This is a genomic window from Allobosea sp. P1_A7, assembly GCF_056406775.1.
The window spans coordinates 1-56,023 of sequence record NZ_JBFTZN010000005.1; the positions used below are offsets into that span (position 1 = coordinate 1).

Annotated in this window: 56 protein-coding genes (1 of these 56 cut by a window edge); 30 read left to right on the forward strand and 26 right to left on the reverse strand. The window is 65.8% G+C overall.

The features are described from left to right. Window positions 1-94 precede the first annotated feature (94 nt). The 6 genes from hpf to AC1D34_RS01435 all read left to right on the forward strand — a co-directional run bounded on the left by hpf (window position 95) and on the right by AC1D34_RS01435 (window position 4,602). Complete coding sequence (hpf, locus tag AC1D34_RS01410; protein WP_113514942.1) at window positions 95-682, forward strand: ribosome hibernation-promoting factor, HPF/YfiA family; 588 nt, start codon at window positions 95-97, stop codon at window positions 680-682. An 85-nt stretch (window positions 683-767) separates the two neighbouring features. Continuing rightward, entirely contained in the window at window positions 768-1,172 is a 405-nt protein-coding gene (locus AC1D34_RS01415) for a PTS sugar transporter subunit IIA (protein ID WP_476823298.1), read from the forward strand. A gap of 63 nt (window positions 1,173-1,235) precedes the next feature. Further along, a complete protein-coding gene (locus AC1D34_RS01420; protein ID WP_476823299.1) occupies window positions 1,236-2,852 on the forward strand; it encodes a fumarate hydratase in 1,617 nt (538 codons plus the stop codon). Further along, window positions 2,849-3,187 (forward strand): hypothetical protein, encoded by a 339-nt coding sequence (locus AC1D34_RS01425; protein ID WP_441507272.1) that lies wholly within the window; start codon window positions 2,849-2,851, stop codon window positions 3,185-3,187. The genes AC1D34_RS01420 and AC1D34_RS01425 overlap by 4 nt, the downstream gene beginning before the upstream one ends. 36 nt (window positions 3,188-3,223) lie before the next feature. After that, window positions 3,224-3,880, forward strand: coding sequence for an MBL fold metallo-hydrolase (locus AC1D34_RS01430; protein WP_441507271.1), 657 nt, complete (start codon window positions 3,224-3,226; stop codon window positions 3,878-3,880). Between the two features lie 110 nt (window positions 3,881-3,990). Further along, entirely contained in the window at window positions 3,991-4,602 is a 612-nt protein-coding gene (locus tag AC1D34_RS01435; RefSeq protein ID WP_476823300.1) for a LysE family translocator, read from the forward strand. A 182-nt stretch (window positions 4,603-4,784) separates the two neighbouring features. On the opposite strand, the gene AC1D34_RS01440 is transcribed toward AC1D34_RS01435, so the two are convergent. From AC1D34_RS01440 to efp, 3 genes are all read right to left on the reverse strand, one after another. Continuing rightward, window positions 4,785-5,270 carry a GNAT family N-acetyltransferase gene (locus AC1D34_RS01440; protein ID WP_441490202.1) on the reverse strand — a complete coding sequence of 162 codons (486 nt, stop codon included), beginning with the start codon at window positions 5,268-5,270 and terminating at the stop codon, window positions 4,785-4,787. 7 nt (window positions 5,271-5,277) lie between these two features. Continuing rightward, entirely contained in the window at window positions 5,278-5,796 is a 519-nt protein-coding gene (locus tag AC1D34_RS01445; RefSeq protein WP_441490201.1) for a DUF1993 domain-containing protein, read from the reverse strand. Window positions 5,797-5,890: 94 nt separating this feature from the next. Beyond that, window positions 5,891-6,484: an elongation factor P gene (gene efp, locus AC1D34_RS01450; RefSeq protein ID WP_476823301.1), complete on the reverse strand. Its 594-nt coding sequence runs from the start codon at window positions 6,482-6,484 to the stop codon at window positions 5,891-5,893. Window positions 6,485-6,575: 91 nt separating this feature from the next. Here efp and epmA point away from each other — a divergent pair, with 91 nt between their 5' ends. The 8 genes from epmA to AC1D34_RS01490 all read left to right on the forward strand — a co-directional run bounded on the left by epmA (window position 6,576) and on the right by AC1D34_RS01490 (window position 12,150). Further along, on the forward strand, window positions 6,576-7,640 hold the full coding sequence (gene epmA, locus AC1D34_RS01455) for an EF-P lysine aminoacylase EpmA (protein WP_476823302.1): 1,065 nt from the start codon (window positions 6,576-6,578) through the stop codon (window positions 7,638-7,640). After that, window positions 7,637-8,689: a lysine-2,3-aminomutase-like protein gene (locus AC1D34_RS01460; RefSeq protein WP_441490198.1), complete on the forward strand. Its 1,053-nt coding sequence runs from the start codon at window positions 7,637-7,639 to the stop codon at window positions 8,687-8,689. The genes epmA and AC1D34_RS01460 overlap by 4 nt, the downstream gene beginning before the upstream one ends. Window positions 8,690-8,721: 32 nt before the next feature. Beyond that, entirely contained in the window at window positions 8,722-9,366 is a 645-nt protein-coding gene (locus tag AC1D34_RS01465) for a DsbA family oxidoreductase (protein WP_476823303.1), read from the forward strand. Window positions 9,367-9,436: 70 nt separating this feature from the next. Beyond that, a complete protein-coding gene (locus AC1D34_RS01470; protein WP_476823304.1) occupies window positions 9,437-10,195 on the forward strand; it encodes a hypothetical protein in 759 nt (252 codons plus the stop codon). 25 nt (window positions 10,196-10,220) lie between these two features. Next, window positions 10,221-10,805: a histidine phosphatase family protein gene (locus AC1D34_RS01475; protein WP_441490494.1), complete on the forward strand. Its 585-nt coding sequence runs from the start codon at window positions 10,221-10,223 to the stop codon at window positions 10,803-10,805. Then, on the forward strand, window positions 10,802-11,509 hold the full coding sequence (gene pyrF, locus AC1D34_RS01480) for an orotidine-5'-phosphate decarboxylase (protein WP_476823305.1): 708 nt from the start codon (window positions 10,802-10,804) through the stop codon (window positions 11,507-11,509). The genes AC1D34_RS01475 and pyrF overlap by 4 nt, the downstream gene beginning before the upstream one ends. A 41-nt stretch (window positions 11,510-11,550) precedes the next feature. After that, window positions 11,551-11,838 (forward strand): DUF1330 domain-containing protein, encoded by a 288-nt coding sequence (locus AC1D34_RS01485; protein WP_069877716.1) that lies wholly within the window; start codon window positions 11,551-11,553, stop codon window positions 11,836-11,838. Window positions 11,839-11,841: 3 nt separating this feature from the next. Further along, window positions 11,842-12,150 (forward strand): DUF1330 domain-containing protein, encoded by a 309-nt coding sequence (locus AC1D34_RS01490; RefSeq protein ID WP_441490194.1) that lies wholly within the window; start codon window positions 11,842-11,844, stop codon window positions 12,148-12,150. Here AC1D34_RS01490 and AC1D34_RS01495 read toward each other — a convergent pair. Genes AC1D34_RS01495 through AC1D34_RS01520 form a run of 6 tightly spaced genes read right to left on the reverse strand, consistent with a single transcriptional unit; the run spans window position 12,135 to window position 18,033 of the window. Then, on the reverse strand, window positions 12,135-13,016 hold the full coding sequence (locus AC1D34_RS01495) for a glucosamine kinase nucleotide-binding domain-containing protein (protein ID WP_476823306.1): 882 nt from the start codon (window positions 13,014-13,016) through the stop codon (window positions 12,135-12,137). The two genes, AC1D34_RS01490 and AC1D34_RS01495, sit on opposite strands and share 16 nt — an antisense overlap. Beyond that, entirely contained in the window at window positions 13,013-14,272 is a 1,260-nt protein-coding gene (gene murA / locus AC1D34_RS01500; protein ID WP_476823307.1) for a UDP-N-acetylglucosamine 1-carboxyvinyltransferase, read from the reverse strand. The genes AC1D34_RS01495 and murA overlap by 4 nt, the downstream gene beginning before the upstream one ends. Next, window positions 14,272-14,721: a GNAT family N-acetyltransferase gene (locus tag AC1D34_RS01505; protein ID WP_476823308.1), complete on the reverse strand. Its 450-nt coding sequence runs from the start codon at window positions 14,719-14,721 to the stop codon at window positions 14,272-14,274. The genes murA and AC1D34_RS01505 overlap by 1 nt, the downstream gene beginning before the upstream one ends. Then, entirely contained in the window at window positions 14,718-15,536 is an 819-nt protein-coding gene (locus tag AC1D34_RS01510) for an ABC transporter permease (protein ID WP_476823309.1), read from the reverse strand. Before AC1D34_RS01510 ends, AC1D34_RS01505 begins: the two co-directional genes overlap by 4 nt. After that, complete coding sequence (locus tag AC1D34_RS01515) at window positions 15,536-16,486, reverse strand: ABC transporter permease (protein ID WP_476823310.1); 951 nt, start codon at window positions 16,484-16,486, stop codon at window positions 15,536-15,538. Before AC1D34_RS01515 ends, AC1D34_RS01510 begins: the two co-directional genes overlap by 1 nt. A 17-nt stretch (window positions 16,487-16,503) precedes the next feature. Further along, a complete protein-coding gene (locus AC1D34_RS01520; protein WP_476823311.1) occupies window positions 16,504-18,033 on the reverse strand; it encodes an ABC transporter substrate-binding protein in 1,530 nt (509 codons plus the stop codon). Between the two features lie 153 nt (window positions 18,034-18,186). Here AC1D34_RS01520 and AC1D34_RS01525 point away from each other — a divergent pair, with 153 nt between their 5' ends. From AC1D34_RS01525 to nagA, 5 genes are all read left to right on the forward strand, one after another. Next, window positions 18,187-19,290 (forward strand): anhydro-N-acetylmuramic acid kinase, encoded by a 1,104-nt coding sequence (locus tag AC1D34_RS01525; RefSeq protein ID WP_441490187.1) that lies wholly within the window; start codon window positions 18,187-18,189, stop codon window positions 19,288-19,290. A 300-nt stretch (window positions 19,291-19,590) separates the two neighbouring features. Further along, window positions 19,591-20,517 carry an N-acetylmuramic acid 6-phosphate etherase gene (locus tag AC1D34_RS01530; RefSeq protein WP_441490186.1) on the forward strand — a complete coding sequence of 309 codons (927 nt, stop codon included), beginning with the start codon at window positions 19,591-19,593 and terminating at the stop codon, window positions 20,515-20,517. After that, on the forward strand, window positions 20,514-21,347 hold the full coding sequence (locus AC1D34_RS01535) for a GntR family transcriptional regulator (protein WP_441490185.1): 834 nt from the start codon (window positions 20,514-20,516) through the stop codon (window positions 21,345-21,347). Before AC1D34_RS01530 ends, AC1D34_RS01535 begins: the two co-directional genes overlap by 4 nt. After that, a complete protein-coding gene (locus AC1D34_RS01540) occupies window positions 21,344-22,375 on the forward strand; it encodes an SIS domain-containing protein (protein ID WP_476823312.1) in 1,032 nt (343 codons plus the stop codon). Before AC1D34_RS01535 ends, AC1D34_RS01540 begins: the two co-directional genes overlap by 4 nt. Then, complete coding sequence (nagA, locus tag AC1D34_RS01545) at window positions 22,375-23,487, forward strand: N-acetylglucosamine-6-phosphate deacetylase (protein WP_441490183.1); 1,113 nt, start codon at window positions 22,375-22,377, stop codon at window positions 23,485-23,487. The genes AC1D34_RS01540 and nagA overlap by 1 nt, the downstream gene beginning before the upstream one ends. 110 nt (window positions 23,488-23,597) lie before the next feature. Here the strand turns inward: nagA and AC1D34_RS01550 are convergent, their stop codons facing one another. Genes AC1D34_RS01550 through AC1D34_RS01565 form a run of 4 tightly spaced genes read right to left on the reverse strand, consistent with a single transcriptional unit; the run spans window position 23,598 to window position 28,670 of the window. After that, window positions 23,598-24,716: an ABC transporter permease gene (locus AC1D34_RS01550; protein WP_441490182.1), complete on the reverse strand. Its 1,119-nt coding sequence runs from the start codon at window positions 24,714-24,716 to the stop codon at window positions 23,598-23,600. An 8-nt stretch (window positions 24,717-24,724) separates the two neighbouring features. Next, a complete protein-coding gene (locus tag AC1D34_RS01555; RefSeq protein WP_441490181.1) occupies window positions 24,725-25,870 on the reverse strand; it encodes an ABC transporter permease in 1,146 nt (381 codons plus the stop codon). Next, window positions 25,867-27,639: an ATP-binding cassette domain-containing protein gene (locus AC1D34_RS01560; RefSeq protein ID WP_476823313.1), complete on the reverse strand. Its 1,773-nt coding sequence runs from the start codon at window positions 27,637-27,639 to the stop codon at window positions 25,867-25,869. Before AC1D34_RS01560 ends, AC1D34_RS01555 begins: the two co-directional genes overlap by 4 nt. Next, window positions 27,636-28,670 (reverse strand): HlyD family secretion protein, encoded by a 1,035-nt coding sequence (locus tag AC1D34_RS01565; protein ID WP_441490179.1) that lies wholly within the window; start codon window positions 28,668-28,670, stop codon window positions 27,636-27,638. Before AC1D34_RS01565 ends, AC1D34_RS01560 begins: the two co-directional genes overlap by 4 nt. A gap of 90 nt (window positions 28,671-28,760) precedes the next feature. Between AC1D34_RS01565 and AC1D34_RS01570 the strand changes: the two genes are divergently transcribed. Further along, complete coding sequence (locus AC1D34_RS01570; RefSeq protein ID WP_476823314.1) at window positions 28,761-29,456, forward strand: CerR family C-terminal domain-containing protein; 696 nt, start codon at window positions 28,761-28,763, stop codon at window positions 29,454-29,456. A gap of 238 nt (window positions 29,457-29,694) precedes the next feature. Continuing rightward, window positions 29,695-31,134, forward strand: coding sequence for an FAD-binding oxidoreductase (locus AC1D34_RS01575; RefSeq protein ID WP_476823315.1), 1,440 nt, complete (start codon window positions 29,695-29,697; stop codon window positions 31,132-31,134). Between the two features lie 153 nt (window positions 31,135-31,287). Here the strand turns inward: AC1D34_RS01575 and AC1D34_RS01580 are convergent, their stop codons facing one another. Further along, on the reverse strand, window positions 31,288-32,223 hold the full coding sequence (locus tag AC1D34_RS01580) for a LysR family transcriptional regulator (RefSeq protein ID WP_476823316.1): 936 nt from the start codon (window positions 32,221-32,223) through the stop codon (window positions 31,288-31,290). A gap of 131 nt (window positions 32,224-32,354) precedes the next feature. Here AC1D34_RS01580 and AC1D34_RS01585 point away from each other — a divergent pair, with 131 nt between their 5' ends. The 3 genes from AC1D34_RS01585 (at window position 32,355) to AC1D34_RS01595 (ending at window position 37,732) form a co-directional block, all read left to right on the forward strand. Beyond that, window positions 32,355-33,188 carry an alpha/beta hydrolase fold domain-containing protein gene (locus AC1D34_RS01585; protein WP_441490175.1) on the forward strand — a complete coding sequence of 278 codons (834 nt, stop codon included), beginning with the start codon at window positions 32,355-32,357 and terminating at the stop codon, window positions 33,186-33,188. Between the two features lie 53 nt (window positions 33,189-33,241). Then, entirely contained in the window at window positions 33,242-34,468 is a 1,227-nt protein-coding gene (locus AC1D34_RS01590) for an efflux RND transporter periplasmic adaptor subunit (RefSeq protein WP_476823317.1), read from the forward strand. A gap of 87 nt (window positions 34,469-34,555) precedes the next feature. After that, on the forward strand, window positions 34,556-37,732 hold the full coding sequence (locus tag AC1D34_RS01595; RefSeq protein ID WP_476823318.1) for an efflux RND transporter permease subunit: 3,177 nt from the start codon (window positions 34,556-34,558) through the stop codon (window positions 37,730-37,732). Between the two features lie 38 nt (window positions 37,733-37,770). On the opposite strand, the gene AC1D34_RS01600 is transcribed toward AC1D34_RS01595, so the two are convergent. Together AC1D34_RS01600 and AC1D34_RS01605 are read right to left on the reverse strand one after the other, a co-directional pair. Then, entirely contained in the window at window positions 37,771-39,459 is a 1,689-nt protein-coding gene (locus tag AC1D34_RS01600; protein WP_476823319.1) for an SDR family oxidoreductase, read from the reverse strand. Then, the gene (locus AC1D34_RS01605; RefSeq protein WP_476823320.1) at window positions 39,456-41,096 is read right to left on the reverse strand and encodes a DCC1-like thiol-disulfide oxidoreductase family protein; all 1,641 of its coding nucleotides are present in this window, start codon (window positions 41,094-41,096) and stop codon (window positions 39,456-39,458) included. Before AC1D34_RS01605 ends, AC1D34_RS01600 begins: the two co-directional genes overlap by 4 nt. A 170-nt stretch (window positions 41,097-41,266) precedes the next feature. Here AC1D34_RS01605 and AC1D34_RS01610 point away from each other — a divergent pair, with 170 nt between their 5' ends. Further along, complete coding sequence (locus AC1D34_RS01610; protein WP_441507248.1) at window positions 41,267-41,950, forward strand: lysophospholipid acyltransferase family protein; 684 nt, start codon at window positions 41,267-41,269, stop codon at window positions 41,948-41,950. Window positions 41,951-41,990: 40 nt separating this feature from the next. On the opposite strand, the gene AC1D34_RS01615 is transcribed toward AC1D34_RS01610, so the two are convergent. Further along, window positions 41,991-42,620, reverse strand: a complete 630-nt coding sequence (locus AC1D34_RS01615; protein WP_441490169.1) for an EipA family protein — start codon at window positions 42,618-42,620, stop codon at window positions 41,991-41,993. A 222-nt stretch (window positions 42,621-42,842) separates the two neighbouring features. Between AC1D34_RS01615 and AC1D34_RS01620 the strand changes: the two genes are divergently transcribed. After that, window positions 42,843-44,213 (forward strand): sensor histidine kinase, encoded by a 1,371-nt coding sequence (locus AC1D34_RS01620; protein ID WP_476823321.1) that lies wholly within the window; start codon window positions 42,843-42,845, stop codon window positions 44,211-44,213. Between the two features lie 142 nt (window positions 44,214-44,355). Here the strand turns inward: AC1D34_RS01620 and AC1D34_RS01625 are convergent, their stop codons facing one another. From AC1D34_RS01625 to AC1D34_RS01640, 4 genes are all read right to left on the reverse strand, one after another. Then, complete coding sequence (locus AC1D34_RS01625; RefSeq protein ID WP_441507245.1) at window positions 44,356-45,039, reverse strand: response regulator transcription factor; 684 nt, start codon at window positions 45,037-45,039, stop codon at window positions 44,356-44,358. 153 nt (window positions 45,040-45,192) lie between these two features. After that, a complete protein-coding gene (locus AC1D34_RS01630; RefSeq protein ID WP_476823322.1) occupies window positions 45,193-45,837 on the reverse strand; it encodes an outer membrane protein in 645 nt (214 codons plus the stop codon). Between the two features lie 159 nt (window positions 45,838-45,996). After that, window positions 45,997-46,626, reverse strand: a complete 630-nt coding sequence (locus AC1D34_RS01635) for a methyltransferase family protein (protein ID WP_441507243.1) — start codon at window positions 46,624-46,626, stop codon at window positions 45,997-45,999. Between the two features lie 22 nt (window positions 46,627-46,648). Then, window positions 46,649-49,093, reverse strand: a complete 2,445-nt coding sequence (locus AC1D34_RS01640) for a heavy metal translocating P-type ATPase (RefSeq protein WP_476823323.1) — start codon at window positions 49,091-49,093, stop codon at window positions 46,649-46,651. A gap of 103 nt (window positions 49,094-49,196) precedes the next feature. Between AC1D34_RS01640 and AC1D34_RS01645 the strand changes: the two genes are divergently transcribed. Beyond that, the gene (locus AC1D34_RS01645) at window positions 49,197-49,613 is read left to right on the forward strand and encodes a MerR family transcriptional regulator (RefSeq protein WP_441490493.1); all 417 of its coding nucleotides are present in this window, start codon (window positions 49,197-49,199) and stop codon (window positions 49,611-49,613) included. 97 nt (window positions 49,614-49,710) lie between these two features. Here the strand turns inward: AC1D34_RS01645 and AC1D34_RS01650 are convergent, their stop codons facing one another. After that, window positions 49,711-50,181: an Lrp/AsnC family transcriptional regulator gene (locus tag AC1D34_RS01650; protein WP_441490492.1), complete on the reverse strand. Its 471-nt coding sequence runs from the start codon at window positions 50,179-50,181 to the stop codon at window positions 49,711-49,713. 193 nt (window positions 50,182-50,374) lie between these two features. Here AC1D34_RS01650 and AC1D34_RS01655 point away from each other — a divergent pair, with 193 nt between their 5' ends. Then, a complete protein-coding gene (locus AC1D34_RS01655; protein ID WP_476823324.1) occupies window positions 50,375-50,896 on the forward strand; it encodes a cysteine dioxygenase in 522 nt (173 codons plus the stop codon). 39 nt (window positions 50,897-50,935) lie between these two features. Here the strand turns inward: AC1D34_RS01655 and AC1D34_RS01660 are convergent, their stop codons facing one another. Next, the gene (locus AC1D34_RS01660) at window positions 50,936-51,577 is read right to left on the reverse strand and encodes a Vgb family protein (protein WP_476823325.1); all 642 of its coding nucleotides are present in this window, start codon (window positions 51,575-51,577) and stop codon (window positions 50,936-50,938) included. Between the two features lie 10 nt (window positions 51,578-51,587). Further along, window positions 51,588-52,808 (reverse strand): helix-turn-helix domain-containing protein, encoded by a 1,221-nt coding sequence (locus AC1D34_RS01665; protein ID WP_476823326.1) that lies wholly within the window; start codon window positions 52,806-52,808, stop codon window positions 51,588-51,590. Window positions 52,809-52,938: 130 nt separating this feature from the next. Here AC1D34_RS01665 and AC1D34_RS01670 point away from each other — a divergent pair, with 130 nt between their 5' ends. Both AC1D34_RS01670 and AC1D34_RS01675 read left to right on the forward strand, forming a co-directional pair. Beyond that, complete coding sequence (locus tag AC1D34_RS01670) at window positions 52,939-53,706, forward strand: DUF899 domain-containing protein (protein ID WP_441507239.1); 768 nt, start codon at window positions 52,939-52,941, stop codon at window positions 53,704-53,706. A gap of 8 nt (window positions 53,707-53,714) precedes the next feature. Continuing rightward, window positions 53,715-53,990, forward strand: a complete 276-nt coding sequence (locus tag AC1D34_RS01675) for a hypothetical protein (protein WP_476823327.1) — start codon at window positions 53,715-53,717, stop codon at window positions 53,988-53,990. A gap of 147 nt (window positions 53,991-54,137) precedes the next feature. Here AC1D34_RS01675 and AC1D34_RS01680 read toward each other — a convergent pair whose 3' ends face one another. Continuing rightward, window positions 54,138-55,505, reverse strand: coding sequence for a sigma-54-dependent transcriptional regulator (locus tag AC1D34_RS01680; protein WP_476823328.1), 1,368 nt, complete (start codon window positions 55,503-55,505; stop codon window positions 54,138-54,140). Further along, on the reverse strand, window positions 55,502-56,023 hold the end of the coding sequence (locus AC1D34_RS01685) for a sensor histidine kinase (RefSeq protein WP_476823329.1). The gene runs 1,197 nt beyond the window's last position; 522 of the gene's 1,719 nt are visible here — the last part of the coding sequence; the start codon falls outside the window, past its right edge; the stop codon is at window positions 55,502-55,504. Before AC1D34_RS01685 ends, AC1D34_RS01680 begins: the two co-directional genes overlap by 4 nt.

Below are 56,023 nucleotides of genomic sequence, written 5' to 3' on the forward strand. Positions count from 1 at the left end.
ATTCCGCAGCGCTCATTGACAATGGCGACTCCCCGTCCTTACCTCAGTGAGATGATCGATCACTGATCATGGCGACAAGAAGGGGAAGCACTCCATGAGCTTGCGAATCTCCGGCAAGAACCTCGATGTCGGCGAGGCCCTGCGGGGCCAGGCCGAGGAGCGCGTGGCCGCCGCCCTCAGCAAGTATTACGAGGGCGGATATCAGGGCCATGTCACCGTCGACAAGGACGGTACCGCCTTCCGGACGGACGGGGTCTTGCATCTCTCCTCCGGCATCACACTCGAAGCTTCCGCTACGGCGCATGATCCGTATGCGAGTCTCGACAAGATGGCGGAGCGCATTGAGAAGCGGTTGCGTCGGTACAAGCGGCGGTTGAAGGATCGCTCATCCGCAATGAATGGTCGTGCCTCCGGGGTGGAAATCCCCAGCTATGTGATTGCGGCCCCTGACGATGAAATCGAGGAGGCTGAGGCCGTTTCTGGCGGTGACAACCCTGTTATCGTGGCGGAATCGACCAAATCCTTCCACGAATTGACCGTTAGTGATGCAGTCGCCGAGCTTGACCTCACTGGTGCGCCCGTCGTGATCTTCCGCCATGCTGGCAATGGGCGGATGAACGTCGTATACCGCCGCCGCGATGGCAACATCGGCTGGATTGACCCGCCGGCCTCGCTGTCTTGAGCCCCGGCAGGCGGTAGCCCCGGTTATCACTCCTGACCCGTGGCGCTGGGTGAGAACCCGGCACGGGACATGCATGGACTGGCGCATGACCCTCACTGATCTTCTGTCGCCCGCAGCCGTGGTCTCCCCGCTGCGGGCCAATGGCAAGAAGCAGGCGCTGCAGGAACTGTCCCAGCACGCCTCCGTGCTCACTGGGCTGCCTGAGCGCGAGCTTTTCGAGGCCCTGCTGCAACGAGAACGCCTTGGCTCGACCGGGATTGGCGACGGCATCGCGATCCCCCACGGGCGCATGCCGGGAATCGACCGGCTCGTCGGGCTGTTCGCCCGCGCCGAGAAGCCGATCGATTTCGAGGGGCCGTGCTGGAGCAGGTGCGGCGCGCCCATGACCCGGCCGCCATCTATGCGATCCTGGCGGAGACCGCCGCGAAGGCTGCCTGACACTGGAACCGTTCAAGCCTGGGCTTGGACTGGAGGGCGCAAGCCGCTATGACGCCGGCATGACCGGCGCCGCATGCTGTAGCCGCGGCGCATCCTGTTTCGGAGCCAGTTCCTCATGGCCTACACGCATGTCGATCTCTTCCCTCTCGGCGAGGACAAGACCCCCTATCGCAAGCTCGGCGACGCGGGCGTCACAGTCGAGACGATTGGTGACCGCGAGGTCCTGAGCGTTTCGCGCGAAGCGATTCGCCAGCTCAGCGAGCAGGCCTTCGTCGACATTAACCATCTGTTGCGGCCGGGCCATCTCGCCCAGCTCGCCAAGATCCTCGACGATCCCGAGGCGACCTCGAATGACAAGTTCGTTGCCTACGATCTCTTGAAGAACGCCAATATCGCGGCTGGCGGCGTGCTGCCGATGTGCCAGGACACCGGCACCGCGATCATCATGGGCAAGCGGGGTCGCAAGGTCTGGACCGATGGCGATGATGAGTCGGCGCTGGGCGAGGGCGTGGCCGATGCCTACTACAAGCGCAATCTGCGCTATTCGCAGGTCGCGCCCCTCTCCATGTTCGAAGAGAAGAACACGGCGACCAACCTGCCGGCGCAGATCGATATCTATGCCGAGGGAGAGGACGCCTACAAATTCCTCTTCGTGGCCAAGGGCGGCGGCTCGGCCAACAAGACCTTCCTGTTCCAGGCGACGCCCTCGCTCCTCACCAAGGACCGCATGATCGCGTTCCTGAAGGAGAAGATCCTGACGCTGGGCACTGCCGCCTGCCCGCCCTATCACCTTGCCATCGTCATTGGCGGCACCTCGGCCGAGCAGAATCTCAAGACCGTCAAGCTCGCCTCGACCAAATATCTCGACGAACTTCCGACAAAGGGGTCTCCCTCGGGGCACGCCTTCCGCGATCTCGAGATGGAGGAGGAGATTCACAGGCTGACGCAGTCGCTCGGCGTCGGTGCACAGTTCGGCGGCAAGTATTTCTGCCATGACGTGCGCGTCATCCGCCTGCCGCGTCACGGCGCCTCGCTGCCGATCGGCCTTGGCGTGTCCTGCTCGGCCGATCGCCAGGCCAAGGGCAAGATCACCCGGGACGGCATTTTCCTCGAGGTTCTCGAGACCAATCCGGCCAAGTACCTGCCTGAGGTCGAAGACGCGTCGCTCGGTGGCGATGTCGTCAAGGTCGATCTCAACCGGCCGATGAGCGAAGTCCTCGCGACGCTCAGCAAATACCCGGTCAAGACCCGGCTTTCGCTGACCGGCACCATCGTCGTCGCCCGCGATTCGGCCCATGCCAAGATTCGTGAGCGGCTCGAGAACGGGCAGGGCATGCCCGATTATTTCAAGAACCATCCGGTCTATTACGCTGGTCCGGCCAAGACGCCCGAGGGTTTGGCCTCCGGCTCCTTCGGTCCGACGACGGCGGGTCGCATGGATTCCTTCGTCGATCAGTTCCAGTCCTTCGGTGGCTCGATGGTCATGCTCGCCAAGGGCAACCGCTCCTCGGCGGTGCGCGAGGCTTGCGCCCGGCATGGCGGCTTCTATCTCGGCTCGATCGGCGGCCCGGCGGCGCGCCTCGCTCAGGACTGCATCCGTAAGGTCGAGATCCTGGAGTATCCGGAGCTCGGCATGGAGGCGGTCTGGCGCATCGAGGTCGAGGATTTCCCCGCCTTCATCGTCATCGACGACAAGGGCAACGACTTCTTCAAGGAACTGAACCTCGGATGATGCGGCTTTCGGCTGGCCTCGCCCTGATCCTTGTTCTCGCGGCGCCTCCCGTCCTGGCGCAGGGGAGGGCTGGCGCTCCGGCGGACTGCCAGCGGGATCTCTTCCAGAACGAGGCCGGCATGCGCCGTGAACTCACCCGCCTGCAATCTGCCGGCACAGCCGACCAGGCCACGCAATGCCGCGTCTGGCGCGAGCATGTCACCTATCTTCAGGGCGCGCGCTCCGTCTTCGCAACCTGCCAGGCTGGACGGCAGCGCGAGGAGAATGTCGCGCAGATGGACACCTCCATCTCCGAATACCGGGTGCTTCTCGCCAATCGCTGCAAGGCGCGCTGAGCAGGTGCCCACCCCTTACGGAAAGGCAAAGATCGCATGACCGAGCAGGCTGCCACCCCCCTGAATGTCGCCGTCGTGCCGGTGACGCCGTTCCAGCAGAATTGCTCGGTCATCTGGTGCACCCGCACCAAGGAAGCAGCGGTGGTTGATCCCGGTGGTGATGTCGACCGCATTCAGGACGCGCTGAAGGAACTCGGCGTCAAGCCGGTCGCGATCTGGCTGACCCATGGCCATATCGACCATGCCGGCGGTGCGGCCGATCTTGCCGATGCGCTCGCTGTGCCGGTCATTGGTCCGCATGAGGCCGACAAGTTCCTGCTCGACGACCTGCCGGCTTCGGGGCTGCGCTTCGAGATGCGCGGCATCCGTCCGGTCACGCCGACGCGCTGGCTTGCCGAGGGCGAAACGGTGTCGATCGGCGATGTCGCCTTTTCGGTGCAGCATGTGCCGGGCCATACGCCCGGCCATGTCACCTTCTTCCAGAAGGACGCGCATTTCCTGCTTGCGGGCGATACGGTGTTCGCAGGCTCGGTGGGCCGCACCGATTTTCCCTATGGCAGCCATGAGACGCTGATTGCCGGCATCAAGGCCAAGCTCCTGCCGCTGGGCGACGATGTCCAGTTCCTGCCGGGACACGGGCCGGCGAGTACGCTCGGTGAGGAGCGGCAGAACAACCCATTCCTGCAGGATTGACGGCACAGGCGCTCCGCGCCCGGTGCTCGTACAGGTTGTGGAGCGCGCCCCACAGCGATTGACGTAAGGGCGTAGCTCACTAGTTTGGCGGCACAGCACGGAGCGCCGCCATGAGCCTCGAATTCCTGATCACCTCCCTCAWCATCGTAGCCTCGCCGGGCACGGGCATGATCTACACCGTGGCAGCGGGCCTCTCGCGGGGCGCGCGCGCAAGCGTCGTCGCGGCCTTCGGGTGCACGCTCGGCATCGTGCCGCACATGCTCGCGGCGATCATGGGACTGGCGGCGCTGCTGCACACGAGCGCGCTCGCCTTCCAGATCTTCAAATATCTCGGCGTGGCCTACCTGCTCTACATGGCCTGGAACACGCTCCAGGAACGCGGGGCCCTGCAGGTCGAGCAGAAGGTCGACACGCGCTCTGCACTGCGCGTGACGATCGATGCGGTTCTGGTCAACCTGCTCAATCCGAAGCTCTCGATCTTCTTCTTCGCATTCCTCCCACAGTTCGTCAGCGCGGATGCGACCAATCCCATGCCGGAAATGCTCGCGCTGAGCGGCGTGTTCATGCTGCTGACCTTTGTGGTCTTCGTAGTCTATGGGTTGTTCGCAGCGTCTGTCCGCAACCACGTCATCTCCCGGCCGCAGGTGATGACCTGGATGCGGCGCATCTTTGCCGGCGCCTTCGTTGCACTCGGTGCGAAGCTTGCCGTGGCGGATCGCTGAAACCTGCGTCCCGGGGCCCTCGGGCCCCGGAAACGCCAACGGCCATGTCCAGAACGGGCGCGCGTACATCCGGCGTCACACGTTCGGCTCATGGCCGTCTTCAACGAGGATGGAGGACAGTGGAACGCCCTCGACATCGCCGTGAACATCAAATGGGGAGGGGCTCTCCCGATTTCAAGGGCTTATGACGCGCTCGGCCGCCATTCATAGAGAATGTCCGGCTCTCCTTCGACATTTCGGCAGCCATCGTTCATGTCGACGGTCTTGAAGCCGTGCTTCTCGTAGAAGGCGCGGGCGCGTGCGTTGCGCTGGAAGCAGAAGAGATGCAGCCGCTGTGGGCTGCGCTCCCTGGCTTTGGCGAGGAGCTGTGAGCCGAAGCCTTGCCGATAGTGACCGGGCTTCAGATAGAGTTGATCGAGATCGTCGCCGTCGAGCGCCATGAAGCCCACGACCTCGTCGCCCAACCGGGCAACCCAGTTCTCGCCGCGCGCCAGGCGATCATGGATGATCCAGTCACGCACTGCCTCATCGCTATGGACCCGGCGCAGCCAGGGCAGTGCATCAGCCCGGGCGGCGATATAGAGATCGGCGATGGCGGCGGCGTCCGAGGCCGTCGCGCGCCCGATCGTAGCCTGGTCGCCCGATTTCATCGAGACAGCCGCGGCCATACAGGCGTCACGCCTCGAAGACGTCGGCGAGGAAGTCGCGCTTGCCGATGTCAAAGCCGTTCTCGCGCAGGATCGCGTAGGCGGTGGTGGCATGGAAATAGAAATTGGGCACGGCAAAGCGGGTCAGATAGGCCTCGGCCGTCATCGTGACCGTCTGCTGCGGACCGCGCGGGAAGGTAACGTCCTTGCCGATGCCGCTTTCGAGGGCGGTATCGTCGATGCTCTGCACGAAGGCGAGCGTCTTGGCGATCCGCTCCTTCAGTTCCGGGAAGGTCTTCTCCTCATCCGGGAATTTCGGGTTCTCGCCGGCGCTCACGCGCGCCGCAGCATTCTTGGCGAAGTCGCAGGTGAGCTGGATCTGTCGGGTGAAGGGCAGCATGTCCAGCGCCAGGCGGCTGTTGAGCAGGACCTCGGGCTGGATCTTGCGGGCTTCCGCCTGCGCCACAGCCTTGTCGAGAATGGCGTCGAGCGCCTTCAGGGTCTGGATAATGCCCGCGAAGGCGGCGGCATGAACGGAAATCGGCATGATGCAGGATCCCTCAAAAACGAAACGGGCCCGGAAGGTCCCGTTCCACTATCGATAATACTGCTGGCCCGTCGATGACAGGGGCAGGGCTGCATCAGTCCTTGGCGCGCTCGACATAGGAGCCGTCAGCCGTCATCACGACGATGCGGGTGCCGGGTCCGATGTGGGGCGGCACGGCGGTGCGCACGCCGTTGGTCAGGATCGCGGGCTTGTAGGAGGACGAGGCAGTCTGACCCTTGGTCACCGGCTCGGTCTCGGCAACCTCGACCGTGACGCGCTGCGGCAGCTCGATTGCGACAGCCTTGTCCTCGAAGACCGAGAGAGAGACCTTCATGCCTTCMTGCAGATAGGGCGCCGTGTCGCCGACCACGGAGTTGTCGACATGGATCTGGTCGAAGGTCTCGGGGTTCATGAAGACGTATTGTTCGCCGTCCTGGTAGAGATAGGTGAAATCCCGGTCTTCGACATAGGCGCGCTCGACCTGCTCGGTCGTCTTGTAGCGCTGCGTCATCTTCACGCCGTCGGAGATGCGGCGCATGTCGATCTKCGTCGTCGGGGTGCCCTTGCCGGGAAAGAAGCTCTCAGCCGAGATGACGGAGCAGAGATGCCCGTCGAGTTCGAGAACGTTGCCCTTGCGAACGGAGCTGGCGATGACCTTGACCACGTGAGTTTCCTTGCTGGTGCGCATCGAGCGCGCGCRCTATGCGGATTTCGTCGCCGCGGAACTACCGCATTCGCGGGCGAAACGGAAGCTTGCAGAGATTCTTAACCGAGGTTCGATGGTCGAGGGACATCCGCCCTGGTGGCGGCGGGACATTCATGCCGACCGCCGGCCCGCATTGCTGGCGCGCGGACGCATCAAGGCAGCGCTGAGGCGCTGGTTCGAGGCGCGCGACTTCATCGAGGTCGAGGCGGCGATCCTGCAGGTCTCGCCGGGCAACGAGACACATCTGCACGGCTTCGCGACCGCGCTGATCGACGATGCCGAGGGCGTGCATCCCTATTACCTGCACACGTCCCCGGAATTCGCGGCCAAGAAGCTGCTGGCGGCCGGCGAAAGCCGTATCTTCGATTTCGCCCGGGTGTTCCGCAATCGCGAGCGCACGGCGCTGCACCATCCCGAATTCACCATGCTGGAATGGTACCGCGCCGGCGAGGATTACGACGCGCTGATGGCCGATGCCGCGGCTCTGCTGGCCGAGGCGGCCCGCACCGCTGGCGCAAGTCAGCTGCACTGGCGGGGGCTGGTCGCCGATCCTTTCGCCGAACCCGAGCGCCTGACCCTGCATGATGCCTTTGTCCGACATGCCGGCATCGACCTGCTCGCGACCATCGCGGAGAACGGGGCGACCGATCGAGAGGCTCTCGCCGCAGCTGCGCTGGCTGCCAATATCCGGCTTGCTGGGGACGACAGCTGGTCTGACATTTTCAGCCGGGTTCTCTCGGAGAAGATCGAGCCGCATCTTGGTCGCGGTTGCGCCACCATCCTTTGCGAATACCCGATCTCGGAGGCGGCCTTGGCGCGGCCGAAGCCGGGCGATCCGCGTGTCGCCGAGCGTTTCGAGCTCTATGCCTGTGGTGTCGAGCTTGCGAATGCCTTTGGCGAACTGACGGACCCGGCCGAACAGCGTCGGCGGTTCGAGGCGGACATGGACGAGAAGCAGCGCATCTATGGCGAACGCTACCCGCTCGATGAGGATTTCCTCACAGCGCTGGATGCGATGCCTCCGGCCTCCGGCATCGCGCTCGGCTTCGATCGGCTGGTGATGCTCTGCACCGGTGCGCGCCGGATCGAGGACGTGCTCTGGACGCCGGTAGCCGAACCGGGCAGGACACGCCGATGACCGCCCATACCCCTCTTCGCAGCATCGACGCGCTTGTGGCGCAGGGGCTTGTCGTGCCGGCGCGGCGTGAGGCGCTGGATGCGGTTGCCGAACGTTACGCCGTCTCCGTCACTCCCGCGATCGCGGCATTGATCGACCCGTCCGATGCGGCCGATCCGATCGCGCGTCAGTTTATCCCCGATGCGGCGGAACTGCTGACCTTGCCGCAGGAAATGGCGGACCCGATCGGGGACGACGTGCATTCGCCGGTCGAGGGGGTGGTTCATCGCTATCCCGACCGCGCGCTGCTGAAGCTCGTCCATGCTTGCCCGGTCTATTGCCGCTTCTGCTTCCGGCGCGAGATGGTCGGCCCCGGTGGCGCCTCGCTTGCCGGAGAGAAGCTCGACGCGGCGCTGGCCTATCTCGCCTCGCGGCCGGAGATCTGGGAAGTCATCATGACGGGGGGCGATCCGTTCATCCTGTCGGCGCGCCGCGTGCGCGAGGTTGCCAAGCGGCTGGCGGCGATCCCGCATATCAAGGTGACGCGCTGGCATACGCGCGTGCCGGTGGTCGATCCCGAGCGGATCACGGCCGATTACGCCCGCGCCCTGCGCGTGCCCGGCAAGGCGAGCTACATCGCCATTCATGCCAACCATCCGCGCGAATTCACGCCGGCGGCGCTTGCCGCGATCGCGCGCCTCGCCGATGCCGGCCATGTCCTGCTCAGCCAGAGCGTGCTGCTCAGGGGCGTCAATGCCGATATCGAGACCTTGGCTGCGCTCATGCGCGCCTTCGTCGAGAACCGGGTGAAGCCCTATTACCTGCACCATCCGGATCTCGCACCGGGCACCTCCCATTTCCGGCTGTCTCTGGCGGAGGGACAGGCGCTCGTCAAAAGCCTGCGAGGCCATCTTTCGGGCCTGTGCCAGCCAACCTATATCCTCGACATTCCCGGAGGGGCCGGCAAGATTCCGGTCGGTCCATCCTTCCTTTCGGGCTGCGAGATGCCGGGCGCCGAGGCGCAGGCTGAAGACCGTTTCGGTACGCAGCATTCCTACCCGCCAGCTTGAGTACCAGCGCGGCGCATCGCCAAGGAGCGATCATGCAAGAGAAAATGCCCATCGCCATCGTGTCGGATGTGGTCTGCCCGTGGTGCTTCATCGGCAAGGCGCGGCTCGAGACGGCGCTGGCCAATCACGGCCTGACCGACCGCGTCGCCATCACCTGGCTGCCCTATGAACTCAATCCGGACATGCCCGCGGAAGGTGCGGACCGGGCGAGCTATCTCGATGCCAAGTTCGGGCCCGGCAAGCGCAAGGAAATCGAGATCAGGCTCTCGGAAGCGGCACTCGAAAGCGGTGTGACATTCAACTGGTCGAAGGTCACACGTACGCCCAGTACCCGCATGGCCCATATGCTGATCGCGGCCGCGTCCACCGTGCAGCGCGGCAGCGAGATGAAGGCAGCCCTGTTCAAGGCCTATTTCCAGGATGGGCGAGATATCGGCGATCTGGAGACGCTGGTGGCGATCGCGACCGAACTCGGGTTCGAGGAGAATGCGGCTCGCGACGAACTCACCAATGATGAATTGCGTGAGACGATCATCGGCCTCGAGGCCCACGCCCAGAAAGTCGGGGTGACCGGGGTGCCTTTCTTCATTGTCGACGGCAAGCTCGCGGTTTCGGGCGCGCAGACGCCGGATGTCTGGACCAAGGTCTTTGCCCAGCTTGCGCGCGAGACGGCGTGAGCGAGAATATCTCCGGTTTTCGTTTGCCTCCGCGCTGGTCTAGAAGGGGCCGGCGGGGGGCAGAGTCGAGATGAGATCGGACGCGACGACACGGGCCGTTACGACTGCGGACGGCCGATTGACGATCGAGGGCGAGCGCAATGCGTTCGTGCAGAGCCCGGCCCGGCACCTCCTTCTTGAAACGGGGCCGCTCGATGTGATCTCAGGCTATGCCAGCCAGAACGGTTCGCTCGGTTCCGTTGCCAGGCTTCGCGGCTTTGGCTCCCTGGGGCGCGATTGGCTCGGGCGTGCCGGATTTGCGGACCGTGCTCAGCACGTCGCGCTGAGCATACGGGCCCTTCCTGAAACCGGCGAAGGCAAGATGCTGCTCAGGCTGGGTTTTGACGACGAAGCGGATGCTCCGCATGCCGGGGCCTTTTCGGCCGATCTTTTCGTCTCCGCACCGGTCTATGCCGAATTGAAGAGCGATCTGCAGGCGGGCCTGGTCGATGCCATCTCGATCTCGGCGGCGACCAATCTCTGGATCAGCGATGCCGATCGTGATCCGCCGGCCGGCGGCCCTGTGACCTGGTATCTCGGTATCGAGGCGGACGGTCGCACGAGTGGCAGTGCCAAGGGGCTGGTGCAGAGCCTGAGCTGGTCTCAGCGCGGGCGCAGGCAGGAAGAGCCGCATCCGGTGCTTGCTGTCCATCCCACTGGAGCTGCGGGTGAAGACCCGGAGGACGGTATCGAGTTCCGCAAGCTGCGCCAGATGACCGTGCTCAATCGCTGGATGATGAATCTGCTGATTGCGCTGATCGCCATCATGTTCGTGCTGGCTTTGAAGTGATGTTCATGTGCGAAGGTCCGATGTGATGGGTGTCGTCCGCTACCTCAGCCACCCCCAGGTCAAGATTGATCCAGCCGTGCCTGTGCCCGATTGGGGGCTGTCGGATATCGGCCGGGCACGGGCCCTGGCCTTCGCGGCTGCGCCTGGGCTCGTCGGAACCCGGCTCATCGTCTCGTCGGCCGAGCGCAAGGCGATCGAGACGGCGGAATGCGTCGCGGAGCAGCTCGGCCTCCCCGTCGAGATCCGCGAGGCCATGCACGAGAACGATCGGTCGGCCACGGGGTTCCTGCCGCCGTCGGAATTCGAGAAGGTGGCCGACGAGTTCTTCGCCAATCCCGAGCTGAGCGTTCGCGGCTGGGAGCGTGCGCTCGATGCGCAGTCGCGGATCGTTCGGGAAACAGAGGCCGTACTGGCCGCGGCGGGGGATGGCGACATTCTGCTCGTCGGCCATGGCGGGGTCGGCACCTTGCTGCTCTGCGCTACGTCTGGCTGGCCGATCAAGCGCCTGCGCGATCAGCCCGCAGGCGGTGGCAATCTCTTCGCATTCGACGTAACGACGCGAATCGTGCAGCACGGCTGGCAATCGATTGAGGAGTTCGCAGCGTCATGACCGCCAAGATCAACGATCTTCGTGACCGCATGATCGTGGCGCTCGACGTGCCGACGATCTGGGACGCCTACCGCATCGTGTCCGAGCTGGGCGATGGGGCGAGCTTCTACAAGATCGGCTACCGACTCGCCTTTGCCGGCGGGCTCGACCTGTCCCGTCAACTGATCTCGGAGGGCAAGAAGGTCTTTCTCGACCTCAAGCTGCACGACATCGGCAACACGGTCACCGAGGGAGTCGATTCCCTGACCAAGCTCGGCGTCACCTTCCTCACCGTCCACGCCTATCCGCAGACCATGCGCGGCGCGGTCGAGGGGCGGGCCGACTCCGATCTGAAGCTGCTCGCCGTCACCGCGCTCACCTCCTACGATGATGGCGATCTGCGCGATGCCGGCTACGGCCTCGCCGTGCGCGATCTCGTACGCCTGCGTGCCCAGCAGGCCCGCAGCGCGGGCATCGACGGCATCGTCTGCTCCGCCGCCGAGACCGAGATCGTGCGCGACATCATTGGTCCCGACATGGTCATCGTGACGCCCGGCATTCGCCCCGCGGGAAGTGCCGCCGGCGACCAGAAGCGGACCCTGACGCCCGGCGAGGCGATCCGCGTCGGCGCCGACTATCTCGTCATCGGGCGCCCAATTATCCGCGCGGCTSACCCGCGTGCGGCGGCTGCCGCGATCATGGACGAGATCGCCGCGGCTTCGTAGTCTGGCCGGATCAGGTTTCAACCCAAGAACGGAAGCTGGAAATGCCCAAGGGATATGTCATCGGTCGCGCCATGGTCTCCAACGCGACGCTCTGGGCGGTCTACGCCGCCAAGGCCTCCGAGGTGATCAAGCAGTATGGCGGTACGCCGATCGTGCGTGGCGGCCAGATGACGGTGGCCGAAGGCGAGGGCCGGGCCCGCAACGTCGTCATCGAATTCAAGGATTTCGAGACGGCCAAGGCCTATGCGAATTCGCCGGAATATGCTGCGGCCCGCAAGGAGCGCGAAGGCGCTGGCGAGATCGATCTCGTTGTCGTGGAAGGGCTCTGAGCCATGGCGAAGGGATATTGGGTCGCCCGCGTCGATGTCGAGGATCCGGAGGCATACGCCAGGTATCGCACCCTGAATGCCATCGCCTTCGCCAAATTCGGCGCGAAGTTCCTGGTGCGTGGCGGCGAGTACAAACTCGCGCGCGGCGAGGGGCGCAAGCACAACGTCGTCATCGAGTTCAAGGACGAGGCAACGGCGCGCGCATGCTACGAGTCGCCTGAATACCAGGAGGCGACCAAGCATCTGGCGCAGGCGGGTCAGTCCGACCTCGTCATCATCGGGGGCTATGACGGGCCTCAGCCCGGCGCGTGATGCCTCCGCACCAGCGATAGCGCGCCTGCAATCGCATCGCCTCTGACGGCGGAGAGCCTGCGCCTGACATCGGGCGCAAGCCAGGCCTCCATCGCGGAGGACAGGCCGCCGATCAGCGCAACGCGTGGCACCTCGCGCTCGAACAAGGTGCGCACCATGGCGTCGATCAGGGCCGCGCCATTCTGCATGATGGCCCGGGCATGCGAGTCGCCGAGGTCCGCATGGCGCAGCACCAGGGGCGCGAGCGTCGCGTAATCCGTGGCGTGGGCCTTGTCCATCCAGGCGATGACCTCGAACGGATCGCCCTGGAACCTGGCGAGGACGTCCGTCGTGAAGCGCGTTTGCGGCTCCCGGCCGTCATGGGCACGCAGCGAGACGCGAATGGCGGCAAGGCCGAGATCGGCGCCGCTGCCCTCGTCACCGACCGGGAAGCCGTAGCCGCCAATCCGAATCTCGCGTCCGTCGACGCGGGCGAGGCCGATCGAGCCAGTGCCGATGATGATGATCCCACCGTCCTCACCGGCATGGGCGCCAAGGCAGGCGCCGAGCCCATCGCTCTCGAAGACTGTGACGGCGAAGGGGCTTGTCCAGCCTGCAAGCTCCTCCTGCATGCCCTTGCGGCCGATGCCGGCAAGGCAGATTCCGGCGCGGACCCGACTGAACTGATCCTCGCTGAGGCCAGCCTCGCTCATCGCGCCGCGCGCTGCCTGCATCACCGCGGCAAGCGAGGCCTCCAGACCGAGACGGAGCGAGGCCGGCCCCGCGATGCCCGAGCCGAGCACCTCTCCCTGGGCGGTCTCGAGCCGGCMGCGGCAGCCAGTGCCGCCGCCATCGACACCAAGATACAGATCGGCCACAGCGCTCATGCGCCGACCCGTTCGATATCGGCGCCGCAGCGCCTGAGCTTGCGGTCGAGAGCCTCATATCCGCGGTCGAGATGGTAGATGCGGCTGACCACGGTCTCGCCCTGCGCAGCGAGCCCTGCGAGCACGAGGCTGACCGAGGCGCGCAGGTCGGTCGCCATGACCGGCGCCGCCTTGAGCGCTTCGACGCCGCGCACCGTGGCGCTGGTACCCTTCAGCGTGATGTCGGCGCCGAGCCGGACCAGCTCCGGGACATGCATGAAGCGGTTCTCGAACACCGTTTCGCGGATCAGCGAGGTACCGTCCGCCACGCTCATCAGCGCCATGAACTGCGCCTGCAGATCGGTCGAGAACCCGGGATAGGCCTGGGTCATGATGTCGATGCCGGTGAGACGGCCCGGCCGCGACACCATCAGCCCGCGATCGGTCGGCCAGAGTCTGACGCCGGCGGCTTCGAGCGCTTCGCCGACGGCTGCGAGCTGTTCGAGCCGTGCGCCGACCAGTTCGAGTTCTCCGCCGGTGATCGCGGCCGCAACCGCATAGGTGCCTGCCTCGATGCGGTCGGCGACGATCTCATATGTCGCTGGCCTGAAGCTCTGGGCGCCCTGGACCTGCAGGCGATGGCTGCCGATGCCCTCGATCCTTACGCCCATTGCGACGAGGCAGCGGGCGAGGTCGAGGACCTCCGGTTCCTTCGCCGCGTTGACGATCTCGGTTTCGCCGCTGGCAAGGCTCGCCGCCAGCAAGGCGGTTTCGGTGGCTCCGACCGAGGAGAAGGGAAAGACGATACGCGCGCCGCGCAGACCGGCGGGAGCATTTGCCTCGATATAGCCGCCGGCGACGCTGATTTCGGCGCCGAGGGCCTCGAGCGCCTTCAGGTGAAGGTCGACCGGGCGTGCACCGATCGCGCAGCCGCCGGGCAGGGAGACGCGGGCATGGCCGAAGCGGGCGATCAGCGGCCCCAGCACCAGAATGGTCGCGCGCATCTTGCGGACGATGTCATAGCTCGCATCCCGCGGCGCGGCTTCGCTGGCGTTGAGTGTCAGCGCATCGGCCGCGCGCCCGGAGAAGCTGACGCCATACCCTTCCAGCAGGGCCTGCATCGTCCCGATATCGACCACATCAGGCAGGTTGCGCAGGGTCAGCGGCTTGTCGGAGAGGAGCGCGGCTGCGAAGGCGGGCAAGGCGGCATTCTTGGCGCCGCGGATATCGACGGTTCCGGACAGCCGCTGGCCACCACGGATCAGGAGCTTGTCCATCAGKGGCCCTCTTGTGCACGTTCGGGGGACTTCTCATAGCGCAGGAAGCGGTGCTCCGCGCCGGCGAAATCGCGGCTGTACTCGCTGGCTCGATGCCAGCCGGCCCGCTCATAGAAGCGTCGCGCACCCATATTGGCCGCGAAGACCTCAAGCGAGCAGGCGCCATTCGCCTCGGCATGGGAGAGCAGGGCTGCTCCATGGCGGCGGCCGGTCTCGGCCACGAAGAGCATGATGACATGACCGTCGAGCAGCAGCAGGACGCCTTTGACGCCGCCATCGTCCAGGACTGTGAGATGCTTCAGGTCCCGTTCGAACCGGGCCTCGAAATGCGCAACGTCATAGGTCGACGCCGCATCGCCGATGATGGGACGGAAGCTGGTCTGATAGGCTTGCGCAAGGATGGCTGCCGCCGGAGCGATATCGGCAGGCTCTGCCTTGCGGATGATCACGACCGGCCCCGCAGACGGGGATCGAGTTCATCGCGGAGCGCGTCGCCGAGCAGGTTGAAGCCGAGCGAGAGGAAGAGGATGCCGAGCCCGGCGAAGATCGCGTTCCAGGGCGAGAGCAGCACGAAATTGCGCCCTTCCGCCAGCATCAGCCCGAGCGAGGGCGTCGGCGGCTGGGTACCGAGGCCGAGGAAGGAGAGCGAGGCCTCGACCAGGATGGCGGCCGACAGCAGCAACGAGGTCTGGACCAGGATCACGGAGGCCAGATTGGGCAGGATATGGCGCAGCATGATGCGCAGGTCCGAGGCGCCGATCGAGCGGATGCCGGCGACGAAGTCGCTCTCGACCAGAACGAGGGCCGGGCCACGGATCAGTCGTGCGAAGATCGGCACATAGACGACCGCAATCGCGATGGCGGCGCTTTCCGTTCGCGGCCCGAGCATGGCGATGATGCCGATGGCGAGCAGCATCACGGGAAAGGCGAAGAGAATGTCCATCAGCCGCATCACGATGCGCTCGCACCAGCCGCGATAGAAGGCTGCGAGGAGGCCGAGGCCGCCCCCGACGAGCAGCGCGAGGCCGACGGCGATGCCGCAGGCGATCAGGGCGGTGCGGTAGCCATAGAGGATGCGCGCCAGGATATCGCGGCCGAGATGATCGGTGCCAAGCCAATGCGCGAGGCTCGGCCCCTTCAGGCGGGCGACGATGTCCTGGGCGAGCGGGTCATAGGGCGCAATCAGGGGGGCGGCGAGCGCCAGCACGATCTGCAGCGTGACGATGATGCCCGCTGCGATGGCGATACGGCGGCTCTGGCTCATCACGTAGTCCTGAGCCTTGGGTCGATCAGCGCATAGGCGAGATCGACCAGGGCGTTCACCAGCACGAAGCCGATGGTGACGATGAGGATGGTGGCCTGGACCAGCGGGTAGTTCCGCTCGGCGATGCCGCCGAGGATCAGCCGCCCGAGGCCCGGAATCGAGAAGACCTGCTCGACCACGATCGCGCCCCCAAGCAGATAGCCCGTCATGATGCCGACGCTGGTGACGAAGGGAATGAGCGCGTTGCGGAGCGCATGCCGGTAGAGCACCGCGGTCTCCGAAAGCCCCTTGGCGCGGGCCGTGCGGATATAATCCTGGCTGAGTGCGTCGARCATCGCCGTGCGGACAAGGCGCGACAGATTGGCAAGGATCGGCAATGCCAGCGCGATCGCCGGCAGCAGCAGCCGCTGCAGATTGCCGAGCGGGTCCTCGCTGAACGGGACATAGCCGAGCGAGGCGAAGCTTGGGGCCAGGCTTGCCACGGTGATCAGCATGACGATGCCGAGCCAGAAGGACGGGATGGTGAGCCCGGCGATCGCGCCGATGCGCAGGACGAGATCAGCCCRTCCGCCGCGCCAATGCGCCATCAGGCACCCGAGGGGCACAGCGAGGCCGGCGCCGATGACGAGCGCCAGCACGGTGAGCTGCAGGGTCGGCCAGATCTGGGTCGTGATTTCCTGGAGCACCGGCCGGCCGGTCCAGATCGAGGTGCCGAAGTCACCGTGGAGCGCTCGCCCGAGCCAGCTCAGATATTGCTCGAGCAGCGGCCGGTCGAGCCCGAGTTCGCTGCGCATCGCCGCAACGCGTTCCGGCGTCACTTCGGTATTGGCGCCGAGCATGATCGCGACCGCATCGCCCGGGATCAGCCGGATCATCATGAAGACGATCACGGAGATTCCGAAGAGCACGATCGCGAGGTCGAGGCAGCGCTGGAGCAGATGGCGGAGCATGCCTCGACCGTGCCGGATCAGCGCAGGCTGGCGCGGCCGAGCGAGACCAGCGAGCGGTTGGCATAGATGTCATAGCCCTGCAGGTTGCCGCGCACGGCGCTGAACAGGGTGGGATAGGCGATATGGGCCGCCGGGCCCGAGCAACCGAGGATCTTTTGCGCGTCACGATACGCCGCCTGCCGTGCTGGCTTGTCGAGCGTCGCGCGGCCCTTGTCGAGCAGCGCATCGAGCTCGGGGTTGCTGTACTTGAAGACGTTGGTCGATCCTCCCGTGCGGAACGCGCGGTAGAAATAATCGTCGGGCTCGATGCTGCCGGCATTGGTCGAGGCGAAGAGGTCGAAATTCGAGTTGCGCCAGTCCTGTACGAACTGGCCCAGCTCGGGGTTCTTCAGCTCCACCTTGAAGCCGGCCTTGCCGAGCTGCTGCTGCACGACCTGGGCGATGTCGCGGATGTCCTGCCGCGGCAGGATTGTCATGCTGACCGAGATCGGCGTGGCGATGCCGGCTTCCTTGAGCAGTGCTTGGGCCTTGGCCGGATCATGCGTGTAGCAGGGCAGGTCCTTCACATCGACCGCCCAGTCCTTCAGCACGGGAGGCAGCGGGGCAGCCGGTGCGCCGCTGCCGAACAGCGCTGCGTCGATGATCTCCTTGCGGTTCAGGGCGTAGTTCAGCGCCTCGCGCACCTTCGGATTGTCGAAGGGCGGCTTGGAGACGTTCATGCCGATCAGCGTGTAGGCGAGCTCCATCGTCTCGCGGATCGCCACATTGGGCTTGCCCTTGAGCTGAAGCGCGGTGGCTGCAACGATATGCGGCAGCAGCGCGAACTGGCCATTGCCGATTCCGACCTGGCGCGTGGCCGCTTCGGGAACGAAGTTCAACTTGACGCCTGCAAGCTTCACCTCGGCCGCATTCCAGTAGCCGGCATGCTTGGCGAGTCGGATGAAGCCGTTCGGCTGCCATTCCTCGAACTTGAACGGGCCGGTGCCCATCGGCGCGCGCTGCAGCGCGTCCTTGTTGCCCTCGAGCCCGCGTGGGACGATCGCGATGCCGGTCAATGATGCGAGCAGCGGGGCCGACGGCTCCTTGAGCTTGAGCTCGAGCGTGGTCGCGTCGACGGCCGTTGCGCTTTCCAGCGCTCCGAGGCGGCTCGCGAGCGGCGAGCCGACATCCTTYGAGAGCACCCGCCGCAAGGACGAGGCGGCGTCTTCCGCTTCCATCGGCTTGCCGTCATGGAAGGTCACGCCGGAGCGGAGCTTGAACGTCACGGTCTTGCCGTCGGCGGATGCGGTCCAGGACTCGGCCAGGCCGGGAATGATGTTGAGGTCCTTGTCGAGCGCGGTCAGTCCTTCATAGATCGGGCCGAGCACGAGCTGCGACGAGGCGAAGGCTGTGACGATATGGGGATCGAGCCCTGCAGGTGAAGCCTCGACGGCGACCTCGAGCACCTGGGCGGACGCAGCACCGGCGATCAACGCGAAGGCGCTGGCAGCGATGCTGCTGCGCAACGCGCGGCATCGTCCCGAACCCTGCTTCATGGCGCGATACATGGCCCATCCCTCCCGGCAGACGGCGCATTCTAGGGCGCTCGTGCGATCAGTTTCGCATATGGACCACTTAGGGACCAATCTGGACAACGCTTAGCCGATCGCCTAGAGCCAGTGCAAGCCTTGAAGCTTGCCACGGGCATTAGGGAACGGAAGATGCGCGATCTGGCCAAGCAGACACTGACCGCGATCGGCGTGATCAGCGGCACGTCGATGGACGCGATCGACGTCTCCATCGTCGAGAGCGATGGCCGCGAGACGCTCCGCTTCGGCGCCGGCGCTTCCTACCCTTATCCAGCACAGACGCGGCGTGAACTTCAGGCTCTGATTGCCGAGGCCGAACGAGCGGTCAAGGAACCGCTGCTCGAGCTGGAGGCGGCTGTCACCGCCGCCCATCTCGATGCGGTCAGGCGCTTCATGGCCGAACAGGCGCTCGATCCGCAAAGCATCGACCTCGTCGGCCTGCATGGCCAGACCGTCTATCACCGGCCGGAAATCCGCTTCACCCGCCAGCTCATCGACGGGCCGGCGGTTGCAAGAGCGCTTGGCGTCCCGACCGTCGATCGCTTCCGCTACGCTGACGTTGCGGCGGGCGGCGAGGGGGCTCCCTTCGCGCCGCTCTATCACCGTGCGCTGGCGCAGGGGCTGGAGCAGCCCGTGATGGTGCTGAACCTCGGCGGCGTCGGCAATGTCACCTATATCGACGGCGACGACGTGATCGCTTTCGACACCGGTCCGGCCAGCGCGATCCTCGACGATTTCGTCTTGCGGCGGTTGGGTCGTGAATACGATGCCGGCGGGGCACTGGCGGCGAGCGGGCAGGTGCACGAGGATCTCGTGGCCGACTTCATGACGAATCCGTTCTTCGAACGCCCTGCGCCGAAATCTCTGGATCGCAATGATTTTCATCGCCGCGCCAAGGGCGTGGAAGCTCTCTCCGACGCCGATGGCGCCGCAACCCTCGCCGCCTTTACGGTGGAAAGCGTGGTCGCCGCGCTGCGCCATGTGCCGAAGGCGCCGAGACGCTGGCTGGTCACGGGCGGCGGTCGCCTGAACAGCCATTTCATGGCGAGGTTGCATGAGCGCCTCGGCGTACCGGTGGAGCCCGTCGAGGCTGCTGGCTGGGCTGGCGATGTCATCGAGGCGCAGACCTTCGGTTATCTCGCGATCCGCTCGGTCAAGAGCCTGCCGCTCAGCCTGCCCGGCACGACCGGGGTGCCGGAACCGCTGACCGGCGGGCGGCTCAACCTGCCGAGCTAGTCTTCGCGTCGGCGGCGCGCTTCGGGCAGCCAGCGCCGGGCCCCGCATCGCAGCATCCGCAATCCGACCTTTGGCGGCGCGGCCCAAAGATGAATTGGCCCGCCGCGGTGCGATCGGCTGGCTTGCCTTGCCGTTGTGAAGCGAGAATCGGGTCGGCGCGGTTGGTCCGACAACCCAGCAAAACGAGGGGTGCTGGTCGAGGCCGCGAGGCTTCCAGACGAAACAWCTCTTCCCTGTCGGTTCCTCGCTTGCTACTGGGCTAAAGTGGACTTATTTTGGTCTGGTCACGAGGGGCTATCCATGGCGACTGAAGACGTCAGCGCGCGCTTTCGAGAACTTGATGCCTGGGGCGACCTCGACATCCTCAAGGCGCTTTACGAAGGCCAGCTTGCAGCGGTCGCCACCATCGCGTCGTCCTTGCCGGCGATTGCGGAAGCCGTTGCCGCGGCCGTGCCGCGCCTCGAGGCCGGTGGCCGCCTGATCTATGCAGGTGCCGGCACCTCGGGCCGCATCGGCGTGCAGGACGGCGCGGAACTGACCCCGACCTTCGACTGGCCGGAAGAGCGGTTGGCCTTCGCCATCGCTGGCGGCGACGAGGCGATCCTCCACGCCGTCGAGAATGCCGAGGATTCGGTCGATGACGGCGCGGGCGCGATGCGCCGCACCGATGTCGGGCCGAACGACGTCGTGATCGGTCTCGCTGCCAGCGGCCGCACGCCTTACACGCTCGCTGCCATCGGGGAAGCCAAGGCGCGTGGCGCCCTGACCATCGGCGTCGCCAATAACCGCGGCTCGGCACTGCTGCGCACGGCGGATCTCGGCATCCTCACCGAAACCGGGGAAGAGGTCGTTGCCGGCTCGACCCGGATGAAGGCCGGAACCGCCCAGAAGATCGTGCTCAACCTGTTCTCGACGCTGCTGATGATTCGTCTCGGCCGGGTCTATCGCGGCCTGATGGTCCATATGCGCGCGACCAATGCCAAGCTCCGGCTGCGGGCGGCGCAGATGGTCGAGATGATCACCGGATGCGGCATGGAGGCCGCCGCCCGCCATCTCGACCGCGCCGGCGGCGATGTGAAGCGCGCCGTGCTGCTTGCAAGCGGCGCCGAGGCTGCCTTTGCCGAGACGTTGCTCGCTCGCCATCACGGCAATCTGCGCCTGGCCCTGTTCGATCTCGGCGTCGGGACGAACGACCTGGCCAAGGCGCCTCCCAGGGCGGCCCCGTGAGCGAAACCTCACCCGGGCGCGGTCCGCGGCGTCCGCGCGAGGGTGCGTCCGACGCTGCCCCCGAAGCGATGCCGGCCAAGCAGCAGGCGATCCTTCAGGCGCTCGCCGGAGACGACCCGACGCCACGCTATCTCAGGCTCGCCGGCGCTCTGTCCCGGCTGATCGAGACCGAGGTCTTCCTTCCCGGCGATGCCGTTCCGTCCGAGCGCGATCTCGCCCAGCTGACCGGTTATGCCCGGGTCACCGTGCGCAATGCCATCGACGAGCTCATTCGCAGCGGCGCGTTGTCGCGACGGCATGGCTCGGGCACCTTTGTCGCCTCGCGTATGGAGCAGCCGCTCTCGGTCCTGGCGAGTTTCTCGACCGATATCGAGAACCGCGGCGGCCGGCCGGGTTCGATCTGGCTGTCGAAGGAGCTGGCGCGGCCGAAGCCGCAGGAATCGATGGCGCTGGGTCTCGGGCCGAGCGACGCTGTCGTCCGGTTGATCCGGGTCAGAACGGCGGATGGAGAGCCGCTGGCGATCGAATGCGCCGTCGTGCCGGCCACCATCCTGCCGTCGCCGGATCTGATCGAAACCTCGCTCTACGCCGCGCTCGCCCAGAGGGGGGCAGCACCTGCCCATGGCGTGCAGCGCATCCATGCCGGCCTCGCGACGGCGGATGAGGCAAAGCATCTCGGCATTCCGGCAGGCAGCGCACTGCTCAGGATCGAGCGCCGTGCGTTTCTCGGCAATGGCAAGCCGGTCGAGTTCACGCTCTCCGCCTATCGCGGCGATCGCTATGATTTTGTCGCGACCTTGAAGGGCGAAGCGATGGGGCCGCAACCGTGACACTGCAGGATCGAAACCCCTCCCGCATGTCGGCCGAGATCACTGAAATCCCCCAGGCCGCGGCGCGGCTTCTGCAGGAGGGGCAAGGCGAGATTGCGCGCGTCGCCGATGCGCTGCAGATGTCGCGCACCAGCCATGTCGTCGTCAGCGGCCGGGGCAGTTCCGGCCATGCAGGCACGCATCTGCGCTATCTCATCGAGACCCGCCTGGGCTTGAGTTCTGCTGCTGCGGCCCCTTCGGTGGTGACGCGCTATGGCGCAAGCCCGCGTCTCAAGGAGGCGCTCTATATCCTGATCTCGCAGTCTGGCCGTAGCCCCGATCTGGTGGCGGCGGCCGAGCAGGCGACAGCGGCCGGGGCGCAAACGGTCGCGATCGTCAATGATCCCGATTCCCCTGCCGCTCGGGCCTGCCGCCATGTCATCCCGATCGCGGCGGGTCCCGAGCTCGCCGTGGCCGCAACCAAGACCGTTGTGAACACGATGCTGGTCGGCATGCTGCTGGTCGCGCGTCTGAGCAGGGACGCTGCACTCGCGACATCTGCGCAATCGGCTCCGGAACGTCTTGCCCAGGCGCTCACCCTCGACTGGTCGGCCTGGGCGCGCCGGCTCTCCGATGCGCCTGCCGGCTTCGTGATCGGGCGCGGTCTGACGCTGGGCCCGGCGCGCGAGGCCGCGCTCAAGGCGGCCGAGGTCCTGGGCGTGCCCGTGCTGGCGTTCAGCGCCGCGGAAGTCCTGCACGGACCCAAGGCCGCGATCCGGAGCGAGCATCCGATCCTCGGCCTCAATGCCGGTGGCGAGGTTTCGGAGAGCATCGAGGAGGCCCTGGCGACGCTTCGTCGCGAGGGGGCGTCGATCTTCTCGGGATGCGGACCGCGTCCGACACTCCCGGGACTGGCAGCCGGCGACCCGGTGCTCGACGCGATCGCGCTCTTGGTGCCTGTCTATCGCGCGCTGGAAGCCGAGGCGGTGCGGCTTGGCCGCGATGTCGATCGCCCACCGGGGCTGGTCAAGGTCACGGAGACGCTGTGATGGCAGCGCGGCGGCAGGGCTGGCGCGCGCGGCGCCTGTTCGATGGCGAGCGGATCTGGCCGGATCGCCTCGTCGTCGCCGAGGACGGGATCGTCACCGAGATGCTGCCGTCAAGCGCGCAGCCGCACTGCGTGATCGAGGAACTGCCGGATAACGGCGTGCTCGCGCCGGGCTTCATCGATGTTCAGGTCAATGGCGGTGGCGGCGTCATGCTGAACGATACACTGAGCTGCGACGGCATCGCTGCGATCAGCGCTGCCCATGCCCGCTTCGGCACGCGGTTCCTGCTGCCAACCCTCATCAGCGCMAGCAGGGCAGATATCGCGAAGGCCATCGCAGCTGCACGCGAAGCGATTGCGCGAGCTGTGCCGGGCGTTCTTGGCATCCACATCGAGGGCCCCTTCATCAATCCCGAGCGTCGTGGTGCGCATCTGGTCGCCAATCTCCTGCGGCCCGAGCCGGAGGATATCGATCTGTTGGCGTCGCTCGGCGCCGCTGGCGTGACACTGGTGACGCTCGCGCCCGAATGCGTGCCTTCCGGCTTCATCCGCGCGCTGGTCGCGCGTGGCGTCAAGGTCTGCGCGGGCCATTCCAACGCGAGCGCGGCTGAGATGGCGGCGGCCCATGCCGAGGGCCTGAGCGGTGCCACCCATTTGTTCAACGCCATGTCGCAGCTCGGCTCGCGCGAGCCGGGCGTGGTCGGTTCGGTGATGTCGGGCATGGGGTTGACCGCGGGCATCATCGCGGACGGGCACCATGTCGCCTGGCCGTCCTTTCAGGCTGCGTTTCGCGCGATCGGGCCGGACAGGATGATGCTTGTCACCGACGCGATGGCGACGATCGGCGCCGACAGGGATGCCTTCGAACTCTTCGGCGAGACGATTCATGTCAGCGGCGGCCGGCTCGTCAATGCCGAGGGCCGCCTCGCAGGCGCTCATCTCGACATGAATGCCGCGATTCTCAATGCCTATCGGCACGGCGGCGCGACGCTTGAGCAAGCCTTGGCGATGGCGAGCGCAACGCCTGCGGCCTATCTCGGCCTGTCCACCAGCCATGGCCGGATCGCGCCGGGGCGGCGGGCGGAATTCTCCGTGCTGCGCACCGGCGGTTAGTTCTGCAGAGCGGATATCGTATCCTGCCGGAGGGCTTGGCCTTCTGTGATCGCGTCGGCTTCCCCGACGATCGCAATCCACTTTTCGGGCCGATGGTTGGCGCCATCGGCTCAGGTGAGCCTGTTCCTGAACATCCAGGCGGCGAAGGGCAGGGTCACGGCGGCAATGGCAATGAGCGCCAGCATCTCCGGCAAGAGCTGCCTGATTCCGGCGCCCTCCAGATAGATCTGATGCGTGATGCTGATGGCGTAGCGCAGCGGGTTGATCAGGGTGAAGTACTGCAGGATCTCGGGCATGTTGCCGATCGGAGCCGTCAGGCCCGAGAGCAGCATGAAGGGCATCAGCAGCACGAATGAGCCGATCATTGCCTGCTGCATATTGCCCGCGATGGACGAGATGAAGAGGCCGATCCCGACCGATGCCGCGAGGAACAGGAAGAGGCCGAGATAGAGCATCGCAAAACTGCCGGAGAACGGGATCTGGAACCAGAGCTGCGCCACAAGCAGGATCAGCGTCGACTGGGTGAGCCCGATCAGCATGGCGGGGACCGCCTTGCCGACCATGATCTCCGAGGGCCGGAACGGCGTCACCAGCAACTGATCGAATGTGCCTTCCTCGCGCTCTCGCGCCACCGACATCGCAGTCAGCATCATCGTCATCATCATGGTGATGGTGCCGATCAGGGCCGGAACCATGTACCAGCGCGTTTCGAGGGTGGGGTTGTACCAGGCCCGTGTGGTCATGCGAACGGGTGGGCCGGGCTGGCCGTGCGAACTCTGCCAGTCGGCTCCAAAGCCGGTGACGATCTGGCTGACATAGGTTTGGGCGGTACCCGCGGTGTTTGAGTTGCGACCGTCGGCGATGACTTGCACGGCGGGCGCGGTCCCCGCCTGCAGACCGCGCTCGAAATCGTAGGGAATGGTGATCACCAGCAAGGCGCGCTGGTCGTTGATGATGTCGGCGATCTGGCGCTCGACGTCGAGCGTGGCGACCCGCGTGAAGGTGCCGGAACCGTCCAGGCGCGCGATCAGTGCGCGCGAGACGGCGCTTCGATCGTGGTCGAGCAGTGCATAGGACACGTTGTTGAGGTCATAGGTCGCGGCATAGCCGAAGATCAGGCACTGCAGGACCGGTGGGGCGATCAGGGATATGCGGCTCTTCGGATCCTTCAGGATCGCGAGTAGTTCCTTGCGGATCAGGGCGAGGATGCGCAGCAGCGTGTCGAGCATGGCCCACCTCACACGATGGTCTTGCGCGTCGCGCGGATCGCAAGCGCGATCAGCACCGCGGCCATGACGGCCAGCACCGCAGCATTCGGCAGGATCACCGGCCAGATGTCCCCGGCGAGGAACAGGGTCTGCAGAACGCTGACGAAATAGCGCGCCGGGAAGATATGCGTGATCACCTGGATCGCGACCGGCATGCTGCGGATGTCGAACATGAAGCCGGACAGCATCATCGCCGGGAGAAAGGTGGCGATGATCGTGATCTGGCTCGCGACGAACTGACTCTTGGTCAGCGAGGAGATCAACAGGCCGATGCCGAGCGCGACAATCAGATAGAGCATCGACACGGCAACCAGCAGCCCGAGCGAGCCTCTGATCGGCACGCCGAAGAGCAGCTTGGCACCAAGGATCGAGAGGGCGAGCCCGATCATGCCGAGGATGAAATAGGGCACGGTCTTGCCAAGCAGGATCTCGCCGGGACGCACGGGCGTGACGAACAGCGCCTCGAAGGTTCCGCGCTCCCATTCCCGCGCAACGACAAGCGCGGTCAGCAGCGCACCGATCAGCGTCATCACCAGCACGATCAGGCCGGGAACCAGGAAGTAGCTGCTGTTATTGGCATCGTTGAACCAGAGCCGGCTCTCGATCGAGACTGGCGGACCGGCGATGATGCGGCCCATCGCGGCCTCGCGCGCCATCCAGGTTGCAACGGCACCCTGAGCATAGCCGAGCGAGATGCGGGCGGTATTGGCGTCGGTGCCATGGACCAGCACCTGGATCTCGGCCGTGCCCTGCTCCATCCGGCGCGCGAAATCGGGCGGTATGCGGACAATGGCGTGGACGCGCTTGTCGAGCATCATCCGCTCGGCCTCGGCCATGGTCTTGACCTGCACCGCGTTGAAATAGTCGGAGAGTTCGAAACTCGACGCCGCGCCGCGCGCCTCGGCCGAGATGTCCTCCATGACGATCGCGACCGGGACGTTCTTGACGTCGAAGGAAAGCCCGTAGCCGAAGAGCACGAGCAGCAGCATCGGCATGATCACGCCGATCGCGATGCTGCTCGGGTCGCGCACGACCTGCCAGCCCTCCTTCCGGATCAGCGCCGCGATGCGGCGCAGCCTTGCCATTCCGCCGGTCTGTGAGGTCACGGCGGTCATGCTGCGGACCTCTGCTCGGCACGCCCGTCACGCGACGTCTCGACGATGGCGATGAAGGCATCTTCCATCGTCGGCTGGCGTCCGTCCTGGGCCGTGGCATGGGCCCTGATCTCGGCCGGCGTGCCTTCGGCCAGGCTGCGTCCGGCGTCGAGGATGATGATCCGGTCGCAATATTCCGCTTCCTCCATGAAATGCGTGGTCACGATCACGGTGACGCCCTGCTCGGAGAGCGCCGTGATCCGCCCCCAGAATTCGCGCCGCGCGATCGGATCGGCGCCGCTCGTCGCCTCATCGAGGAAGAGGATGTCCGGCTCGTGCAGCAGGGCGGTGCCCATCGCGAGGCGCTGCTTGAAGCCGCCCGGCAATTGCCCGCTCGGCAGCCGGGAGAAGGCATCGAGCTCGAATTGCTGCTTCGCCCAGGCGATCCGGTCCGCCTTGCGCCTCCCACGCAGCCCATAGGCACTGGCGAAGAAATCGAGATTCTCGTCGACGCTCAACTGGCCGTAGAGCGAGAATTTCTGGGCGACATAGCCGAGCCTGCGCCGCGCCTCGGCACGCGATGTCCGCAAATCCGCTCCAGCGACACGCAGCGTGCCGTGCGAGGCTGGCAGCAGCCCGCAGAGCATCCGGAACGTGGTGCTCTTGCCGGCGCCGTTGGGGCCGAGAAGCCCGTAGATCTCGCCGCTCCGAACCTCGAAGCTGACATGATCGACAGCGGTGAAATCGCCGAAGGTGCGGACGAGATCACGGACCTCGACCGCCATGGCGCCGGAACCCGGGGAGGTGGGCTGGTCGAGCGTCATGGCACTGCTGCGTGTGCGCTCGGCGACGGCGGCAAACAGCACCATGAACCCGTCCTCGAAACGTGGCGGCACGCGGCGATGCCGAAGCGTGCCGTCGCCGAGGGGCAGGGCGCCCGTTTCGCTCGGAGCTGCGAGCACGACGCGGACTTGCCCGGCTTCGGGCACGGCATCGATGACGCCGTCCTGCTGAAACAAGCGTGCCTGCAGCGAACGTGCCGGCATTCCCTTGGGCGTCTCGATGATGAAGGTGCGGCCTTCAGCTTTCGCCGTGATCTCGCTCGGCGTGCCCTGCGACAGCACCTTTCCGGCATGCATGACGACTGCATGGTCGCAGAGCTCGGCCTCGTCGAGATAGGAGGTGCTGACGATGACGGTGAGCCCATCCTCGCGCACCAGCTTGAGCACGATCGCCCAGAGCTCACGCCGCGACAGTGGGTCGACGCCGACGGTCGGCTCGTCCAGCAGCAGTAGTTCGGGAGCACGGACGAGGGTGCAGGCGAGCCCCAATTTCTGCTTCATGCCGCCGGACAGTTTCCCGGCCAGCCGCTCGCGAAAACGCCCGAGCTGGGTCATCTCGAAGAGGCGAGGGTAGATGTGCTCGCGTTGGTCCGCACCGACGCCGTGCAGATCGGCATAGAGATCGAGATTCTCCTGGACGCTCAGATCCTCATAGAGCCCGAATTTCTGCGGCATGTAGCCGATGCGGTCCTGTACGGCCTGGGGATCGTCAGCGACGACAATGCCGAGAACGTCGAGCATACCCTCATCGGGTTTCATCAACCCGGCGATCAGCCGTAGCAATGTGGTCTTGCCGGCACCGTCGGGGCCGACGAGGGCGGTCAGCGTGCCTTCCCTGGCTTCGAAGGAGACATCGTCGAGTGCCTTGACGGTTTCGCCGGTGGCCCGGCGGAACGTCTTGTGGAGGGTCCGCGCCGTGACGGGTGAGACGGGCGCGGCGGGGGTCATGGCTTGGTCTTCCCGGTCTCGGGTACAGCAGCGCTGTTTGCGACCGCAGCCTCGGCTCCCGGCAACATCTTGATGGTGGCTGGCATGCCGAGGCGCAGCCTGTCCTGCGGGTCCTCGACGAAGACACGCATCTCGTAGACGAGGCTCGTGCGCAGATCCTCGGTCTGCACCGTTTTCGGGGTGAACTCGGCGACGGGTGAGATGAAGCCGATCCAGCCTTCGAGCGGCTGGTTCGGAAAGCTGTCCGTGGTGACCTGCATCCGCATGCCAGAGCGGACCTGTCCGAGCTTCGGCTCAGCCACATAGGTCCGCACCCATTTCGTGCCGGTCATGGCCAGTGAAAGCACCGGGCGGCTGGGCGAGGCCATCTCGCCGGGTTCCATCAGCCGCGAGCGAACCACGCCGTCGAAGGGAGCAAGCAGCTGCGCATCGACCAATTGGCGCCGGGCGAGCGCAAGCTGCGCCTGGTTGCCGCGGAGCTGTGCCTCTGCCTGCGCGATGTCCTCCGAGCGCGGGCCGGCGAGAGAAAGGTCGAGGGCGCTCTTTGCGACATCGAGCTTTGCCTTGGAGGTCTCGGCAAGAGCCTTGGCGGCATCAAGGTCCTGCTGGCTGACGGCATTCGCGGACAGGGCGCGCCGCCGCTCATATTGCGCGGCGGCGTTGACCGAATCCGCCCTGGCCGATTCCAGGTTGGCGCGGGCCTGGGCGATCTCCTCGGGGCGAGAGCCGTTGCGCAATCGATCGAGTGCGGCCTTCTGGGCCCCGACAATCGCTTCCATCTGGTCGATCTGCGGTTGCAGGCGGCTCGTATCCAGCTTCGCAAGGACCTGGCCGCTGCGAACGACATTGCCCTCCTCGACAAGGATCGCGGCGATGCGTTCGCTGCCGTTGAAGGCCAGCGAGGCCTGCCTGAGATCGACATTGCCGTAGAGGACCAACTCGGATGTCGCGGCGGGGCGGTGGCTAAACCACCAGGCGCCTGCGGCCCCCAAGAGGGCGATGACAGCCAGTATGCGCGGTGCCTTGCTCATGCCTTCAAGGATAGGCGCGTGGTACAATATGTCAAATCTGAATTTAAATTCTATCTTTCAAATATTCTTGATCGGCGTTAAGCTCGGGTCATGAAACGAGCGATTCCTCAAAAACGACCCGGTCGCCGCGAGGACGGTGCGGCCACCAAGGCGCAGATTCTCGATGCGGCCGGAGAGGTCTTTGCGGAAAAGGGCTTTGATCGCGCCACCGGCAAGGAGATCGCCGAGCGGGCGGGCAGCAATTCTGCTGCCGTGAATTACTATTATGGCGGCATCGACGGGCTCTATGCCGAGGTGTTGGTCGAGGCGCATCGCCGCCTGCTGACCTATGATCGGCTGCTCAAGCTGGCAGAAGCCCCAGGGACTCCGGAGGACAAGCTTCGCACCCTCATTGGTCTCGTGGTCCGCACGATCATGGGGCCCGCCTCCTCGAGCTGGTCCTTGCGGGTCCTGAGCCGTGAGGTGCTGGCTCCAACACCCGCTTTCGCAGTGCTGCGGGATCGCGAGATTCTCCCGAAGAAGCGCATCGTCACCGGGATCGTCGGCGAAATCCTGGGAGTGYCGCATGATCACCCCGTCGTTGCCCGGTGCTGTCTCACTGTCATCGCCCCCTTCGTGGTGATGCTCGTCGGCAACCGCCAGGTCCTCGCGCAGGTCTTTCCCGACCTGGCGTCGGACCGGGGCGCTGTCGACGAGATGGTCGCCCATTTCCAGCGCTTCGCTTTCGGCGGCATCGCTGCCGTGGCAGCGGAACTCGATGCGCGGGAGGAAGCTCGTTCCGCCTGAGGTGATGTGCTGCCGATCAGGCTTGCATCCATCCGACCTCCAACCGTCGGATCCCGCGCCATTGCCTGTGGTCATCGCTAGACACCATCGTCGCATGACTGCCCGCTCCAAAGCTCCATCCGCTGAAGCGTGGAAATCCGAGCTTCTGTGATCTGCGTCATTGAGTGCGGCCCGGCGCAGGCGCAGAATTCTTGTGGCGGGGGGCTGAGAGTTCATGACCCATTCGGGAGGAACGATCATGCAAGCCCAGAGCCTCACGACACTGGCGGCCGGAACGAAATCCATCAGCGCCTCAGCCATCGAGGCGCTCGCCGCGCAGCTTCACGGAAGCGTGCTCGACGAGACTGATGCCGCATATGACGATGCACGCGCGATCTGGAATGGGATGGTCGATCGCAGACCTGGCCTGATCATACGCTGTGCGGTGGCTGCCGATGTCGTCAGCGCTGTGCGATTTGCGCGTGACAACGGACTATTGCTCTCTGTGCGTGGCGGCGGACACGGCATTGCCGGAAATGCCGTCTGCGATGGCGGCCTGATGATCGACCTGTCACCGATGAAATCGGTCCGAGTCGACGAAGCATCGCAGCGCGCCTGGGTCGAGCCGGGCGCTACCCTGGCCGATGTCGACAGGGAAACCCAGGAATTCGGATTGGCGGTGCCGACGGGCATCAATTCGACCACGGGCATTGCCGGCCTGACGCTGGGCGGCGGCTTCGGCTGGATCACGCGGAAGTTCGGGCTTACCCTGGACAACCTGCTGTCGGTCGAGGTGGTGACGGCTGACGGCGAGCTCAGGCGCGCTAGCCAGTCGGAAAATCCGGACCTGTTCTGGGCCCTGCGCGGCGGCGGCGGAAATTTCGGGGTGGCCACCGCGTTCGAATTTCGGCTTCACAAGCTTGGCCCCCAGGTTTTGGCTGGCCTTGTCGTGCATCCCTTCGATGATGCCGAGGCCGTCCTGAAGGAATATCGTCAGGCGCTCGAAGTGGCGCCCGACGAGTTGACCTGTTGGGTCGTGATGCGGCAGGCGCCGCCCCTGCCGTTCCTGCCGGCCGAGTGGCATGGCAAGGAAGTGCTGGTGCTCGCGATGTGCTATTGCGGCGACATCGCCGAAGGCGAAAAGGCAACCGCCAGGCTGCGTTCCATCGGAAAACCGATCGTCGACGTGGTGGGGCCGGCGCCTTTCGCGGCGTGGCAACAGGCTTTCGATCCTCTGCTCACAGCCGGGGCCCGCAACTACTGGAAGAGCCACGACTTCACCGAGCTCTCGGACGCGGCGATCAGGATCCTGATTGGCGCGGTGCGTCGGCTCCCGGGGCCGGAATGCGAGATCTTCATCGGCCATGTCGGTGGGGCGGCCGGCCGCGTTGCGGCGGATGCGACCGCCTTTCCGCAGCGCAGCTCCCATTTCGTCATGAATGTTCATGCGCGCTGGCGCGAACAGGGCATGGATCAGGCCTGCATCGCCTGGGCGCGCGCGCTCTTTGATGCCGCAAGGCCGTATTCAGCTGGAACGGCCTATATCAACTTCATGCCGGCAGACGAGATGGACCGCGTCCAGGCGGCTTACGGAGGCAGTTACCATCGCCTTGCCGAGCTGAAGCGGCGCTACGACCCGATGAACCTGTTTCGCATGAACCAGAATGTGAAGCCGACGGCGAGTTCGCAGGCCGCCTGAGCCCAGCTGCCTGAGCAGTTAGGACGAGGTTGGATGGCTGGCCCAGGCCGCAGGGATCGACGCGTATTGTGTCCCTGCGGGCTGGTGCGTCTCCATGGCTTAATGAGACTCTCCGCCGGCGCCGGGCCGGCTCTCCAAAGCGTGCCTTAGGTCCTAGGCGCAATGCGGCAAGCTGGAGCGCCGCTGGATCAGGTCGTCCTTGGCGAAGAGCTCGGCCAGCCAGTCGACGAAGACACGCACCTTGTTGCTGAGATGACGGTTCGGTGGGTAGACGATGTGCAGCGGCTTGGGGGTCGAGCACCAATTCGTCAGCAGCGGTACGAGCCGGCCGGCGGCGATATCCTCCTGCACCATGAAGGTTGGTGCCTGAACGATGCCGAGCCCCGCCAGCGCGGCAGCGACGTAACCAGCACCTTCGTTCAGCGATACGACGAAACGTCCCCTGATCTCGTGGCTTTCCTTACCGTCGGCATAGGTGAAGGGGGCTGTGCGACTGGTCCCGGCATAGCGGTAGCCGACGATGAAATGATCGCCCTCGAGGTCGGTCGGATGCTGGGGCTCGCCATGGCGCTGGACATAGGAGGGGGAGGCGCAGGTCACGAGATACATCTCGCCGATGCGCCGGGCGATCAGGCTCTGGTCCGTGAGCTCGCCGGCCCGGACGGCGCAATCGAGATTTTCCGCCAGCAGATCGGCAGGTCGGTCACTGAGGMCGAGGTCGAGCTGGATGTCGGGATAGCGCGCATGGAATTCAGGCAGGTTCGGGATGATGACGCGCATGGCCAGCGGCGCGCTGACGTCGACGCGCAGGCGCCCGCTCGGCCTGGCCTGTGACGAGGCCATGCTGCCGTCGAGCTCGTCGATTTCGTTCAGGACCCTGAGCGCGCGCTCGTAATAGGCCGCCCCGTCCATCGTCACCGTCACGCGCCGTGTGGTGCGGTTGAGGAGTTTGGCGTGGAGATGCGACTCAAGCTGCTGGATCTGCTTGGTCACCGTCGGCTTGGGGATGTCGAGCAGATCGGCAGCACGGGTGAAGGTGCCGGCTTCGACGACGCGGACAAAGGCGCGCATGGCGCTGAGCTGGTCCATGGCTTTCTCTAACAGGTCGCTTCTTCGATTGTTTCCATATGGAAATAATGAATGAGCTTTACGGGTATTTATTGCCGAAACACGATGGTCTAAATCAGGTTGCATTGCAACAGAAGCCGCCGGGACACGCCATGTCCGCTCAAACCGCCACCCTCGATCGCCCCATCTCCGTCACATGGCGGGACGAGGTGATCGCTGCCAAGCCAGTCTCGCTGGCAGCGCGTGTGTTCATCCCGGCAGAGCTCAACCGCAACACAGCGCTCGTCATGCACCTGCATGGCGGCACCTTCAACGAGGGCTCGCTGGCAAGCGGAGAGGCGGTCGCGACGATCCTGGCTCGCGCCGGTGCCGCTGTCGTTTCGGTCGATTATCCGCTCGCGCCAATGCACCGTTTCCCCGATGTGCTGGAGGCCGTATTTGGTGGCTTGCTGGCGCTCTACAAGGCGCGCAGCCGCTGGGTCGCGAAAAGCGCCCCATTCTACGTCGCTGGCGAAGAAGCCGGCGGCAACCTGGCCGCGGCTCTCGCCATGATGGCGCGGGACCGGCAGGGACCGCCGCTCGCCGGGCAGATCCTGCTCTCACCAATGCTGGATTCCTGCCTTGGGACCTATTCGCTGCGCGAGGCCGATGCCGGTCCGGTGGGATGTCGCTGGGCCGATGGCTGGCACGACTATCTGGGTTCGCCTGACAAGGCGGCTCATCCCTATGCCGCGCCGCTCAACGCCTCCCGGCTTGCCGGGCTGGCTCCTGCCCTGCTGATCACGGCTGAGGATGATCCGCTGCGTGACGAATGCGCGAGCTATGCCTGTCGGCTGCAGGAAGCGGGTGTCGCGGTCAGTCGCTACGTGCAGACTGCGCCAACCAATTGGCCCGGTGCCTATGCCGAGGCTCCCAAGGAAGGTTCCTGCCTCTGTCTGGCATGTGACCATGTAACCGAGTTCTTCAAATCCACCGCGCCGTCCTGATCGGGGCCAGCGCGACCAACTCGATCCTCTCTTCTCTCGCAAGGAATGAACCCATGATTCAGGGAACGATCCGTCATGGCCTGCTGGGCGGAAGCCTGGCCGCCACCATCTCTCTCGCCGCCGTCCTGCTTGTGATGAACGGCTCCGACAAGGCCCAGAGCGATACCGCTCCGGCGGCCGCGCAGGCGACCCCGGTTTCGGTCGCGCTCGTCGAGCAGCGTGAGCTGACCAACTGGGCCGAGTTCTCCGGCCGCCTGGAGGCGATCGAACGCGTCGATGTACGCTCGCGCGTCGCCGGCGTCGTCGAGGCCGTGCACTTCAAGCAGGGCAACCTCGTCAAGCAGGGCGACCTTCTGATCAGCATCGACCAGGCGCCCTATCTCGCCGAGTTCGAACGCGCGCAGGCCCAGGTCCTGGCTGCCGAAGCCCGGGTGGCGCTTGCCGCCAACGAGCATGAGCGCGGTCAGAAGCTGATGACGACTCAGAACGTCTCGCAGCGCGATCTCGACGCCCGTCTGAATGCTCTTCGTGAAGCGCAGGCCAATCACCGCGCCGCCCAGGCAGCCCTGCAGACAGCGCGGCTGAACCTCGACTACACCCAGATCAGGGCGCCGATCAATGGCCGGATCGGGCGGCTCGAGGTCACTGTCGGCAATCTCGTCGCAGCTGGGGCGGGGGCTTCGCTGATGACGACACTGGTCTCGGTAGATCCGATCTATGCCAGCTTCAATGCCGACGAGAACACGGTGCTGAGGGCTCTCGGCTCGCTGCCGGCCTCGGATGGTCCGCGTGCGCTGGAGCGCATCCCGGTCCAGATGGGCACGGCGACGCAGGACGGCACTCCGATCACCGGCAGGCTGCAATTCGTCGACAACAGCGTCGATGTCGGCAGCGGCACCGTTCGGGTGCGGGCGATCTTCGACAATCCCGATGGCACGCTGATGCCGGGCCAGTTCGTGCGCCTGCGCATGGGCCAGGCCCGGACCGAGCCTGCGCTGGTGATCAATGAGCGCGCGATCGGCACCGACCAGAACAAGAAGTTCGTCTTCGTCGTCGGCGAGGACCTCAAGGCGAGCTGGCGTGAAGTGACGCTTGGCTCGGCCAATGAGGGGCTGCGCATCGTCACCGCCGGGCTCAAGCCGGGCGAAAAAATCGTCGTCAACGGCCTGCAGCGCATTCGTCCGGGCGCAGCTGTCGCTCCCGAGCAGGTGCCGATGGCCGAGAAGTCAGAGCTGCGCCGGGTGGCCGGTGCAGGACCCACGGAAATCGCCCAGCGCTGAGCTGGGACGCCTATCAGAACTCGGGTGCTGACGACGTCGCGTGATGGCGCCCGTCGTCAGGCCTGAGGCGCCCGAAGGGGGCATCTCATGAATCTCTCCAAGTTCTTCATCGATCGCCCGATCTTCGCGGGCGTGCTGTCGGTTCTCATCCTGGTCGCCGGCCTGCTCTCGCTGAGTGTGCTGCCGATCTCGGAATATCCCGAAGTCGTGCCGCCGACCGTGGTGGTGCGCGCGCAATACCCAGGCGCCAATCCTCGCGTCATCGCCGAAACCGTGGCCACGCCGATCGAGGAGCAGATCAACGGCGTCGAGGGCATGCTCTACATGTCCAGCCAGGCGACGACCGACGGCGTGATGACGCTGAACGTCACCTTCAAGCTCGGCACCGATCCCGACAAGGCACAGCAGCTCGTGCAGAACCGCGTCTCGCAGGCGGAACCCCGCTTGCCGGAAGAGGTGCGGCGCCTCGGCGTCACCACGATCAAGAGCTCGCCGGATTTGACGATGGTGGTGCACATCACCTCGCCGAATGATCGCTACGACATGACCTATCTGCGCAATTACGCAGTCCTGAACGTCAAGGACAGGCTGGCGCGCATCGACGGCGTCGGCCAGGTCCAGCTCTTCGGCTCGGGCGACTATTCGCTCCGCGTCTGGCTCGATCCGCAGAAGGTCTCCGAGCACGGGCTCTCGCCGAGCGACGTCGTGCGCGAGATCCGCGCGCAGAACGTCCAGGCTGCTGCCGGCGTCATCGGCGCCTCCCCGAACGCCCCGGGCCTCGATCTGCAGCTCTCGGTCAATGCCCAGGGCCGCCTTCAGAATGAGGAGGAGTTCGGCGAGATCATCATCCGCACCAGCCCGACCGGGGCTGTGACACGGCTGAAGGATGTCGCGCGCATCGAACTCGGCGCGGCCGACTATGCCCTGCGCTCGCTGCTCGACAACAAGTCGGCGGTCGCGGTGCCGATCTTCCAGGCGCCGGGCTCGAATGCCATCGCGATCGCCGACAACGTCCAGGCGGTGATGCGCGAGATCAAGCAGAACATGCCGGAAGGCGTGGACTACGCGATCGTCTACGACACGACCCAGTTCGTGCGCGCCTCGATCAAGGCCGTCATCACCACGCTGCTCGAGGCCATCGCGCTGGTCGTGCTCGTCGTCATCGTCTTCCTGCAGACTTGGCGGGCCTCGATCATCCCGCTGGTCGCCGTGCCGGTCTCGGTCATCGGCACCTTCGCCGTGATGTATCTCTTCGGCTTCTCGATCAACGCGCTCAGCCTGTTCGGCCTCGTGCTCGCCATCGGCATCGTCGTCGACGACGCCATTGTCGTGGTCGAGAATGTCGAGCGCAATATCGAGCAGGGGCTGGAGCCCCGCCAGGCGACCTACAAGGCGATGCGCGAGGTCTCCGGCCCGATCATCGCGATCGCGCTGGTGCTGGTCGCGGTTTTCGTGCCGCTCGCCTTCATCAGTGGCTTGACCGGCCAGTTCTATCGCCAGTTCGCGCTGACCATCGCGATCTCGACGGTGATCTCGGCGATCAACTCGCTGACGCTGTCGCCGGCGCTGGCAGCCCTGTTGCTGCGTTCGCACCACGCCCCGAAGGATGCGCTGACCCGCGTCATGGACAAGCTGTTCGGCTGGTTCTTTCGTGGCTTCAACCGCTTCTTCAATCGCAGCTCTCAGGCCTATGGCGGCGGCGTGCGCCGCATCCTGACCCGCAAGACGGCGATGATGGCGGTCTATCTCGTGCTCGTCGGCCTGACGGTCGTGCTGTTCCGCACTGTCCCGGGCGGCTTCGTGCCCGGCCAGGACAAGCAGTATCTCGTCGGCTTCGCGCAACTGCCCGACGCCGCCACGCTCGACCGCACCGAGGACGTCATCCGCAAGATGGGCGAGATCGCCCTGAAGCATCCCGGCGTCCAGAGTGCGGTGTCCTTTCCCGGCCTCTCGATCAACGGCTTCACCAACTCGTCGAATGCCGGCATCGTCTTCGTGACGCTGAAGCCCTTCGAGCAGCGCAAGGATCCCTCGCTCAACGGCGCCGCGATCGCCATGCAGCTCAACAAGGAGTTCGCCGGCATCAAGGAGGCATTCATCGCGATGTTCCCGCCGCCGCCGGTGCAGGGGCTCGGTACGATCGGTGGCTTCAAGCTGCAGATCGAGGACCGTGCCGGCCTTGGCTACAAGGCGCTCGATGAAGCGACCAAGGCCTTCATGGCCAAGGCTGCGGCGGCGCCCGAACTCGCCGGCATGTTCTCGAGCTTCCAGGTGAATGTTCCGCAGCTCTATGCCGATATCGACCGCACCAAGGCCCGCCAGCTCGGCGTGCCGGTCACCGATGTCTTCGAGACGCTGCAGATCTATCTCGGCTCGTCCTATGTCAACGATTTCAACAAGTTCGGGCGTACCTACACCGTCCGCGTCCAGGCTGATGCGCCCTTCCGAGCCTATCAGGAGGATATCGGCAAGCTCCGGGTCCGTTCGACCTCGGGCGAGATGGTGCCGCTTAGCGCTGTGCTGAACGTGCGTGCCGATGCCGGGCCGGAACGGGCGATGCGCTATAACGGCTTCCTGGCCGCCGACATCAATGCCGGTCCGGCGCCCGGCTTCTCGTCGGGGCAGGCTCAGGCAGCGGCGGAGCGCATTGCCAACGAGACGCTGCCGAAGGGCTTTGCCTTCGAATGGACGGACCTGACCTATCAGGAGATCCTGGCGGGCAATTCTTCGCTGATCGTCTTCCCGATCGCGATCCTGCTCGTCTTCCTGGTGCTCGCCGCCCAGTACGAGAGCCTGACGCTACCGATCGCGATCATCCTGATCATCCCCATGGGCCTGCTTGCCGCCATGGCCGGCGTCTGGTGGAGCGGTGGCGACAACAACGTCTTCACCCAGATCGGTCTCGTCGTGCTGGTCGGGCTATCCGCGAAGAACGCGATCCTGATCGTCGAGTTCGCCCGCGAACTGGAGTTCGAGGGCAAGACGCCGGTCGAGGCCGCGATCGAAGCCAGCCGTCTGCGCCTGCGTCCGATCCTGATGACCTCGCTCGCCTTCATCATGGGCGTGGTCCCGCTGGTGATCTCGACGGGTGCCGGCGCCGAGATGCGGCAGGCGATGGGCATCGCGGTCTTCGCCGGCATGATCGGCGTTACCGCCTTCGGCATCTTCCTGACCCCGGTCTTCTACGTGCTGATGCGGGCCCTGACAGGGAACAAGCCGCTGAAGCATGTCGAGGCGGAAGCGGAACTGGCGCAAGCCGCCTGACCGGGGCGCAGGCTGCCCTGAGGGGGAGTCTGACGGCTTCAACCAGCCAGAACGCGCCGGGCCCTGTCCGGCGCGTTCTGCTGCGAGGCAGCGGTACCGTCAGCCATGGGCTCGAGCCAGCCGCGATAGTGCACGACCGGTCCGATCAGCGGCAATGCGATCGGGACATCGAAATGGAAGCGGCCATCCTCCTCCCATTCGCGCGCCAGCGAGCGAGGCGCCAGGGCAAGTGGCAGGGGGACGGGGCCCAGCCACCAACGCTTCAGCTGCATCGCGAGCCCCTTGTCGTCAGCGAGCAGATCGAAGCCGAAGCGCAGCGGGCCAAAGCGCTCCATGAGCAGTCGCCCCTGCCGCGACAGCCGGCTGCTGAAGCGGTGGCCCGAGAAGTCGCGAATCCAGGTTTCGACGCCGCCATTCTCCGCAAAGGCGACGTGCAGCCCATGCTCCCCTTCAGGCGGAAAGCCGAATAGGGCCGCTATAGCGCGTGCAACCGGGTTGTGCCCGCGCGTCACCATCGCCCGTCCATGGGCGCCGCGATCGCGGAGGACAGTGTGGATCGCGCGGAGGGCCGCAGGCAGGGTCGCGAAGGCATCGCCGAGGACCCGGGCATAGAGCGGGGGAGGCTGCGGCAGCTCTGCCATCTCGTGCCGGATCGCCAGTTGCGTGAAGGCCGGCTCGAACTCTGGCAGTGACAGCATCTCGCCGGCATCGCGGGCCCCGGCTGGAACGTCACGCCTGGCGAGCCTGTCGACGAGGATTGCGGCCGCCAGGCCTGGAATCTCCGGACCATCGCCCTTGCTCGCGATCAATGTCCATCGCCGTTCGACAGCCCGGCCGTCAGCGTACCCGAACAGTCGAACCATCATGCCGGAGCGATCGCTGCCCCATGAAGAGCTCAGCCGCTGCGCTTGAAGGACCAGGGGCGCAAAGCGGGTCAGGTTCCCGATCCAACCCCATCGAACAGGCCAGCTTGCCAGCCAAAGCGCACGGTTCTGCCAGCGGAGCTCGGTGCCGGCTCTAAAACTGACGGAGGGCTTTCCCGGAAGGCGATCGGGCAGGAGAGTGAGATCGGGCACATCTGCCAGGGCCACGAGGCGGCCTGCAAGAGGTGGCTCGCCGGCGATCGTGAAGTCTTCGCGCCTGATGTCCTGCCAGCCAAAGCCGTTCGTCCGGCGCGCTGCGCGCCAGAGCGGGATCGGCTTGCCGATATAGGAGAAGATTGCCTTCGTGACCGAAGCGCCCGCGGTCGCGCGGTTAGAGGCGCTGATCGCGAGCTCGACGGCGCGGACCTGATCCATACCGTCTGCGAGGGCGCGAACCACAGCGCCCGACAAGGCAGGGACGCTGGAGGCGCCCGAGACGACGACCACGTCGGCGGCCAGGGCCGCTTCAGCGAGAGACCCGATGCCGGTGACGAAATCGCGCGCATCGGCGATGTCGAGATAGTGGCACCGCGCGGCGATACAGGCGCGAGCGACCGCATAATCCAGGCCCTGAAAGGGGCCTGCGGCGTCGATCAGGACAGCAGGGCGGTGCTCGGCGAGCGCCAGCGCGATATCGCGGTCCCGGTCCAGGAGAAGCGGGGTGAGGCGCGGTCTGCCAGCGCAGAAGCGTTCCGCCTTCTCCAGGCTGCGCCCGGCGACCAGGACTTCGTGCCCCGTATCGGCCAGCCGCCGCGCGATGCGGGCACCGAAGCCGCCATAGCCACCGAGCAGGAGAACCTTCACAGGATGCGGTCCGCCATATCCGGGGTGGGGCGCCAGCAGGTTTCGCGTCGGCCGAACCAGCGATAGCGATTGCGGGCAACAAGGCGATAGAGCCGGTCGCGGAGCGGTCGTGGAATGACGCGTGCCGCCAGTGCGATGCGCCAGGGCCAGCCCAGCCCTGCCGCAATGGCGATGACAGCGTCCGACCGGCCCAGGATTCGCCCGCCCTCGATCAGCAGCATCGTCTCGAAGTCCGACTTGGGAAGGCCGAGGCGGTGATAGAGTTCCTGGCCAAGGGGCCCTTGCGCGGTGGTGAGCGTGAAGCGGCGTTCATGGTCATTGCGCATGACGAATTGTGCCTGTTGCGAGCACATCACGCATTCACCGTCAAACACGATCACGCGCCTGCCTTGGGTCTGCGCCTCGATTGCGTCGCCCAGCGTGATCGCCGCTGGGGCGGGCAGCCCGAGCCGTTTCAGGGGTGCGCCGATCAAACCGCTGACCATCGCCGCCAGGATGGCAGGGGCCGGCCAGATCCGGGCGAGCGGCCCGACGATCCGATCGCGGAGCAGGGGCAGGATCCGGCTGTCGGATTGATAGACCGGCGTGAACATCGCGCTCATGGTCTGATAGAGCCGGACATGTCGGCGACGCGCGGCGATGGCAAAACCTGGCGCAATCGTCGTCTCGTTCCCGTCGCGCAGCGCCTTTGCGAGCGCGAAGGCGTCGAGCAACGCCATATTGGCTCCCTGACCGAGCTGCGGGCTCGTCGAATGCCAGGAATCGCCGATATGGATCAGGCCAGGCTCCGTTGGGACGGGCGTGGTCCTATGGGCATAGCGTGCGAAAGTCAGTTGATCCGGCGTTTCGATCTGCGCGAGCAGGGGCGCAGTTGCCGGCCATAGCTTGAGGACGTCCGCCTTCCACGCCGCAAGTCCGGAGCGCTGCCAGTCCGAGAGACGGTCGCAGCGCAGCGACCAGAAGAAGGCTGCCTTTGCGGTCGGCGCTTGGGCCAGCCGGCCGATGGGTAGGACCCCGACCATCGTGCTCGCGCGGATATAGCGCTGTTCCAGCGTCGCCATGTCGAAGCCCGCGTCGTCGGGCCAATCGAGGCTGGCCCAGAGCGCGCCATAGGCCAGCGGCCGGCCCTGATGGCGCGCGAGCGGGCTCATGGTGCCAAGGGCATCCACGACAAGGTCGAAGGGCTCCGTCCGTGTGCCGTCGGCAAAGATGAGCGCGCGCCTGTTCGCCCCGACGATTTCGCTCGAGGCCACGCTGCGGCCTCCCTCGATCGCAATTCCGGCCTCTCGTGCGGCGTCGTGCAGGATGTCGAACAGTGCAGCGCGATGAATGCCGATGCCATGGCCGGCATCCTGCCCAAGTGCCGCATAGCGCACGTCGAGTACGATGCGCTGCGACGGTTCGGCGCGCCCGAAGAGCCGGTCGATCCTGGCCCCCGCCGCGAGGGTGGCTTCGGCGAGCTTCAATTCCCGGAGGACGGCGAGACCGGTCGGCTGGATCATCAGACCGGATCCGACCGGACGAGGCGTCTCGAAGCGCTCGAACAGCCTGACGCGATGTCCGTCGCGATGCAGCATCAGTGCGGCCGCCAGCCCTGCCGGGCCGCATCCCGCTATCGCGATATCCTTGGCTGGCATGAAACCCGACTTGGAGGAAACTGAACCCTTGCACGATAGGCAGGGCGAACCCCGCCGGCAACGGGGCATGCCGCTCGTTTCGCCATTCGGGGGCCGCAACCTGTCCGTGCAATGTTCCAGCAAGCCAACGCGCCGACCACTCCAGGTGATTCACCGTGGAGATTGGGGCGATGCATCTCAGGGAAGAACGATCAGCGGGCCTCGCGGGGCGCGCGTTGCATGCGTATCTGAATCTCGTGGCGCAAACCACGCGCTTCAAGCCGGTGATCCCCGGCGCGCGGCCCTGGGAGCGCAGCCGCGAACCGTTCATCGCCATGACCTGGCATGGCCAGCAGATGTTGAGCCTTGTCGCCCTGGACGGGGCGCCCAAGACAGCCGTGCTGGCCTCGCTCCATTTCGACGGTTCGGTGGTCGCCTCGGCGATGGAGCGCGCCGGCTACCGCGTCATTCGCGGCTCGGGCACGCAGAGCCGGCTGAAGATCCAGGCCAAGCGCGGCGTTCCGGCCTTCATCGAGATGCGCGACGCGCTGCGCGGCGACACCAGCGTGCTGTTGACGGCCGATGTGCCGAAGGTTTCGCGGGTTGCCGGCAAGGGGGCCATCCAGTTGGCGCGGGCGTCGGGCCGGCCGATCTATCTCTTCGCCGCAGTGACGACGGCACGCGTCGATCTCGACAATTGGGACAAGGCCAGCATCGCCTTGCCGTTCGGACGCGGGTGCGTGGTCTGGTCCGAACCGCTCTATGTCCGGGCATGCGCCGATGAACGCGAGATCAACCTGACTGCGCTGGAGATCACCGCCCGGCTCGACGAGTTGCATGCCCTGGCGCATCAGCATCTCGGACATCGCGCCTGACGCGCGCGAGGCGTTCGGTCCGACCGTGCTCGTCTTCCTTTTAGCGTCGGCCCGGCGGTGGGCAATCGGCCGGGTTTGCGCAGATGTTTGCAGGAGGGCGCAGGACGCCGCGATCATTCGCAGGCTCGATGCGGATGCGGCTGAGTTCCCCCGACAATCGCAGGCCGAGCCCGGAGGAGATCAACACGATCCGGGCTCGGTCGGAGGCGAGRACCATCGCATTGGCGCCGGCCACAAAATGCGCGCCGCCGCCGAGGCTGGCATAGACCCCGAAGACGTCTTCATGTCGGTCGAGGCCGTAGACCAGCATGATCACCCGCCCGTAATCGGCCCCGAGCCCGATCCCGACCGAGAGGGCCGACCATGTCACCGGGGAGGGCATGCCGTCGGCGAAGCGAAGCTCACCGACGCCGTGTCGGCCGCCAACGACGAAGGAGCCACTGACCTCTCCGCCGACAATATAGGCGTTCGGCTCTCCGAAGAGCGAAAGGGAGCGCTCCACGGGGATGCTGACCGTCTTGGAAGCGGTGTCGAAGGCCCGTTCGACGAGACCCAGAATGTCGCGCCCCGGGGCGGTCGGCAGTTGCCCCGGCCTGATGGTCTCCTCAGCCCGGGCGCCCTGCGTCAGGCAGAACAGCAGCGCGAGCATGGCGGCCAAGGCGAAGCGCAAGCGCAGCTCTCCCGATCTGGCTCTGTGCGCACTCATGAGACAAGCAGACTCGAGGGAGGGTTGAACGAAGATGGGGATGCAGTCCATGGACATGGACTGCGGGCGCGGTCCCCGGATTCGCAAGCCATAACCGCACAGAGGCTCCGTGACGATTCATAGCTCGACGAGCACCACGACAGTGAAGCGCCTGACGCCCCAGCGCAATCGGGTGCTGTCCGATCCGTGCGCGGCAAATCTTCGCTCCGGGGGCTGCCGGTGATCTCGCTCTCACGCGCCCTGACGATCCGGCTGACGCTTCTCGGCTTCGCCCTCTTCGCGGCGGTCATCGCCGCTGTGCTGGCCTTTACTTTCATTACCGAGGATCCTGGGGCGCTACGCAACGATGTGACCTCCGAGATCATTCGGCAAGGCGTGCGTCAGACTGCGGCTGACGGGTTGCGGGTGGAGAAGACGCCGACCCTGATCAAGATCGAGAGCGCCAGCCCCAGACTCTGGTATCTGGTTTCCGACGGACGGTCCGTTGTCGAGTATGCCCCAGAATTGCGGCCGAGCCTTCCCATCGATGTCAGGCTCGATGGACCGACGATTGCTGCGCAGATGCGGGTCGGTGGTGGCGGCGACAACGGCCTGGCCTTCGACATCATCGAGATGGAAGGCAGCCGCGTCATCGTCGCGACGGGCGGCGGACGTCCGGGATGGGACCTGATTCTTGCCTATTTCCTGCGGGCCATCGCGATTCCGGCGCTGGTCATCTCTTTCATATTCGGGGTCATCATCGCCTCGGCGATCGCCATGTCGGTCTCCTATATCACCGCGCGGCTGCGGAGTGCGGCCGAAGCTGCGGCCAGCATCGATCCCAGGGCGCCGCGAGGCCTGCTGCCGACACAGGAAACGCCGGTCGAGCTGATGCCGCTGACGACGGCGCTGAACTCAGCGCTCGACCAGATCGCCAGCAACATGGATGTGCAACGGCGCTTCATGAACAACGTCGCGCACGAATTGCGCACGCCGCTCGCCGTCATGCGGACCAAGATCGACACTGTTTCCGATGGCGTCGTGCGCACCGCATTGGCGACCGATGTGAACCGGCTGACGACGATCGTTTCGTCGATGCTGCAGCTCGCCCGGCTGCACAGCACCGATCTGCCGTTCGAGCCGGTTCAGCTCAACAGCGTGGCCCGTGACGTACTCGTCGATCTCGCGCCGCTGATCCTGCAGAACGCGATCGACGTGGCGCTCGAGGAGGAGGGCGACGACACGCGAACGATCATGGCCAACGAAGCCACGGTTCGCGCCGCGGTGGCCAATCTGATCGACAACGCACTTCGTCATGCCCAGGCGAAATCCAGCATCATCGTGCGGGTCATCGATGGCGTCGTGCTGGAAGTGGCGGATGACGGGATCGGCATCGCGGCAACCCAGCGTTCGGAAGTGACGGAGGCGTTCAACCGCATGTCGCCGCGCTCGACCGGAGCGGGGCTCGGCCTCACCATCGTACAGGACATCATGACCGCACATCGCGGGACATTGACCGTCCTGGCGACGCGCGGCGGTGGCACGACCGTCCGCCTGCTGTTCTCTGAAGGAGAATGACGGGCTCAAGCATCGGCCCGAAACGGGGAATGCGGAGTTCGGGAAAGCCGATGCAAGCACGGACGGCCAGATCATCAGGCCCGATACGATATCTGGACTGATGATCTGGGTCGATTGGTGACAGGGACCGAGCCCGGCGGCCTCACACGGGCTGTTCGGACTTCCTCAGGATGTAGCCGATGCCGCGCAGCGACGAGATCTCGACATTCGCGGCAGCCTCCTTGAGCTTGCGGCGCAGCCGCGAGATCTGGGCTTCGAGCGTGTTGGACTCGATCAGGTCATCGAAGCCATAGACCGCTTCGATCAGGACGTTGCGGGTGACGACACGCCCGGCGCGCTGGACCAGCGCTTCCAGGATCAGCGCCTCGCGCCGTCGCAGGTCGAGCGGAACGGCCGAGACCGAGGCGTTGCGACCCTCGATGTCGATCGAGAGGTTGCCTGCCGAGATCACCAGCGAGCGGCCGGGATAGCGGCGCCGCGCAATGACCCTGATGCGGGCGATCAGCTCGCCCGGTTCGAAGGGCTTGACCAGGTAATCATCCGCGCCGCCATTGAGGCCGTCGATCACGTCGGATTTCGCATCTCGCGCGGTCAGGATCAGGAAGGCTGGACGGGGTTCCGCCGTCTTCATCGCCTTGACGATCGACAGGCCGTCGCCGTCCGGCAGACGCCGGTCGACGACGGCGATGTCGAAGGGCGCCGTTTTGAGGGCGGCCAGCGCCGCTTCGACACTGCTGGTGCGGTCGACAATAAAACCTGCACCAAGCAGGAGGGACGACAGGAACGACATCAGCTCCGGTTCGTCTTCGACAATCAGAGCGCGCATGTCGTTCCTGCCGTAGGCCATGGCTGGAACGCGTCGCAGAAAAGCTCGGGGCAGCTCTTCAAACGCATCACATCCCATCCATGCTCATGAACGGCCCTCTGGGCCGTAGGTTATTCGGGCCCGGAGCGACCGGGCCCCGGATAGTCTAGCGGATCAGAACCGGTAGTTCACACCGGCTTTGACCAGATGTTCATTGACACCGACCTTGGTGCGGGCCGAGCCGAACTGGAAGTTCTGCTTGCCGAGCGAGACGTAGTTGTACTCGACCTTAGCCGACAGGTTCTCGGTGATGCCGTACTCGACGCCGCCGCCGAGGACATAGCCGACCTTGCTCTTCGTCTTCGAGATCCCGTTATTCGTCGCCTTGATGTTGCCATAGGCAAGACCGCCGGTGGCATAGACGAGGACGCGGTCGAAGGCGACGCCGGCGCGGGCCTTGGCGGTTCCGACATAGCGCGTGTCGGCGCTGGTGCCGACGGTGCTGCGCGACGAACCCTTGCCGAAGCCGTTCATCGAGATATCGCCCTCGAGACCATAGACCATGCTGCCGGTCTGGACGTTGTAACCGATCTGGCCGCCAAGCAGCGTCTCGTTGCGGCTCTTCCTGGTCACTCCTGTGAAGCGGTCGAATGCGCCGCCAGCGTGAATACCGGCATAGACGCCGTTCCAATTATAGCGAAGCGGCTGGCTGTGGGTCGGCCATTGCTGGGTGCGCGGCACCGGGCGATCCGCCGCAGCCGCTGGGACCGCAAGCACTGCCAGCAGGCAGAGGCTCATGATCGGGATTGAACGATGCATCGATAACTCCTCGCGGCAGCCGGGGGCCTCGCCGCGTCTCCTTGCTCCCGAATCCGTGGATCGGATCAGTCGAACACCGCGCAAATTGCTGGTGAAGATTACGGCAACGTTGCCCGCCATGTGTGCAGCGGCGGAAGCGCTGGGATGGTGAACGAAGGCTTATCGCGCAGGGGCGGTGCGCGGGCGCCTGGTCCCGATCCAACGCCGGACGCGGCGCTGATAATCGCGATAGGGTTCGCCGAGCGAGGCTGCGAGCACGCGCTCCTCGATCCTGACCTGCAGGGCGATCGCCGCGAATAGCGCCAGCGTCAAAGCAATCTGGATCAGATTGGGCAGCACGATGAAGAGGCCGGTGAACAGGACGGCCTGGCCGACGAAGACCGGATTGCGCGAGATCGCGAAGGGACCGCCATCGACGATGGGTCCAAGCTCGCCCTCGGCCGCGCCGATACGCCAGGACACGCCCATGAAACGCTGCGAGATGATGGCGATGCAGGCGCCGACGACAACAAGAAGATGGCCGAACACGTCGAACCAGGGACCGTCGAGCCAGATTGCCAAAGGGTCGGCCTTGATCGGGTTGCCGAAGATCGCCAGGCCGAGGGGCCAGAGCACGCCGCCGATGAAGGCGATCCGGAAGAGCAGGGCCGGCACGCCCTGCGGCTCCGAGCCCTTGCCGAACAGCCAGATCGGCCGTCCGGCCTCCTTCGCCAGGATGGCCGACATCGCGAGGAAGCTGATGACGTAGACCACGACCATCAGATAGCTCGCGATCTCCATCGGACTCATGGGCAGGCTTCCGTTCCCTTGATCAGCCGGCCTTGCCTGCGTCGAAACGCAGAAGGCGCAGTGCATTGGCCGTGACGATCACGGTCGCGCCGGTATCGGCGAGGATCGCGACCCAGAGCCCGGTATAGCCGAGCACGCTGGTGACCAGGAAGACCGCCTTCAGCCCGAGCGCAATCGTGATATTGGTGCGGATATTGCCCATCGTGGCCCGCGCCAGCCGGATCATCGCAGCGATGTCGCGCACGCGGCTCTTCAGCGCCGCGCCATCGGCGGTCTCCAGGGCGACATCGGTGCCGGACCCCATGGCGACGCCAACGGATGCTGCCGCGAGCGCCGGGGCATCGTTGATGCCGTCGCCGACCATCATCACAGGCGCGTCGGCGCCGAGCGCCTTGATCGCCGTGACCTTGTCGTCGGGCATCAGCTCGGCCTTGTGATCCAGGCCGAGTGCGCGGGCGATGGCCGCGCCGGTGCGGGCATTGTCGCCGGTCAGCATGATGGAGCGGACGCCGAGATCCTTCAGCTCTGCGACCGCTGTCGCGGCATCGGCTCTGGGCTCGTCGCGCAGCGCGATCAGGCCGGCGAGAGCGCCGTTCGCGATCACGGCCGCCACTGTCTTTCCAGCCGATTCGAGCTGTTCGACCGCAGCGCTCGCCTTGGCGTCGAATTCGGCGCGCCTGGTCGCGTGACGCGGTGCGCCGACGAAGATCGAGATGCCATCGAGCGTGCCGGTGACACCCTGGCCGGGGATGGCGGCTGCCTCGGAGGCGGGGCGGATCGCGATGCCATCCTGCTTCGCACGTGCCAGAACCGCCTCTGCCAGCGGATGGCTCGAACCGCTCTCGACCGCAGCGGCCAGGGCGATCACATCGGCCTCGGTCTTGCCGAGGCTGATGACCTCGGTGACGCGCGGGCGCCCCTCGGTCAGCGTGCCGGTCTTGTCGAAGGCGACGATCCCGGTCTTTGCGGCGCTTTCGATGACGACGCCGCCCTTCATCAGCAGGCCCTGTCGGGCGCCGGAGGAGAGCGAGGCGGCGATCGCGGCTGGAACCGAGATGACGAGCGCGCAGGGGCAGCCGATCAGCAGCAGCGCCAGGGCCCGATAGATCCAGACCGCCCATTCACCCCCGAAGAACAGCGGCGGGACGAGTGCGACGGCGAGCGCAAGACCGACGATCGCAGGCATATAGACGCGCGAGAACCGGTCGATGAAGCGTTCGGTCGGTGCGCGTCCTTCCTGCGCCTCTTCGACCAGCCGGATGATGCGGGCGATGGTGTTGTCCTGCGCCGCCTTGGTCACCCGCACACGCAGCGCGGCTTCGCGATTGACCGAGCCCGCAAAGACCGGTTCGCCGACGCCCTTCGTCTTCGGCACGGATTCGCCGGTGACCGGGCTCTCGTCGATCCCGGAGATACCGTCGGTGATGTCGCCGTCGGCAGGGATGCGGTCACCCGGACGGACGAGGACCGTCTGTCCGATCGCGAGCTTGGCCGCATCGACCTGGCGGGTTGCGCCGTTCTCCTCGACGAGGGCGGTCTTGGGAACGAGGTCGCCAAGCGCGCGGATCGAGGCACGCGCGCGATCGGCGGCGACGCCCTCGAGGACCTCACCGACGGCGAAGAGGAAGACGACGAGGGCCGCCTCCTCCGCTGCGCCGATGAAGAGCGCGCCGGCGGCAGCGATCGTCATCAGCATTTCGATGGTGAAGGGCATGCCGGCGCGGGCGGCGGCGAAGGCGCGGCGTGCCACGGGAGTGACGCCGATCACGCAGGCGAGAATGAAGGCCCAATGGGCTGCGGCCGGCCAGATCAGGCCCGCGGTCCAGGCGCCGCCGAGCAGGGCGCCGGTGCCGAGAACGAGCCGGCCCTTGTTGGTCTGATACCAGGAGACGCCCTTCGGCGTCGCTTCGTGAACATGGCCGGGCAGGCCGTGCCCCTGGTCAGCCGTTCGTGCCGCAGCTTTCGCTTCGCCTGCATCCGAACGGGCATGCGCGTGGCCGTGATCATGATCATGGTGGCCATGATCGTCATGGGAACAGCCAGGGCCGTGAACATGCGCCGGCTTGGGTGCGGCGTGGCTGTGATGATCATGGTCGTCATGGGAGCATCCGGGACCGTGAACATGGGCCGGCTTGGGTGCAGCATGGCTATGATGGTCGTGGGCCTCGGAGCCATGATCGTCCCCGCATCCTCCGGGCGCAGCGGTCTCAGCGACGGGCGCTGCTTTCGCCTGGATCGAGGTCGTGGTGTAGCCAAGGCTTGCGACGCGCTTTTCGATTGCCGCCGGCTTGGTGCGGCTCTCGTCGAGGGCCAGCGACAGCGTCTCGGCCATGACGGAAAGCTTGACCTCGCTGACGCCGGGCAGGCGCTCCACCGCGCCGCGAATGGTCGCCGCGCAGCTTGCGCAGTCCATGCCGCCAACCTTCCAGCTCAGGAGCTGCGGCTTGGCTTGGGCAGTGCTGGACATGACTTGTCTCCGCTTGACGGGCTTGTGAGACACCCCATGTACAATCTGGAGTGACTAGAGGTTCAAGAGGGAAATCATGCTTGAGGCAAAAAAACTCGAACGGGTGGTTCCGATCGGCGGACTTTCCGATCGGACCGGCGTCAAGGTCGAGACCATTCGCTATTATGAGCAGGTCGGGCTGCTGCCGCCACCCGAGCGTTCGGAAGGCAATCAGCGCCGCTACGGACGACGCCATATCGAGCGGCTCGCCTTCATCAAGCACGCGCGAGATCTGGGTTTCCCCGTAGAAGGCATCCGGACCTTGCTCCGCCTCTCCGACAATCCGGCGATGGCCTGCGATGAAGCCCATGCGATCGCGGTCAGCCATCTCGACGAGGTCCGCGACAAGATCGCGAAGCTGCGCTCGCTGGAGACCGAGCTCGCTCGCATCGCCACCACTTGCTCGGGCGGCGTCAAGGCTTGCGACTGTGCGATCATCGAGGCCTTGGCCGATCACGGACAATGTCGCCACGGTCATTGACAGGGTTGAGCCCGAACCGTCCGGGATTGCCGGCGGTTGCCGAGCATTGCGCGACCGGAGGACCGGGGGTCGACAGCCACTGGCGCTTGCTCCGGGCTCAGGAGCCGTCCTTGGCGAAGGCCAGGGGGATCGCAGTTGTCGACTTGAGCTCCTCCATTGCGAACATGGAGGTCACGTCGTTGAGGTCGACGCGTGAAATCAGCTTCTTGTAGAGGGCGTCATAGGCCGCGATATCGGGCACGAAAGCCTTGAGCAGGTAATCGATTTCGCCGCTCATCCGATAGAAATCGACGATCTCGGGCAGGTCGGCGACGGCGGCGTGGAAGCGCTCGAGCCACTCCATCGAGTGGCGGCTCGTCTTGACCGCGATGAAGACGGTTACGCCGGCTCCCAGCCTTGTACGGTCGAGCAGCGCCACCCGCTTTCGAATGAGGCCGCTGCCTTCCAGCTTCTGCACGCGGCGCCAACATGGAGTGGCCGAGAGGCCAACCTCTGCGGCGAGCTCGGCCAGCGGCATGCTGGCGTCCCTCTGCAGGCAGGAGAGAATTCTGAGATCGAACTCATCCAGCTTGGCCATGGTCCCTCATGCGATCGCGCGATCCGGTTGCCCATTTGATCATGGAATGGGTAACAAATTTCAAGGACAGAGAACAAATTGGTATGAGTTTCTAGAAGTGGGGAATTTTTGACCGAGATCGCAAACGCGTTTCCCGTCTCCCGAGTTATCCTTGCTGCAAGCGATGGAGAGGGGAGTTCGCGTCATGCAGGGGTTTTTGAGCGAGGGCAGGCGCGCAGACGTGCTGCAGGTCCTACGGACGGATAGCGGCACGCTTTCCCGCGATTACCTCAAGGCGGCCCGCGCGGTGCTCGAAGAGATCGTTGCCAATCCGGAAGCCATTCTGCGCCTGCCCCTGGAGCGCAAGCCCGGCAGCTATGCCCGGAACCTTCTCGTGGGTGACGATGGCGTCAGCGTCTGGGCGATGGTCTGGAGCCCCGGCGCAGCGACGTCGATCCACGATCACCATTGCTCCTGCTGCTTCGGGGTGGTCAGCGGAACGGTCACCGAAACCTGGTATCGCGCCGTCGACGAGAGCCGTGCCGTCCCCACCCAGGAGCATGCGCGCATGCCGGGCTTCGTGGGCTGCATGCTGCCCTCAGGTCCCAATATCCACCGCATGCAGAACCGCGGCAGCACGGACGCGATCTCGATCCATATCTACGGCTTCGATCATCAACGCCACGCCTCGTCGATCGAGACTGAGTTCACCGTCCTGACGAACTGAACTGCGCTGCAGGCGAGCGCGGCCGGCAGGGATCGAGACTTAGGCCAGGCGCCTCGGCCGGCGGACGGCTCTCACCTTGCCGCTGTTTCCGCCTCCGCAGAAGAACTGATCACCGCCATCGGCCTCGAGCCCTGACACGCCCATGCCGGGCGGCAGATCGAGCACCTCCAGGATCTCTCCCGTTCGAGGGTCGACTCGTCTCAAGTCGCTCTCGTCACCGTCCCAGGTGCCGTGCCAGAGTTCCTGGTCGCTCCACGTGACTCCGGTGACGAAGCGATTGGATTCGATTGTGCGAAGAATCGTCCCGGTCTCGGGATCGATCTGATGGATCTTGCGGTCCCGGTACTGCCCCACCCAGAGTGTCCCTTCGGCCCAGGCGAGCCCCGAGTCGCCGCCGCCGCCCGGAGCGGGGATCGTCGCAAGGACATGACCGGTCTTCGGATCGATCTTCTGAATGCGGCTTTCGGCAAGCTGAAACAGGTGTTGGCCGTCGAAGGCCGTTCCGGCATGTGCTGCCACCTCGATCGAGCGAACCGTCTTCCCGCTGGCAGGGTCGAGCGCGCTCAGCTTGTCGCCGGACGCGAACCAGACGTGCTGGCCATCGAAGGTCAATCCGTGGACGTGGTCGACACCCGGAAAGGGACCATACTCACGGAGAATTTCGGCTGCTGATTTTTCCATGCCTCTCATCCTAGTCGCTTGGCAGCGGAGCGGGGAGTAACAAGGTTGTCGTGAATCCCGGCATCGGCGGGGTGATCCAGCGCCGCGCCCGTCCGTGACCGAAGGATTGCACCTTTCCGGTTGCCGCAAGCGCGTCCAGCGCCCGCTGCACGGTCCGCTGGCTGGCGCCAAGCGCAAGCGCGAGCGCGGAGCTCGACCACGCCTCACCATCGGCAACGAAAGCCAGCACGTCCGCATGCCGTTCCTCAACGGGCCGGGCCAGGACGGCGACATCGCCAGCGTGGTGCAGCGCTAGCGAGAAGCCTTGTTTCGTCGCGCTTAAGCCGGCCAGCCCCCGCAGCAATCGGCGCAGCCGCCCAATTTCGACCCGCAACCGGGCGCGGTGCGATTCGTCGGCCTGCTTCGCTCCGAAGGCCCGCGCGACGAGCATGTCGCGCGATACGTCCCCAGGCCACGCTTCGGCCAGTGTCCGTGCCAATGCGAACAAGACCGGGCGGGTGGCGAGTGAGACAACCCTGTGCGGGGCGCGCACCACATATCGGCACGCATCCACCACGAGAGCATCCGACGCCTGCAGCGCCTCGACATCCTGGAGCAGGAGCGGGCGCTCCTCGCCACGCGCGATCAGCCGTGCTGCCGTTGTGCTCAGCAGGAGGGCCGCGCTTTCGACCTCTGCGGTCAGCGCCGGGATACCGGCAAGGCGCGCCGCATCTTCGGCATGCGCAAGCGCAACACGCGCCGCCTTCGTCCGGAGGCGTCGCATCGCGATTCCTGCCGCCACCAGTTGGTGGACGGTCCGCGATGCGGGCGGAAGGGGGATGGGGTCGAGTTCGGCAAGCTTGCGCTCGGCCTCGTCGAGGCGCCCGATCAGCAGGAGCCGGCGCACCTCGAGATGCCGCGCATGGGCGCCGTTCAGCCGGTCACCGTGCTCCTCGAGTGTCGCGCGCGCTGCATCGAGCGCCTTCGCAGGCCAGCCGAGGTCGCGGGAGGCGAGCGCGATCTCGGCCTCGGCGACAATGCACCGTGCTCTCGCCACGGCCTCTTTCGGGCCGAAGGAACGGGCCGCGCGCCGCAGGAGACCCTTCGCCCGAACGAGATCCCCGAGCTGGGCCATCGCGATGCCCCGCAGCGCGAGCGCGGGCGCATCGTCGCGCAGCGCAACCCGGTTCAAGGCGCCGAGGGGATCGCCTGCGGCAAGCGCGCGCGCCGCCGCGGTGATCAGAGAGTCCATCGGAATCCCGTCACATTTGTCACTCCCACCCCTCGAGGCGCTGTCCCTATCAATCTCATCACCGCCGACCACCCGTCGCTTCGCAAGAGGGGCGAGCGGCGAAGGTCACCTGACGACAGGAGCTGCGACAATGACGATACATATCACCGGGACGCGTGAAGAGTGGCTGGCCGCCCGGCTCGGGCTGCTCGATGACGAGAAGGACCTGACACGGCGCAGCGACGAACTGGCGCGGCGGCGCCAGGAACTGCCCTGGGTGCAGGTCGACAAGGAGTACCGCTTCGAGACCGATGATGGCAGCGCCGCACTGACGGACCTCTTTCGAGGGCGCTCGCAACTCCTCGTCTATCATTTCATGTTCGGGCCCGACTACAAGGCGGGGTGCCCGTCCTGCTCTGCAATCGCCGATGGGTTCAACGGCTTCTACCTGCACCTCGCGAACCACGATGTGACGCTCACGGCGGTGTCGCGGGCGCCGCTCACCAAGCTGCAGGCCTACAAGCAGCGGATGGGGTGGACGTTTCCCTGGGCATCCTCGGCCGGCGGCGACTTCAATTACGACTTCAACGTCTCGTTCACCGAGGACGTGCAGCGCGCGGGGGCGATAGACTACAACTATCGGCGCAGCGGTTTCGTAATGGACGCACTGCCGGTCACGGGCCCCGTCGCCGATTTCGCGGCCATGTCCGGGACCGATGTGCCGACATATACGCGCGACAGGCCGGGCATGAGCGCCTTCGTGCGCGACAATGGCGTCGTCTACCACACCTATTCCACCTATGCGCGCGGGGTGGATGGCATCTGGGGCATGTATCCCTGGCTCGACCGCGCACCCAAGGGGCGCAACGAGGCCGGTGGTCCCTGGTGGCGCCGCCACGACGAATACGAGCAGGGGTGAGTGAGGTCATGGCGATCCGTTCCGAAAGCGGCGGCGTGGCGGCTCACGGTGCTGCCGACTGGCTATGCCTCGCGGCAGCGCCGACCTTCGCGGTCATGGCGCTGCTCACCGGCATGAATGGCGGTAGTCAGCTGGATATCCTCTGCACGGCCGCACAAGGCGCATCTCCGTTGAACGGAATGGTGCCGATGTACGTGCTGATGAGCGCTTTCCACATGGCGCCCTGGCTGAAGCTGATCGCCAGTCGGCAGGAGCGGCGGCGCACGCTGAGGACTTGGCGCTGACGTTCACGATGACGATGGCGGACACCGGCCATAATGCCCGAGTCCGGCTTTGCGCCACAACGGCCTCCCTGCGGGGGGCATCAAGCGATTTCGTGCCGTTGGTATCCGCTCGCACGCCGGTGCGCGGGCGGTTATCCCCGCCGGAGCTCACTCGGGCATCGCGTAAGCCGCGCGGTCGATGCCGTGACGGGCGAGCTTGTCGTAAAAGGTCTTGCGCGGGATGCCCAGCATCTCGAGGGTTGCGCGGACATCGCCGCGATTGGCTTCCAGCGCCTCGCGGATCAGGTTCGCTTCGATCGCGGTGAGGCGCTCGGGCAGGCTGGAAGGCACTGCATCCTTGCGCGCCTGCGCAGCCGGCATGTCGCCGGAGAGCCCGAGCGCCACGCGTTCGGCGAAATGGACCAGCTCACGGACATTGCCCGCCCAGGCATTCTCGACCAGGTGGCGCTCGACGCTGCGGTCCAGCGCCGGCACCTCGCGCCCGTATTTTCGCGCCGCCCGGGCGAGGAACTGGGCAAAGAGCAGCGGCACGTCGCGGCGCCGCTCGCGCAGGGGAGGGATCCGCAACGTGACCACGTTGAGGCGGTAATAGAGATCCTCGCGAAAATCGCCGCGCTGCGCGGGGTCGCCGAGATCGAGCTTCGTCGCGGCGACGACGCGCAGGTCGACGCGGCGCAGGTCGTTGGAGCCGAGCGGCGTGATCTCGCGCATCTCCAGCACGCGCAGCAGCTTGACCTGGGCCGCGGGCGGCATGCTCTCCAACTCGTCGAGGAAGAGCGTGCCGCCGCTGGAATGTTCGATGCGGCCGAGCCGCCGCTTCTGCGCGCCGGTGAAGGCCCCGGCCTCGTAGCCGAAGAGCTCGCTCTCGATGACGCTCTCGGGCAGCGCGCCGCAGTTCAGCGCGACGAAGGGCTTGTCACGGCGGCGACCGAGCCGATGCAGCAGATTGGCGACGACCTCCTTGCCCGTGCCGGTTTCGCCGAGCACCAGGACGTCGACATCGACATCGGCGAGATCGCGAATGGTCTGGCGCAGGCGCAGGATGGCAGGCGCCTCGCCGAGCAGCGCGGTCTCCTCGTCGGAGCTGGCGGCAAGCGCGCGCAGGCGACGGTTCTCGATGATGAGCGCGCGCTTCTCCACCGCACGGCGCAAGGTCTCGACCAGGCGCTCGGTCGAATAGGGCTTGGCGATGAAGTCATAAGCGCCTTCGCTCATCGCCTCGACCGCCATGGCGATATCCGCATGACCGGAGATCACGATCACCGGAATGTCCGGATCGAGGGCGCGCAGTTGCCTGGACAAGGCGATGCCGTCCATGCCGGGCATACGTACATCGGTCACGACGACGCCGGCATAGTCCGGGCCGATACGGTCGAGCGCGGCCTGGGCCGAGCCCAGGGGCACCGCACGGAAGCCGGCGAGGCGCAGCGCCTGCGCATTGGCGTCACGCAGATCGGGATCGTCATCGACGAAGGCGACCTCGATGATGCTGTGGGTGCTGTCGGGACCGGTCATGCGGCTCTCTTCAGGCTTATCGTGAAGGTGCTGCCTTCTCCGGCGCGGCTGGCGACATTGAGCGTGCCGCCGAAGGCCGCGACGATGTCGTGGGAGATCACCAGCCCGAGGCCGAGGCCGCGCGATTTCGTGGTGCGGAACGGGGTGAAGAGCGCCGCCAGGGCCTCCGCGTCGAGCCCCGGTCCGTTATCGACGATGGCGATCTCGACGTGCTCGGCTTCAGTCGCGATGCTGATGGCGAGCCGCGGTGCCTGCCCGTTCCGCTGCTGGGCCATGGCCTCGACGGCGTTGCGCATCAGGTTGACGAGGACCTGTTCGAGTTCGACCGGGCGGGCAAGCACCGAGACCGGCGGGGTCAGCGCCGGGACCACCGGCGTGACGCCGGCCTGGCGCAGCGCGGCATCGAGGATCATCAGCGCGCCGTCGATCGCCTCTCGAAGATCGACCGGCCCAAGCGGCCCCCCGCCGCGCCGCGCGAAGCCGCGCAGCGTGTCCGTGATGGTGCCGATCCGCTCGGT

What these genes read in the sequence shown, in the direction of transcription:
- AC1D34_RS01470 (WP_476823304.1), top strand. Translation starts at nt 9,437, where the DNA reads ATGAGATCGGACGCGACGACACGGGCCGTTACGACTGCGGACGGCCGA.
- AC1D34_RS01415 (WP_476823298.1), top strand. Translation starts at nt 768, where the DNA reads ATGACCCTCACTGATCTTCTGTCGCCCGCAGCCGTGGTCTCCCCGCTG.
- AC1D34_RS01630 (WP_476823322.1), bottom strand. Translation starts at nt 45,837, where the DNA reads ATGCATCGTTCAATCCCGATCATGAGCCTCTGCCTGCTGGCAGTGCTT.
- AC1D34_RS01635 (WP_441507243.1), bottom strand. Translation starts at nt 46,626, where the DNA reads ATGAGTCCGATGGAGATCGCGAGCTATCTGATGGTCGTGGTCTACGTC.
- AC1D34_RS01475 (WP_441490494.1), top strand. Translation starts at nt 10,221, where the DNA reads ATGGGTGTCGTCCGCTACCTCAGCCACCCCCAGGTCAAGATTGATCCA.
- AC1D34_RS01605 (WP_476823320.1), bottom strand. Translation starts at nt 41,096, where the DNA reads ATGCCAGCCAAGGATATCGCGATAGCGGGATGCGGCCCGGCAGGGCTG.
- AC1D34_RS01680 (WP_476823328.1), bottom strand. Translation starts at nt 55,505, where the DNA reads ATGACCGGTCCCGACAGCACCCACAGCATCATCGAGGTCGCCTTCGTC.
- AC1D34_RS01510 (WP_476823309.1), bottom strand. Translation starts at nt 15,536, where the DNA reads ATGAGCCAGAGCCGCCGTATCGCCATCGCAGCGGGCATCATCGTCACG.
- AC1D34_RS01555 (WP_441490181.1), bottom strand. Translation starts at nt 25,870, where the DNA reads ATGACCGCCGTGACCTCACAGACCGGCGGAATGGCAAGGCTGCGCCGC.
- AC1D34_RS01675 (WP_476823327.1), top strand. Translation starts at nt 53,715, where the DNA reads ATGGCGATCCGTTCCGAAAGCGGCGGCGTGGCGGCTCACGGTGCTGCC.
- AC1D34_RS01530 (WP_441490186.1), top strand. Translation starts at nt 19,591, where the DNA reads ATGGCGACTGAAGACGTCAGCGCGCGCTTTCGAGAACTTGATGCCTGG.
- hpf (WP_113514942.1), top strand. Translation starts at nt 95, where the DNA reads ATGAGCTTGCGAATCTCCGGCAAGAACCTCGATGTCGGCGAGGCCCTG.
- AC1D34_RS01670 (WP_441507239.1), top strand. Translation starts at nt 52,939, where the DNA reads ATGACGATACATATCACCGGGACGCGTGAAGAGTGGCTGGCCGCCCGG.
- AC1D34_RS01560 (WP_476823313.1), bottom strand. Translation starts at nt 27,639, where the DNA reads ATGACCCCCGCCGCGCCCGTCTCACCCGTCACGGCGCGGACCCTCCAC.
- AC1D34_RS01665 (WP_476823326.1), bottom strand. Translation starts at nt 52,808, where the DNA reads ATGGACTCTCTGATCACCGCGGCGGCGCGCGCGCTTGCCGCAGGCGAT.
- AC1D34_RS01585 (WP_441490175.1), top strand. Translation starts at nt 32,355, where the DNA reads ATGTCCGCTCAAACCGCCACCCTCGATCGCCCCATCTCCGTCACATGG.
- AC1D34_RS01625 (WP_441507245.1), bottom strand. Translation starts at nt 45,039, where the DNA reads ATGCGCGCTCTGATTGTCGAAGACGAACCGGAGCTGATGTCGTTCCTG.
- AC1D34_RS01565 (WP_441490179.1), bottom strand. Translation starts at nt 28,670, where the DNA reads ATGAGCAAGGCACCGCGCATACTGGCTGTCATCGCCCTCTTGGGGGCC.
- AC1D34_RS01465 (WP_476823303.1), top strand. Translation starts at nt 8,722, where the DNA reads ATGCAAGAGAAAATGCCCATCGCCATCGTGTCGGATGTGGTCTGCCCG.
- AC1D34_RS01420 (WP_476823299.1), top strand. Translation starts at nt 1,236, where the DNA reads ATGGCCTACACGCATGTCGATCTCTTCCCTCTCGGCGAGGACAAGACC.
- AC1D34_RS01655 (WP_476823324.1), top strand. Translation starts at nt 50,375, where the DNA reads ATGCAGGGGTTTTTGAGCGAGGGCAGGCGCGCAGACGTGCTGCAGGTC.
- AC1D34_RS01525 (WP_441490187.1), top strand. Translation starts at nt 18,187, where the DNA reads ATGCGCGATCTGGCCAAGCAGACACTGACCGCGATCGGCGTGATCAGC.
- epmA (WP_476823302.1), top strand. Translation starts at nt 6,576, where the DNA reads ATGGTCGAGGGACATCCGCCCTGGTGGCGGCGGGACATTCATGCCGAC.
- AC1D34_RS01425 (WP_441507272.1), top strand. Translation starts at nt 2,849, where the DNA reads ATGATGCGGCTTTCGGCTGGCCTCGCCCTGATCCTTGTTCTCGCGGCG.
- AC1D34_RS01575 (WP_476823315.1), top strand. Translation starts at nt 29,695, where the DNA reads ATGCAAGCCCAGAGCCTCACGACACTGGCGGCCGGAACGAAATCCATC.
- AC1D34_RS01485 (WP_069877716.1), top strand. Translation starts at nt 11,551, where the DNA reads ATGCCCAAGGGATATGTCATCGGTCGCGCCATGGTCTCCAACGCGACG.
- murA (WP_476823307.1), bottom strand. Translation starts at nt 14,272, where the DNA reads ATGGACAAGCTCCTGATCCGTGGTGGCCAGCGGCTGTCCGGAACCGTC.
- AC1D34_RS01550 (WP_441490182.1), bottom strand. Translation starts at nt 24,716, where the DNA reads ATGCTCGACACGCTGCTGCGCATCCTCGCCCTGATCCGCAAGGAACTA.
- AC1D34_RS01660 (WP_476823325.1), bottom strand. Translation starts at nt 51,577, where the DNA reads ATGGAAAAATCAGCAGCCGAAATTCTCCGTGAGTATGGTCCCTTTCCG.
- AC1D34_RS01490 (WP_441490194.1), top strand. Translation starts at nt 11,842, where the DNA reads ATGGCGAAGGGATATTGGGTCGCCCGCGTCGATGTCGAGGATCCGGAG.
- AC1D34_RS01590 (WP_476823317.1), top strand. Translation starts at nt 33,242, where the DNA reads ATGATTCAGGGAACGATCCGTCATGGCCTGCTGGGCGGAAGCCTGGCC.
- AC1D34_RS01445 (WP_441490201.1), bottom strand. Translation starts at nt 5,796, where the DNA reads ATGCCGATTTCCGTTCATGCCGCCGCCTTCGCGGGCATTATCCAGACC.
- AC1D34_RS01640 (WP_476823323.1), bottom strand. Translation starts at nt 49,093, where the DNA reads ATGTCCAGCACTGCCCAAGCCAAGCCGCAGCTCCTGAGCTGGAAGGTT.
- AC1D34_RS01460 (WP_441490198.1), top strand. Translation starts at nt 7,637, where the DNA reads ATGACCGCCCATACCCCTCTTCGCAGCATCGACGCGCTTGTGGCGCAG.
- AC1D34_RS01430 (WP_441507271.1), top strand. Translation starts at nt 3,224, where the DNA reads ATGACCGAGCAGGCTGCCACCCCCCTGAATGTCGCCGTCGTGCCGGTG.
- AC1D34_RS01440 (WP_441490202.1), bottom strand. Translation starts at nt 5,270, where the DNA reads ATGGCCGCGGCTGTCTCGATGAAATCGGGCGACCAGGCTACGATCGGG.
- AC1D34_RS01595 (WP_476823318.1), top strand. Translation starts at nt 34,556, where the DNA reads ATGAATCTCTCCAAGTTCTTCATCGATCGCCCGATCTTCGCGGGCGTG.
- AC1D34_RS01610 (WP_441507248.1), top strand. Translation starts at nt 41,267, where the DNA reads ATGCATCTCAGGGAAGAACGATCAGCGGGCCTCGCGGGGCGCGCGTTG.